We start from the raw sequence: 57,671 nt of genomic DNA, 5'->3' as shown, positions 1-57,671 counted from the left end.
CGTACTGGTAGTGCCGGGCCTCCGGGTCGTCGAGTCGCAGGACCCGGGCGTCGCCGGGCGGCCCGGCGCCGAGCGAGGCGCGCGGGACCACGGTGACGCCGACGCCGTACGCGGCCAGCCGGATCATGTCGGAGATGCGGCCCATCTCGAAGTGCCGGCCCGCCTCCACACCGGCCCGACCGTAGGCCGTCTCGACCTGGCGGCGCAGCCCAGAGCCCTGGAGGAACTGGATGAGGGGCTGGTCGTCCGGCAGCTCGGCGAGGCCGATCACCTCCCGGTCGGCCAGCGGGTGATCGCGCGGCACCACCGCGACCAGCGGATCGCTGCCCAGCAGCCGGTGCCGCAGCCCCTCGGGCACCTGGCGGGGGCCCAGCCCCACCACGGCGAGGTCCAGTTCGCCTGCGAGCACCGCCTCGGCCATCTCGTGGCTGGCCGCGTTGGTCACGTGGAAGTGGATGCCGGGGTAGCGGGCGTGATAGCCGGCCATCACCTCGACCATGTCGAAGTCGGGGACCGTGGTCTGCACGAGGCCGAGCCGCAGCCGTCCGTGCCGCAGCCCGCCGAGCGCGTCGAGCGCCGCCTGGGCGTGGTCGACGTCGGCCAGGATGCGGCGGGCGCGCGGCAGCAGCAGCTCCCCGGCCGCGGTCAGCCGCACCGAGCGGCCCCGGCGACTGAACAGGGGGGCGCCGACCTCCTTCTCCAGCCGGGCGATCTGCTGGCTGAGCGCGGACTGCGCGACTAAACAGCGCGCGGCGGCACGGGTGAAGCCTCCCTGCTCGGCGACGGCCACGAAATACCTCAGATGCCGCAGCTCCACGTCGTGCCCCGCTTGGCCGGTGGGGCCGATCCGGCCCCGCAGACGGCCGATTCAAGCAGACCGGGGGCGGGGCGCGGGGGTGGCGCCGTCAGTCATATATCTGAAATGTCCCCTGTCAGGCGCGCGAACCTTCGCGGCAGGCGGCGCCGGTGAGAGTGCCCCGCGGAGGTGAGTGCGCCCGGTGGAAGGGGGTGATCTAGGGCGTCACTCTCCCTTTTCCCGCCGCGTTCCACGCGGACGCTTACGCGTTCAGGGCTCGGCGCAGCACCGCCACCTCCTCGTCCAGTTCGCGGCGGCTGATCTCCGTGTGCTCGGCGAAGGCGGAACCGTGGAACGTGCCGGGGAAGAGGTGCAGTTCGACTGCGTTGCCGGCGTGCAGAAGCGCTTGCGCGTACGCCATCCCCTGGTCGCGGAGCGGGTCGTAGTGCATGACCGAGACGTAGGCCGGCGGCAAGCCGGTCAGGTCGGCGGCCCTGCCGGGAGCGGCGTATTCCGGGGTGTCGGCCCCGCCGCCGGGCCGTCCCAGGTAGTGCCGCCAGGCGGCGGCGAAGCTGTCGGGCGTCCACAGCGGCACCTCCGTGAGTTCCATGCTGGGGGTGTCCGTGCGGTCGTCGACCTGCGGGACGCCGAGGAACTGGAAGGCGATGGCCGGGCCGCCGCGGTCGCGGGCGAGCAGGGCGAGCGCCGCGCAGAGGTTTCCGCCGGCGCTCGCGCCGTGCAGCACGAGCCGCGAAGGATCGACGCCCAGCTCCGCGGCGTGCTCCGCCGTCCAGCACAGTCCGGCGTAGGCGTCTTCCAGGCCCGCGGGGTACGGGTTCTCCGGCGCCAGTCGGTAGTCCACGGACACCAGGACGGCGCCGAGTTCGCGGACCAGGGCGATGTTCCGGGCGTGGTCGGTGTCGAGGTCGCCGAGTATCAGGCCGCCGCCGTGCACGTTGTAGACGACGCCGTCGGTGGCCGGCTGCCGCGGCCGGTAGACGCGCAGGGTGATGTCCGGCGCTCCTGGCGGGCCGGGCGCCGTGCGGTCTTCGAAGGACACGCCGGTCGCGTCCGGCGTCGGCAGGCTGCCCAGCATGTCGCTCATGAGCGCGCGGATCCCCTCGACGTCCGAGGCGTCCAGCACGGGCAGCGTCGGGACGAAGTCGGCGAGTTCCGGGTCGTAGGCGTAGGACTGGCTCACAGTCGTTCTCCGTGTGATCGGGATGGGGGGCGGATCAGGTGGTGGTCAGTGAGTTCGGGCGTCCTCGGCGGGCGGTGACACGTCTCACCACGTGGTGGTGGGGCCGGGCGAGGCGTTCGCTTCTTCTGGTCGGCGACCGGCTGAGCGGTCATCGCGAACGGCCGCGTGCGTGGGGCGGACCGGCCGCGTGCGCAGGGAGGGACCACCGGTGTCGGACTGCTGTGCAGCGGGAGCCCGGGACCGGCCGCGTGCGCAGGGAGGGACCGGCCGTGTGCGTGGGGGAGAACCGGCCCGGCGGCCGCCAGGGATCGGATCGTGGCGCGGGACGCCTCGGATCGGGCCGCGGGGCGCCTCACGCGGAGGCGGCGGTGTACCAGTCCGCGTCGGTCACGGCCGCCGTGTCACGCTGCGCTTCGACTGCGGCCAGACGGTCGCTGATCGCGTCCCGCATGAGTCGGTAGGCGTCCGAACCGAGAATGAGCCGGCGCGGCGGCTCCTGCTGGTCACCGGCTCTGACCATCGCCGCCGCGACCTTGGCCTGGTCGCCGATCCGGATCGCGGGGTCGACGTCGCCGCGCTGGATGTCCGCGCGCCCCTCGTACTCCGGGAGCGGTGTGGTGCTCAGGGCGGCGTCGTAGAAGCTGGTCGCGATGACGCCCGGTTCCACCAGCACCGTCTTGATCCCGAAGGGCCGCACCTCCGGAGCGAAGGCCTCGAAGAAGCCCTCGACGCCCCACTTGCTCGCGTGGTACATGCTGAAACCGGGGAAGGCGACGTGGGCGCCCATGCTGGAGACCTGCATGATCGTGCCGCCTCCCTGCTTCCGGAGCAGGGGAGCCGCGATCCTCGCCAGGTTGATGCTCGCGGTGAGATTCGTGGCCAACAGCAACTCGACCTCGGCGTCGGTCAGTTCCTCGGCCGCGCCCATGATGCCGTAGCCGGCGTTGGACACGACCACGTCGACACGGCCCAGGTCGTGGAACGCCGCGGCGGCGACCTCGCGCATTCCGGCGGTGTCGGTGACGTCCAGTGCGCGCGTCCAGAGCCGCTCGCCGTGGACCTGCGCCAGATCGTCCAGTTGTTCGGGGCGCCGAGCGGTGGCGGCCACACGATCGCCCCGGGCGAGAAGCTGTTCGGTCAGCTCCCGCCCGAAGCCGCGCGACGCGCCCGTGATGAACCAGGTCGCAGGCATGCTGCACCTTCTTTCTTGGCTAAGTTAATCTAACCGGATAGTTAGCACTGAGGACACTACTAACCATCTAGTTAGGGAGCAAGTGGCCGTGACGGAGGACCCCCCGCGACGTTCGAAGGCGGAACAGTCGGCGGCGACGCGTGCGAAGTTGTTGGACGCGGCGGTGGAGGAGTTCCAGCGCTACGGGCTGGCGGGAGGACGCGTCGACCGCATCGCCCAGATGGCCGGTGTGAACAAGCGTCAGATCTACGTGTACTACGGGGACAAAGAAGGTCTGTTCGACGCCGTCCTGGTGCGTGACGTCGAGACGATGATCGATGACGTGCCGCTGCGCGGCGACGACCTCGCGGCCTACGCCCTCTCCCTCTACGACTACCTGCGCGAACGCCCCACTGTGAGCAGGCTGCTGAGCTGGAGGAACCTGGAGCGTCAAGAGGCGTCGGAGATCGAATACGACGCCTACCGCCGCAAGGTCGAGGTCGTGGCCCAAGCCCAGCGGTCCCTCGCGCCGGACAGCGCGCATGATCCCGCGGACGTGCTGGTCCTGATCCTGGGTCTGGTGCAGGCGTGGACCTTCGCGTCGCCGGCCCTGCGGGAGATCGCTGAAGTCGACGATCCGAGCCGAGAGGACCGACGCCGCCGCAGCCTCTGCGAAGCGGTGTCGCGCCTGATCACTCCGCGGGATTCGCCGGGGGAGTGAGCGCGGGGAGTTCTCCGTGACGGCGCGAGCCGCGTGTTCCTCGTGACGGCGTGAGTCGCGTCGGGGCAGTCGCTGGAGGCGGCGGGTGCGCGACTGGGCGGTGGTCGCCCTCGGGTAGGGGGGAGGCGGGGGCTGGCGGTGGTCGAGGGTCGAGGGTCGAGGGTCGAGGGTCGGGAGCCGGTTGCCGGTCGCTGGTTGCCGGTGGTCGGGGCTTCGGGGTCGGTGGCCGGTGCTCGGGTAACCGGTGGCCGCTGGGGCGGTTGACGTGTCCTTGGTCGGACTTATCCACAGGGTCGAGCGGGAATCGGGAATTCGCGAGATCGTCGGGCCATGACGAACCACAGCGAAACGACCGGACCCTTCCAAAAAGGTGAGATCGCCTACGAAGGCCTCGGACCGGAACACCAGGTCACCCTGCGCACTCCCGCCGAACTCGCCGACGCCCTGCCCTATCTGCTCGGGTACCGGCCGGAGGACAGCATCGTCTTGGTCGCCCTGCACGACCGCGGCGGACGCGGCCGGTTCGGCGGCCGGGCCAGGCTCGGCATTCCCGTGAGCCGGGACGACTGGCCCTCGGCGGCCCGGCAGTTGGCCCATGGCCTGATCGCCGGCAGCGAGCGCAGAGGCGTCAAGCCCGAGCAGATCGTCGCCTTCCTCTGCCAGGAGCCGGCCCCGGGCGAGACGGGGGAGGAGATCATGCGGCGGCTGCGGCCGCTGGCCCAGAAGCTGCGCACCGAGTGCGGCCGTCTGGACGTTCCGGTGATCGAGGCGTTGTGCATCTCCGGAGGCCGCTTCTGGTCCTACTGCTGCCCGAACGAGGGGTGCTGCCCCGACGCAGGGCTGCCCATGGGCCTGCCCGGCACCTCCGTGCTGGCCGCCGCGGCGGCTTACGCGGGAGTCCAGGTCAGGGGCAGTCTCAAGGAACTGCGCAGCCGGCTGCTGCCGTGCGAGACCTCCGCCGCGCGGTCGCAGGAGACGGCACTGGACGCGGCGGGCCGGGCCCTGATGCCCCGGATTCTGGACGAGGCCAGCCGTGCCGCGGTGGCCGAAGAGACCCTGGCGCTCGCTGAGAACCTCATCCGCCGTTTCGCCGACGCACCCGCTGGCGCCGCCGCTGCCGCCGACCTCCGCGACGACCGGCTTCTAAGGGATGAGGAAGCGGCTTCGCTGATCCTCGGCTTGCAGGACCGCACGACCCGCGACCGCGCCGCCGAGTGGATGGAGGGCGACGAGGCCGTCCCGGCGCTGCGGCTGTGGCGAGCCCTGGCCCGCCGCTGCGTCGGCTCCTACGGCGAGTACGCGGCCGCGCCGCTGACGCTCGTGGGCTGGGTCGCATGGTCGGCGGGCGACGGCCTGGAGGCGCGCGAAGCCCTCGCCATGGCGCTGGGCGCGGACCCCGACTACCTCTTCGCCCACCTGCTGCACCAGGCGTGCAACGAGGGACTGGACCCGGAATCGGTCCGCCGCTGCCTGCGCGCGGAGCGCGAACAGCGCACACGGTCGGCGGAGGACGGCGCGGAGGACAGCTCTGCCTCCGCCTCGGCGGACGCCTCCCCTCGCCGCCGCCGCTCCCGGGTGAGCGAACCGGATGCAAACCTGCCGGGCACGGAGCGGACGCGTCCGGCGACCTCCCGAACCGACGGCGTGCGCCCCGCCCCGCCTCGGGCGTCGGCTGGCCGAACCCACCCGCGCAACGTGACGAAGGGCCTGGGCCCCGGAAGGGGGCGTGACGCGACGGGAAGCCGGGGCACGGGGAAGGGCCGCGATGCGACGGGCGGCGGTGTACCCCGCAAAGGCGGCGACCGGGGGACGGCGACGGACCCGCGCTGCGACGTCCTCGGAAAGCCCACATCCCCGAGGACGACGCATGAGCACGAATGCGGCGACGCATGAGCACGAGAGCGAGGAATGACCGCCAGGGCGCCACGAGAACACGCCGACCGCCCTCCGGTGTCCGGTGTCCGGCGCCGTGCCTGTCACCGACGCGGCGGTCGTGAGCATCTCGCCGCCGATGCCTGATCGTCTGACTTCGGTTACCGCACGCAACCGCTGTCCCCGGTCGCGCGGAACTGTTCGATGCGTGCTCATACGCTCAAAAGCGCTCGCGACTCCGCGGTGCCCGGACGTCGCTGCGGCCCTGTGAAAGGAGTGTTTATCGTCAGGCAGACGACTATGATCGCCGCATGCCCTACGACCCGTCAGCCTTTCCGCCGTTCGCCGTCACCGTTGACCTGGTCGTGCTGACCGTGCGCCGCGATGCCCTGTGCGCGCTGGCGGTGCGCAGGGGGGAGCCCCCGTTCCAGGGGTGCTGGGCGCTCCCCGGCGGTTTCGTGCGCGCGGACGAGGACCTGGCGCACGCGGCGGCGCGCGAGCTGGCCGAGGAGGCGGGACTGCGCGCGCACGACCCGTCCGAGCCGGGGCAGGATCACGGTGCGCATCTCGAACAGCTCGCGACCTACGGCGATCCGAAGCGCGACCCCCGTATGCGGGTCGTCAGCGTCGCGCATCTCGCTCTCGCCCCCGATCTGCCCGCGCCCCGCGCGGGCGGCGACGCCAGCAACGCCCGCTGGGCGTCCGTGGAGGAACTGCTGCAACAGGGCGGATTCGACCACGACGTCGAGCCGGTGGCGCCCCTCGCCTTCGACCACGCCCAGATCCTCGCGGACGGAGTCGAGCGCGCCCGCTCGAAGATCGAGTACTCGTCGCTGGCGACCGCGTTCTGCCCGCCCGAGTTCACCGTCGGTGAACTGCGCCGGGTCTACGAGGCGGTATGGGGCGTGGCGCTCGACCCGCGCAACTTCCACCGCAAGGTCACCGGAACCCCGGGCTTCCTGGTGCCCACCGGAGGCACCACCACCCGACAGGGCGGCCGGCCCGCCCAACTCTTCCGGGCCGGCGGCGCCACGCTGCTCAACCCGCCGATGCTGCGCCCGGAAGTCTGACGTTCGGCCGCCCCGCGCGCCGCACGTCATGGCGCTAGGGGACCGGCCCCGCTCGCGAAGGGCGAACAGGGGAGCGGGCGATGACGTCGACGAGTGCCGAACGCGCGCCGCGATCACCGAAAAAAAGGTACATAACGCGCTATCTTGCTGCGGGTGATCCAGGCCTTCGGACTGACCAGCGACTCCCGCAAGGATCTTCCGCCCGCCGTCGACGACGTCTCCTTCGAAGCGCACGCGGGGCGAGTCACCGCGCTTCTCGGGGCCGTGGGCGCGGGCAAGACGACGACGCTCAGACTCATGCTCGAACTGCAACGGGGCCGTGGCATCGCCTACTTCAACGGTCGTCCCCTGCACCGCATCCCGCACCCCGCGCGTGAGGTCGGCGTCCTGCTGGGAGACGTCCCCGGGCACCCCTCCCGCTCGGTCCGCGGGCATCTGCGCATGCTGTGCGCGGCAGCGGGACTGCCGGTGCGGCGCGCCGACGCGATCCTCGAGACCGTCGGGCTCGTCAGCCTCCGAGAGGAGCGCCTGGGCGCCCTGTCGCGTGGCATGGACCGGCGTCTGGGGCTGGCCTGCGCCCTGCTGTCCGGCCCGCACACCCTCGTCCTCGACGACCCGGCCCGGGGACTCTCCCCACGAGAGGGCCGTTGGCTGCACGGCATGCTGCGCGCCCACGCGGCTCAGGGCGGCGCGGTGCTGTTCACCACCGCCGACGCCAAGGAAGCGGCCCGCACGGCCGACCGGGTCGTCACGCTGGAGAGCGGCAGCCTCGTCGCCGACCAGGAAGCCGCGGACTTCCGCCGCCACCGGCTGCGCCCCCGGGTGGCCGTCCGCACCCCGCACGCCGCCCGCCTGGCCGCCCTGCTGAAGAAGGAGGCCCGCACCGCTCAGCACTCCGTAGAGGTCGTACGCGAGAACGGCAACCGGCTTTCCGTCTACGGCAGTACCTGCGCCGTCGTCGGCGAGATCGCCTTCCGCCACGGCGTCCTCGTACACCAACTCGCCGATGAGGTGGGGGACATGGGCGCGGGCGCCGGTACGGGCGCCGGTACGGGCGCCGTAGTGGGCGCCGAGCGGTCCGGCGTGGACACTGGGCGGTCAGGCCCGGCGCCCGCGGGCGAAGGCGCGTCGGCCGGGGCGGCTGCGCGGGACGCGGCGAACAGAACCGGGCCCGCCGCCTCCGCCCCTGCCCCCGCATCCGCATCCGCATCCGCATCCGCACAGCGTGAGACCACCAGCGGCAGGCGGCTCGTCACCGCGCACACGCCTTTCGACGCGCAGCTTCTCGTCGGCGCCGCGCACTCCGACGCCGTCCGGCCCGCCGCGCCCTCCGACGCCGTCCCGCCCGTCGCGCCCTCCACCGGCGAGGCACCGGCACCCAGCGAGACGGCGGTGGTCGGCACGCGTACCGAGGACGCTGCGGCAGAGGCACGGCGCGACGACGCCGATGTCACCACCGGATCGAGCGCCGCGCCCGCCGTCGCCGCCTCGGTCACCGTCCCCTCGGAGATCGCACCCGATGCCGCCCGCACGGACGTCGCCCGGTCCGCGACCACCGCCTTCGACGACCGGAACGCCGCCCCGCGCGCCCGAACGACCTTCGTACCCTTGCGTCCCCTGGACGAAGCCGCCCGGAAAAGGATCGCGGACGCGTCCGTCGGCGCGCCCCATCGCCATTCCCATGCCCATTCCACCAGTCGACGCCCCACGGCCTCGGACGCGTCCGCCCCCGCCCCCGCCCCGCAGGTCCCGGGCCGCGCGGCGTCCCCCGCGGCCCCGCCGAGCGCGCAGCCGTCGATCCCCACGCCGCGCCCGGCGGAGACCGTCGCGCTCGGCGCCTCCTCGCCGCTTCCGCCTCCGATCACCGTCCGCCCCGGGGTCGGCCCCCTGCGCCCCTTGCGGTATGAGCTGCGCCGGGCCTGCGGCATCGGGACGGGCTTCCTCACCGTCGTCGCCGTCCTCGTGCTCTCCGCCCTCACCGCCCTGATCATGGGGCGGATCGGCCACACCCCGCAGCCGAGCGTCCTGTCGGCGTGGCCGCGGCAGTTCCCCCTGCCGCCGGCCGCGCTCGGCGCCGGGCTGCTCGGCGCGCTCGCCTTCGGCGACGAGTTCCGCCATCCCGCGCTGGCGGCGGACCGCGGCACCGTCCCCCGCCGGCTCGGGCTCCTCGCCGCCAAGCTCTTCGTCGCGGCGGCCACCGCACTGCTGCTCGCCTTCCTCGCCGTGGGCTGCGACGCCGAAGTGCTCTACGTCGTCTACGGACGGGAACTCACCCAGGTTCCCGGCGACTGGCTTTCGCTCGGCGCGGGTTGGGCCGGGCTGGTGGTGGGCTGCGCCTGGGCCGGCGTGCTGGCCGCGGGACTTTTCCGGTCCACCACCGCCGGACTCGCCGCGGTGCTCGCCGTCCCGGTGCTCGTCGTGCCCGCCGTGCAGAAGGTCCTGGGCGGGGCGGTCGGAGACACGGCCGGACTGGCCGACCGACTGCGCCGCTCGTTCCTGCTCCAGTGGCCCTTCGGCGGCGACCGCTACCTGGCCGCCGCGAGCCGCCTGATCGCCCAACCCGTGGGCGGCGCCATGGCGTTGTCCCTGTCCGCCCTGGCGTGCGCCTACCTGATGACCGCCCTGCGCGGCAGAACGCGATGACCTGGGTTCGGGCTCTTTCGGTCGGGTGTTGGGCACAACTCCCCACGGAAAGTGCATTTCTTTCCGATAAGGCGTCAATTGCGACGGGGTGAGCGATCACCCTTTCGTGTGCTTTTCACCAAAAACCTCAAGGGAGTTGGAGGCGGTGCCGACAAAACATCCATGAGTACCCTTGCGCACACCATGATGACCGCCGCCCGCTCCTCAGACGCCAGTCTGGCCGGCTCGGGCGAACTCGACCGCTACCCCTACGCGGAGGCCCACGCCCCCGACCGCATGACAAGCCCCTCCTGGGAGGGGGCGGATCACGAACTGGGACGTATGGGCCGACGCGCCGCGGGCAGCCGCGGCCGCGGCCTGCACGGCCAACTCGTCCAGCAGCTCGGCCAGATGATCGTCTCCGGTGACCTGGGCGCCGACCGCCCGCTGGTGCCCGAGGAGATCGGCCAGCGTTTCGAGGTGTCCCGCACCGTCGTACGCGAGTCGCTCCGCGTGCTGGAGGCCAAGGGCCTGGTCAGCGCCCGGCCCAACGTCGGCACGCGCGTGCGCCCGGTCAGCGACTGGAACCTGCTCGACCCGGACATCATCGAGTGGCGCGCCTTCGGCCCGCAGCGCGACGACCAGCGCCGGGAGCTGAGCGAGCTGCGCTGGACGATCGAACCGCTCGCCGCGCGGCTCGCCGCCGGACACGGGCGCGAGGACATGCAGCAGCGCCTCTCCGACATGGTCGAGATCATGGGGCACGCTCTCGGGCAGGGGGACGCGCTCACCTTCTCGCGCGCCGACAGCGAGTTCCACTCCCTGCTCATCCAGGTCGCCGGCAACCGCATGCTGGGGCACCTCTCCGGGATCGTCTCGGCCGCCCTCCAGGTCTCCGGCGGCCCGGTCACCGGCTGCGACCGCCCGAACGAGAACTGCGTCGCCCAGCACGCCCGGATCGTCGACGCGCTCGCCACGGGCGACGCCGCGGCGGCGGAAGCGGCCATGCGTCAGTTGCTCACCGTGCACCCCGAGATCGAGCGGGTCGTCCCCGCTCCGCGCGAGCACTGAACGGCGAGCACCGCCCCGGTTGCGGACGGCACGGCCCGGCCTGCCGTCCCCTCCCGCGCCGTCGCCCCGGCGGATGAGCCGCCTCCTGCCGGACCCCGTCGAACCCTCACGCCGCGCCGCCGGACCGTCGCCCCACCCGGCTGGACCCCCACCCCAGCCGACTGGACTCGCCGCGCCCCGGCCGGGGTCACCCGCGGCGGTCGGGCGACCCTCCGAGACGCCCGGCGTGCTGGCGGGAAGCGTCCGAAGGGGTGGCGACGAGCGATTTTTTATGCCCACTTCTGACCGATTTTGCTCGCTTACGGGGTGTGACTCGGGCCACGCGGATTGGGCGTAACGCTCCGGGGGGCAGCGCGATGACCTAAGAGGTGACAGTCGCGGAGGGAACGCGGACGCCGATCACGGCGCCGCGGCACTTCCCGACCCCGCCCGCGCCGTCGGCCCCATCCCCAGGCCGGTGGTCGGCTCCCGCCCGCTGCAAACGGACGGAGCCGGAAGCCGTTTTCAACGTCCCGAGAGGTTGTTCGTGTCGGCCAGCACATCCCGTACGCTCCCGCCGGAGATCGCCGAGTCCGTCTCTGTCATGGCGCTCATCGAGCGGGGAAAGGCTGAGGGGCAGATCGCCGGCGACGACGTGCGTCGGGCCTTCGAAGCTGACCAGATTCCGGCCACTCAGTGGAAGAACGTACTGCGCAGCCTCAACCAGATCCTCGAGGAAGAGGGTGTGACGCTGATGGTCAGTGCCGCGGAGCCCAACAAGCGCACACGGAAGAGCGTCGCAGCGAAGAGCCCGGTCAAGCGCACCGCCGCCGCCAAGGCGGTCCCGGCGAAGACGGTGACCACCAGGAAGGCCACCGCCCCGGCCGTCTCCGCGGCCCCCGCCGCGGACATGCCCGCCGAGGACGACGCGCCCGAGAAGACGGCAGCCGCCAAGAAGACGACGGCCGCCAAGAAGACGGTGGCGAAGAAGGCCGCCGCCCCCGCCAAGAAGACGGCGGCCAAGAAGACCGCCGCAGGCAAGAAGGACGACGCCGAGATCCTCGAGGAGGAGGCGCTCGTCGAGGAGCCCAAGGGCGCGGAGGAGCCCGAGGGCACCGAGAACGCGGGCTTCGTGCTCTCCGACGACGACGAGGACGACGCCCCCGCGCAGCAGGTCGCCGCCGCCGGCGCCACCGCCGACCCGGTCAAGGACTACCTGAAGCAGATCGGCAAGGTCCCCCTGCTCAACGCCGAGCAGGAGGTCGAACTCGCCAAGCGCATCGAGGCCGGCCTCTTCGCCGAGGACAAGCTCGCCAACTCCGACAAGCTCGCCCCCAAGCTCAAGCGCGAGCTGGAGATCATCGCCGAGGACGGCCGCCGGGCCAAGAACCACCTGCTGGAGGCCAACCTCCGTCTGGTGGTCTCCCTGGCCAAGCGCTACACCGGTCGCGGCATGCTCTTCCTGGACCTCATCCAGGAAGGCAACCTCGGTCTGATCCGCGCGGTCGAGAAGTTCGACTACACCAAGGGCTACAAGTTCTCCACGTACGCCACCTGGTGGATCCGTCAGGCGATCACCCGCGCGATGGCCGACCAGGCCCGCACCATCCGCATCCCGGTGCACATGGTCGAGGTCATCAACAAGCTCGCCCGCGTGCAGCGCCAGATGCTCCAGGACCTGGGCCGCGAGCCCACCCCGGAGGAGCTGGCCAAGGAACTCGACATGACCCCGGAGAAGGTCATCGAGGTCCAGAAGTACGGCCGCGAGCCCATCTCGCTGCACACCCCGCTGGGCGAGGACGGCGACAGCGAGTTCGGCGACCTCATCGAGGACTCCGAGGCCGTCGTGCCGGCCGACGCCGTCAGCTTCACGCTTCTGCAGGAGCAGCTCCACTCCGTGCTGGACACCCTGTCCGAGCGCGAGGCCGGCGTCGTCTCCATGCGTTTCGGCCTCACCGACGGCCAGCCGAAGACCCTGGACGAGATCGGCAAGGTCTACGGCGTCACCCGTGAGCGGATCCGCCAGATCGAGTCCAAGACCATGTCGAAGCTGCGCCACCCGTCGCGTTCGCAGGTGCTCCGGGACTACCTCGACTAGGTCCCGGCGGCAGACCGCTGAAGGCCCGGCCCCCCTCATGGGCGCCGGGCCTTCGTGCTGCGGGGGAGACCGCGCTGCCCGACTCCGGGTGTCCGACGATCACCACGGAACGAGAAGCGCGTAGGCGACGCCGTCTCGCGCGGACCCTGGCCCGCCCTCTCGTCCTGACGGCGACGATGGATGCCCGTCCTGCCCGACGCCGAGTGCGAGCGGGCGGGCCGTCCCGGCGTCTACTCGCGCGTCTGGGCGATCCCGCGCGCCCTGGCCAGCGGGGCCGGGCCCCGGGGCCCCAAGGGCCTCCCGGAGCGCCGCTGAGAGGGCCTGAACGGTCCTGTCGGCCCTAGCGCCTGGTGCGGCACGAAGACGGGCGGCCACTCCCGTATGAGGAGTGGCCGCCCGTCTGCCGGCCTGTGCCGGTGCTGGCTCGTCGTGCGAGGTGTCAGCGCTCGTCGTCGGACGCGTTTCCCGGAACGGACGTAAGGCGTTCCGTCTCGTCCTGTATCTCAGCGGCGATCTTCTTGAGTTCCGGCTCGAACTTGCGACCGTGGTGGGCGCAGAAGAGCAGTTCTCCGCCGCTCAGCAAGACGACGCGCAGGTAAGCCTGGGCGCCGCAGCGGTCGCAGCGATCAGCGGCCGTCAGCGGGCTCGCGGGGGTCAGAACAGTAGTCACGTCGCCTCTTCTCTAGCTCGACGAGCTGTCGTACCAGGGTCAACATCCAACCAGCCCCAAACGTTCCCGCCCGTGGCTTCTCCTCGAAAACAATCTTCCGAGGCGGCTGGCTGCTGCCGGTTTGGCGGCGAATGTGCCGTAATGCGTTTCTGTGTCTCTTACGGGTTCGCGCTGTCGGTCATGGTCCAGTCCTCCCGGCTGGGTTGCCGGTTGTTCATGAGGACGTGCCCGGAGCCTAAATGGTTCATGCCTCGAAAGGAACGTGATATGTGCTTCACTCCATCGAGGGATCGAACGTACATGCGACTCTCGACTAGTCTGAGTCGGCGCCGAGGGTTGCGTTGCAAGGGCTCTACCTGGCCTCGGTACCCTCTGAGCGGCAACCGAAGCCATGCCCTGCCCGTCGGGGCCACATCTGAAATTCAGCGAGGAGCGAACCGCGTGACCGCCGATACGTCCGTGCCGTCCACAGCGCTGCTGGCAGGAGCAGACCGGGACGGTTCCAACTACACCGCGCGGCACCTTCTCGTCCTCGAGGGCCTCGAAGCCGTGCGCAAGCGTCCGGGCATGTACATCGGGTCGACCGACAGCCGCGGCCTGATGCACTGCCTGTGGGAGATCATCGACAACTCCGTGGACGAGGCCCTGGCCGGCGTCTGCGACCGCATCGAGGTCGTCCTGCACGACGACGGCTCGGTGGAGGTGCGGGACGACGGCCGCGGCATCCCGGTCGACGTCGAGCCCAGGACCGGCATGTCCGGCGTCGAGGTCGTCATGACCAAGCTGCACGCGGGCGGCAAGTTCGGCGGCGGCTCGTACGCGGCCTCCGGCGGTCTGCACGGCGTCGGCGCCTCCGTGGTCAACGCCCTGTCCGCCCGGCTCGACGTCGAGGTGGACCGCGGCGGCCACACCCACGCGATCAGCTTCCGGCGCGGCGTCCCCGGCGCCTTCGCGGGGAACGGCCCCGAGGCCTCGTTCGAGTCCAAGGGCGGCCTGCGCAAGGCCAAGAAGATCGCGAAGTCCCGCACCGGCACGCGCGTGCGCTACTGGGCCGACCGCCAGATCTTCCTCAAAGACGCCAAGCTCTCCCTGGACAACCTGCACCAGCGCGCCCGGCAGACGGCGTTCCTGGTGCCCGGCCTGACCATCGTCGTGCGCGACGAGTTCGGCCTCGGCGAGGGCGGCAGCAAGGGCGAGGAGTCCTTCCGCTTCGACGGCGGCATCAGCGAGTTCTGCGAGTACCTGGCGCACGACAAGCCGGTCTGCGACGTGCTGCGCCTCACCGGTCAGGGCGTCTTCAAGGAGACGGTCCCGGTCCTCGACGAGCACGGCCAGATGACGCCCACCGAGGTCACCCGCGAACTCGGCGTCGACGTCGCCCTGCGCTGGGGCACCGGCTACGACACCACGCTCCGGTCCTTCGTCAACATCATCGCCACCCCCAAGGGCGGCACGCACGTGGCCGGCTTCGAGCAGGCGGTCGCCAAGACGATGAACGAGGTGCTGCGCACCAAGAAGATGCTGCGCGTCGCCGAGGACGACATCGTCAAGGACGACGCTCTGGAGGGGATGACCGCGGTGGTCACCGTCCGCCTCGCCGAGCCCCAGTTCGAGGGCCAGACCAAGGAGGTCCTCGGCACCTCCGCGGCCCGCCGCATCGTGAACAACGTGATCAGCAAGGAACTCAAGGCGTTCCTGACCTCTCCCAAGCGGGACGCGGCGCAGCAGGCCCGCGTGGTCCTGGAGAAGGCCGTCGCCGCCGCCCGCACGCGCATCGCCGCCCGCCAGCACAAGGACGCCCAGCGCCGCAAGACGGCCCTGGAGTCCTCCTCGCTGCCGGCCAAGCTCGCCGACTGCCGCAGCGACGACGTCGACCGCAGCGAACTGTTCATCGTCGAGGGCGACTCCGCGCTCGGCACGGCGAAGCTGGCCCGGAACTCCGAGTTCCAGGCGCTGCTGCCGATCCGGGGCAAGATCCTCAACGTCCAGAAGTCGTCCATCTCGGACATGCTCAAGAACGCCGAGTGCGGCGCGATCATCCAGGTCATAGGAGCCGGCTCGGGCCGCACCTTCGACCTGGACGCGGCCCGCTACGGCAAGATCATCATGATGACCGACGCCGATGTGGACGGCTCCCACATCCGGACCCTGCTCCTGACGCTGTTCCACCGCTACATGCGCCCGATGGTCGCGTCCGGACGCGTCTTCGCCGCGGTGCCCCCGCTGCACCGCATCGAGCTGACCCAGCCCAAGAAGGGCCAGGACAAGTACGTCTACACGTACTCGGACCGCGAGCTGCGCGACAAGCTGCTGGAGTTGCAGAGCAAGAACGTCCGCTACAAGGACTCGATCCAGCGGTACAAGGGTCTCGGTGAGATGGACGCCGACCAGTTGGCCGAGACCACCATGGATCCGCGCCACCGCATGCTGCGCCGGATCAACCTCACGGATCTGGAAGCCGCGGAAGGGGTGTTCGACCTGCTGATGGGCAACGACGTGGCGCCGCGCAAGGAGTTCATCGCCAGCTCGGCGGCCACGCTGGACCGGTCGCGCATCGACGCGTAACCGCTGCCCGCTCCGTCGCCCGCCCGCAGACCGCCGCCTGGTCGCGGGCCCCTGCCCGGTCGCGGGCCGTCGCCCGCCCGCGGACTGCCGCCCGGTCGCGGGCCGTCGTCCCTGCCTCCGGCCCGGATGGGCACGCCGCGTCCGTGCTCGCCGCTGCCTGTGGGGGAGGAGAGCACCCCGCGGCAGGGTCTGGTGCGGGCTCCGGCCTGGTGAGTCACCTGATGGGGTGAAGAGCGGGGGGAAGAGAAGTCGGGGATCCACCCGGTCTGTCCATCCTTGGGCATGCAGTCAAGCGAAGGCCGCCCCGACGGGGGCGGAGGTGGCTTTGAGAACGCGTCCGGCCACCAAGAGAGCCAGGACGCGGCGACCGGGGACATGAAGTACCGCGACCCCTGGTGCGACGCGCTCGCATCCGGCTGGGGCGGGGGAGACGGCGCGGGCGTCCCGGCAGCGCCGGTTCCGGCGGCGCGCCGGGAGGACGAGAGCGGCCCAGGCGCCGGCGCGGCGGCCGGCGTGTATCTGGAGGTGCAGGCCAGCGCGGCGTTCCGCGAGGTCCGCAGCCGCTACCGGCGCTTCGTGGTGCCCGGGGCGGTCGCGTTCTTCGTCTGGTACGTGGCCTACGTCGTGACCGCGACGGCCGCGCCCGGCTTCATGGCGCGGCCGGTGGCGGGCGCGGTGAACGTGGGGCTGCTCGCCGCGCTCGGACAGTTCCTCACCACCTTCCTCCTCGCCTGGGCCTACGCGCGGCACGCGCGGCTGCACCGGGACCGGGCCGCACTCGAACTGCGCTGGGACACCCAGGAACTGACGCGCGACGCCGTGCGAGGCGGTGCCTCATGACCGGCGGCCACCAGACCCTCGCGCTCATCCTGTTCAGCGTGTTCGTGGCGGTCACGCTGGCGATCACCACCTGGGTGAGCCGCAACCGGCACGGTTCGGCGGAGGAGTTCTACGCGGGCGGCCGCCTCTTCTCGCCCATGGAGAACGGTTTCGCCATCGCGGGCGACTACGCGTCGGCCGCCTCCTTCCTCGGCGCCCCCGGACTGATCGCCCTGTTCGGCTACGACGGCGTGCTGTACACGGTGGGCTTCCTCGTGGGCTGGCTGGTCGTGCTGTTCCTGCTGGCCGAACTGGTCCGCAACTGCGGGCGCTTCACCCTCGCCGACGTGGTCGCGGCGCGGATGACCGAGCGGCCGGTGCGGATCGCGGCCGGGACGTCGTCGGTCACCGTGTCCGTGCTGTACCTGGTGGCGCAGATGGTCGGGGCGGGAAGCCTGGTGGCCCTGCTCCTCGGGCGCACCGGCGGGGCGGAGCAGGTGTGGACCGTCATCGGCGTGGGCGCCCTGATGGTGATCTACGTGTCGCTGGGCGGCATGCGGGCCACCACCTGGATCCAGATCGTCAAGGCCGTCGCGCTGCTGGGCGGCACCGTCGTCCTGACGGTGCTGGTCATGGTCCGCTTCCACGGCAACGTCGACCGACTGCTGCTCTCCGCGGCCGCGCACAGCGGTCACGCGGCCGACTTCCTCGCGCCGGGGCTGCGGTACGGCGGGGACTGGACCGCACGCCTGGACTTCATCAGCCTCGGGCTGGCGCTCGTGCTCGGCACGGCCGGGCTGCCGCACATCCTGTCCCGCTTCTACACCGTGCCGACCGCCCAGGCCGCCCGCCGTTCCGTGCTCTGGTCGATCGGGCTCATCGGCGGCTTCTACCTGATGTCGATCGTCCTCGGCTTCGGCGCCGCTGCGATCGTGGGACAGCAGGCGATCCGCGCGTCGAACGCGGCCGGGAACACAGCCGTCCCGCTGCTGGCGCTGGACCTCGGCGGCGGCGCGGGCTCCACCGCGGGCGCCGTTCTGTTCGCGGTGGTGGCGGCCGTCGCCTTCGCGACGATCCTCGCGGTGGTCGCCGGGATCACCCTCGCCTCGTCGGCGTCCGTGGCCCACGACCTGTACGCGTCGCTGCGGCGCCGGGGCGGCCGCCAGCGCAGCGAGGTGGCCGTGGCGCGGATCGCGGCCGTCGGCATCGGGCTGGTCGCCATCGCGCTCGGCCTGCTCGCACGCGACCTCAACGTCGCCTTCCTGGTCGGGCTCGCCTTCGCCGTCGCCGCCTCCTCGAACCTGCCGGTCCTGCTCTACTCGCTGTTCTGGCGGGAGTTCACCACACGAGGGGCGGTGTGGTCCGTCTACGGCGGCCTGATCCCGGCGCTCGCGCTCGTCGCGCTCTCCCCGGTGGTCTCCGGCAGCCCCGATGCGCTGTTCCCCGGCGTCGACTTCCAGTTCTTCCCGCTGGAGAACCCGGGCATCGTCTCCGTCCCGCTGGGCTTCCTCGCCGGGTGGCTCGGCACGGTCACCTCCTCCGAGCCGCCCGACGAGGCGAAGCACGCGGAGACGGAGGTGCGGTCGCTGACCGGAGCGGGCGCGGTGTAGGGCGCGGCGCCGCTGCGGAAACGGTCCCGCTCCAGCGACCACACCGCCATCCGCGCGGCGCGGCGCTCCGGCCGTCACGCCGCCGCAGTCGGCGTGCCGTCCCGGGCGGCGGATGAGCGCGACGAGAAGCTGCGTCTGGCCTTCCGGACGTTCTACCCCGGCTGCCCCGGCTGCCCCGGCTGCCCCGGCTATTCCGACTGTTCCGGCGTCGGCAGGGGCTGCGGTGGCTGCGGACCGACGTAACGGCCGCTCGGCCGCATGCGCAGCGGGCGTTCCCCGTACTCCTCCAAGGCGTGCGCGATCCAACCGGCCGTGCGGGCCACGGCGAAGACGGTCTCGCTCGCGCTGGAGGGCATGGCGCAGGAGGCGGTGAACACGCCGAGGGCCAGGTCGACGTTGGCGTGCAGCGGGCTGTGGCGGGCCGCCGTGGCCGCGATGTCGCGGGCCGCGGCGAGGGCCGGGGCGGCGCCGGGCATCTGGTCCAGGAGACCGAACAGGACGCGTGCGCGCGGGTCCTCGCCGGGGTAGAGGCGGTGTCCGAGGCCGGGGATGCGGCGGCCCTCCCGCAGTTCGTCGGCGATGACCGGGCCGGCGGCGCCCCGGTCCAGCACCTCCAGGATCAGCCGGTGCGCCAGCGCTCCGGCGCCGCCGTGCAGAGGGCCTTCGAGCACGCCGAGTCCCGCGGAGACGGCCGCGTAGGCGTGGGCGCGGGCGGAGGCTGCCACGCGCACGGCGAGCGTGGAGGCGGCCAGATCGTGGTCGGCGAGCAGCCCCAGGGCCGTGTCCAGGACGTGGAGCGACGCGTCGTCGGGCGCCCGGCCGGTCAGCCGCGTCCATAGGCGCTGGGCGAGCGGCCCTTGGTCCCGGCGGCTGCGCAGGACCGGCGGCAGCGCGGCGACGAGGGTGGGGATGAGGACGCGCGCCGTGCCGAGGACCGCCTCCTCCGACAGGTCGAACCGCAGGGGGTCGGCGGCGGCGGAGGCGATGGCGGCCACCCGCAGACGGTCGGTGGGCCCCGCGTGCTCGGGGAGGGCGTCCACCGCGCGGCGGGCCGCCTCGACGGAGGCTCGGGGCGCGGCGAAGGACGCTCCCGGGCGCAGCCGCCCCGTCCACAGCCACTCGGCGACCTCCTCGTAGCTGTGCCGGGCGGCCAGCTCTGTGGCGTCGACTCCGCGGAAGTAGTACCGGTCCTTGTCGATGAGGGTGATGCGGGTGCGCACCGACAGTTCTCCGCCCGCGTCCGGCCCGCCGCCGTCGCGGCGGTTGCGGCGGGCGAGCGTCTCGACCTCCTCGGCGTCGAAGGTGCTGCCCCGGCTTCCCGGCCCGCGCCGGCTGCTGAGCTGACCTCGGCTCACGTAGGCGTAGACGGTCTCGGGCTTCACTCCGAGCAGTTCGGCGGTCTCCCTGGTGCTCAGCCGCCGCTCCGCAGCGCCGGCGGGGGGTTCTTGATCGCGCATGGCGTCACCGTATCCGTCCGAGAGGGTGGATCACATATTGATGCAATCAATGTTGACAGAGTCTCAGTCAAGCATGGACAGTCCTAATCAATTCCAGGGAGGAAATCATGTCCAGCAGCAGGGCCTCAGCCACTCTCGTCGACGCGCCCCGCGGACTTGCCGGAGTCGTGGTCACCGACACCCGAATCGGTGACGTCCGCGGGCGCGAGGGGTTCTACCACTACCGCCAGTACTCCGCCGTCGAACTCGCCCGCTCCCGGACCTTCGAGGACGTCTGGTACCTGCTGCTGCACGGCGAGCTGCCCGACGCCCGCCAGGCCGCTGCCTTCGCCTCCGACACGGCGGCGCTGCGACGGCTGCCCGAGGAGGTCCGGGCGGCCCTGCCCGTCCTCGCGGCCGCCGGCGCGCGCTCCGGCCCGCTCGCCGGCCTGCGCACCGCGCTGTCCCTGCTCGGGGCCGCCCAGGGTTTCCGCCCGGTGTACGACATCGACGCCGACCAGAGGCGGCGCGACGCGCTCGCGGCCTGCGCGGCCGTGCCGACCCTGCTCACCGCGATGCACCGAATGGGCCAGGGACTCGAAGCCGTCGAGCCGCGCGAGGACCTGTCCTACGCGGCCAACTACCTGTACATGCTGACGGGCTGCGAGCCGGACCCGGAGCGGGCTCGTGCGGTCGAGCAATACCTGATCTCCACTATTGACCACGGATTCAATGCGTCAACCTTCACCGGGCGGGTCATCGCCTCGACCGGCGCGGACGTCGCGGCCTGTCTCGTCGGCGCGGTCGGCGCGCTCTCCGGACCCCTGCACGGAGGCGCGCCCAGCCGCGCGCTGGACACCCTCGACGCCATCGGCGCCCCCGACCGCGTCGACGCCTGGATCCGCGCACGGGTCCTCGCCGGCGAGCGCATCATGGGCTTCGGGCACGCGGTCTACCGCACCGAGGACCCCCGTTCCCGCATGCTGCGCGAGATCGCCCAGCGCTTCGGCGGCCCGCGCGTCGCCTTCGCCGTCGAGGTCGAGCGCCGCGTGGAAGCGATCCTGGCCGAGCTGAAGCCCGGCCGCGAGCTGCACACCAACGTCGAGTTCTACGCCGGTGTCGTGATGGAACTCTGCGGCCTGCCCCGGGAGATGTTCACCCCCACGTTCGCCGCGGGGCGCGTGGTGGGCTGGAGTGCGAACATCCTCGAACAGGCGGAGGACACGAAGATCATCCGCCCGGCCGCGCGGTACGTCGGACCGCAGGCGCCGATGGCGGTGCCGGCCGCCTGACGGCCGCCGCCTCGGCGGCCCGGCACGGCTCGCATCGCTCGATCCCTCGTATCCTGGGGCGGCGGGCCGCGTCCAGTCGCCCAGGTGCATCGCCTCCCGGCCGGTGCGCGCGTCGGTCGGAGAGAGGTCGCACGGTGAGCCAGCCGAGCCGAAGCCAGGGCGCCGGCGAAACCTCGGATCCGATCCCGAGTCCAGCGCCTGGGGCCGGTCCCGGCCGGGACTCCGGGTACGTTCTGACCCCCGGTCGCGGAACCGTTCCGGAATCCGAACCTCAGCCTCTTCCCAGTCAGGACCCCCATCCGGTCCTGGAACCGACCCTTGTCCCGGAACCGACCCCTGTCCCGGACCGCAGCCCGGCGTCCTCGGGCCCCGGAGCAATCCCGGGCCCGAACCCCGTCCCGGATGCGGACGAGGGGCCGGTACGGGCGCCGCTGCCCTCCCTGCCGCAGATCCCCGTCCTGGTGCTCGCCGGATTCCTGGGCGCTGGGAAGACCACCCTCCTCAACCACCTCCTGCACCACAGCGGCGGCAGCCGCATCGGCGCGATCGTCAACGACTTCGGGGCCATCGAGATCGACGCCATGGCGGTCGCCGGAGCGCTGGGCGACTCCACCGTCTCTCTCGGCAACGGCTGCCTGTGCTGCGCCGTCGACGCCGGTGAACTGGACCTGTACCTCGACCGGCTCGCGCGCCCCGGCGCCGGTGCCGGCGACGGCGTTGACGTCATCGTGATCGAGGCCAGCGGGCTCGCCGAGCCCCAGGAACTCGTCCGCATGGTGCTGGCCAGCGAGAACTCCCGGGTCGTCTACGGCGGACTCGTCGAGGTCGTCGACGCCGCCGAGTTCAGTGACACTCGCGGCAGGCACCCCGAGATCGACCGGCACCTCGCACTCGCCGACCTCGTCGTCGTCAACAAGGCCGACCGGGCCGACGACGGCGCGGCGGTGCTGGAGACCGTACGCTCCCTCGCGGACCGGGCGGCCGTCGTTCCCGCCTCCTACGGCCGCGTCGACCCCGAGTTCCTCTTCGACTGCCGGCCGAGCGTGGAACGCGTCGGGCAGCTCTCGTTCGACGATCTGGAACGGCCCGAGGACGACGAGCCGCACGATCACCACGCCGGGCACCTGCACTCCGGCTACGACAGCCTGTCCTTCGCCGCCGACGTGCCGCTGGACCCGCGCAAGCTGATGCGCTTCCTCGACGGCAGGCCCGAAGGGCTCTACCGCATCAAGGGCTACGTCGACTTCGGCCCCCACGACCCGCACAACCGCTACGCCGTGCACGCCGTGGGGCGCTTCCTGCGTTTCTACCCCGAGCCCTGGCCCGTCCGTCCCCAGCGCGGAGCGGGCGGCGAGCCGCCGCGCCTGACTCAGCTCGTCCTCATCGGCGCCGGCATCGACGCGGCGGCCCTCCGCGAGGAGCTGGGGGCGTGCGAGGACGCCACCCCGCACGCCGACGAGCACGGCATGTGGGGCGTCCTGCGGTACGTGCAGGACCCAGACGAACCGGAGTCCCACGGGCTCGCCCCGCACGGCGCAGACTCCGAAGTCACGGCCTTCACCGAGGACCCGGCCCCCGACGCAGCGGCTTTCGCGGACCCGGACCCAGCAGACGCAACCGCCGTGAGCCCGGACCCCGAACACCCCGAACGCTCGGCCCCAGTCCCAGTCCCCGATCCGACCCCAGTCCGGGACCCGGAGCGCCCGACGCGCGAGGAGCCGCCGCGCTAGCCAGGGCCTGTCCGGCGGATCATGGCGCGGACGCGGGGCCTGGCACGCCCTCCCCCCGGAGGGGGACCCCCAGCGGCGTTGTCGTCGGTTACCGACGTCCCCCAGCCTTCGGCCGGGTGGTGCCCCCACCGCGTCGCCGCCCTCCTCCGCCTTGCACCTGGACGCACCAGGCCCCGCTCACCGGGATTGATCGGCACCGTTGCTCGTCCGCACCTCGATCCGCCGGACAGGCCCTAGCGCTGTGACCGGAAAGGTCACCGAGGATCTCTTGGCTGCCCCGACTCGCCGGGAGACCGGCCCCCCACGGCACCCCCACAAGGAGAGCCCCGCAGGGCGCCCGCCAGCACACCGCCCCCACGTCACCCCGCCGAGCCCCCCCCTGGGCCCACCTCCCCCTACGCCGGTCCCGCCACCGCCCCCACCGTCTTCGCGAGCGACACGCCCGAGCCGTCTCGGCGCGGGTCGATGTCCGGGAGTTCGGCCGGGGCGCCGTTCTTCTGCGCGGCGCGGGCCGGGACGGGTCCCGCCCAGGCGAACGCGAGGCAGTCCTCGCCCTTGAGGAACCGCTGGCAGCGCACGCCGCCGGTGGCGCGGCCCTTGCGCGGGTACTGGTCGAACGGCGTTGCCTTGGCCGTCGTCTGCACCGAGTCGTCCAGCGTCCCGCGCGAGCCCGCGATCGTGAACACCACGGCGTCGACGGCCGGGTCGACGGCCGTGAACGAGATGACCTTGGCCCCGTCGGCGAGCTTGACGCCCGACATGCCGCCGGCCGGTCGGCCCTGCGGCCGGACCGTCGAAGCCTGGAAGCGCAGGAGCTGGGCGTCGTCGGTGATGAAGACCAGGTCTTCCTCGCCGGTGCGCAGTTCGGCGCCGCCGACGATCCGGTCACCCTCCTTGAGGGTGATGACTTCCAACTCGTCCCTGTGCGACGGATAGTCGGGCACCACCCGCTTGACGATGCCCTGCGCGGTGCCCAGCGCCAGCCCCGGCGAGGACTCGTCCAGCGTGGTCAGACAGACCACGTCCTCGTCGTCCTCCAGGGAGACGAACTCCGCGAGCGGTGCGCCGCCGGAGAGGTGGGGCGCCCCGTCGGGCTCCGGCAGTTGCGGCAGGTCCACGATGTTCAGCCGGAGCAGGCGGCCGGAGGAGGTCACCAGGCCCACCTCGCCGCGCGCGGTGCCCGCGACCGTGGAGACGATCACGTCGTGCTGGCGCCGAGCGCCGCGCGCGTCCTTCGGGAACGGCTCACCGTTCGCCGTCCGGGCCAGCAGGCCGGTCGAGGACAGCAGGACGCGGACCGGGTCGTCGGCCACCTGCAACGGCACCACGGGGGTCGGCGCGGCGCCCGCCTCCAGCAGCAGCGTGCGCCGCGGGTTGCCGAACTTCTTGCCGACCGCGGCCAGTTCGGCCGAGACCAGCTTGCGCAGCTCCGCGTCCGACTCCAGGATCCGGGTCAGCTCCTCGATCTCCGCGGTGAGCCGGTCTTTCTCCGCCTCCAGCTCGATGCGGTCGAACTTGGTCAGCCGGCGCAGCGGGGTGTCGAGGATGTACTGCGTCTGCACCTCGCTCAGCGAGAAGCGCTCCATCAGCCGCTGCTTGGCCTGCGCGGAGTTCTCGCTGGAGCGGATCAGCCGGATGACCTCGTCGATGTCCACCAGGGCCGTCAGCAGGCCCTCGACCAGGTGCAGCCGGTCGCGCTTCTTGCCGCGGCGGTACTCGCTGCGCCGCCGTACGACGTCGAAGCGGTGATCGAGGTAGACCTCCAGCAGTTCCTTCAGGCCCAGCGTGAGCGGCTGGCCGTCGACCAGCGCGACGTTGTTGATGCCGAAGGACTCCTCCATCGGCGTCAGCTTGTAGAGCTGCTCCAGGACGGCCTCCGGCACGAAGCCGTTCTTGATCTCGATGACCAGCCGCAGCCCGTGCTGGCGGTCGGTGAGGTCCTTGACGTCGGCGATGCCCTGGATCTTCTTCGAGCCGACCAGGTCCTTGATCTTGGCGATCACCTTCTCCGGGCCGACCGCGAAGGGCAGCTCGGTGACGACCAGTCCCATGCGGCGGGCGGTGACGGTCTCCACCGAGACCGTGGCGCGGATCTTGAAGGTGCCGCGGCCCGTCTCGTAGGCGTCGCGGATGCCGGACAGGCCGACGATCCGGCCGCCGGTGGGCAGGTCGGGGCCCGGGACGAGCTTCATCAGCGCGTCGAGGTCCGCGTTCGGGTAACGGATCAGGTGCCGGGCGGCCGCGATCACCTCGCCGAGGTTGTGCGGCGGCATGTTCGTGGCCATGCCGACGGCGATCCCCGACGCGCCGTTCACCAGCAGGTTCGGGAAGGCGGCGGGCAGCGCGGCCGGCTCCTGCTCCTGGCCGTCGTAGTTGGGCGCGAAGTCGACGGTGTCCTCGTCGATCGACTCCGTCATCAGGCTCGTCGCCTCGGCCATGCGGCACTCGGTGTACCGCATGGCGGCGGGCGGGTCGTCGTTGCCCAGCGAGCCGAAGTTGCCGTGGCCGTCGACGAGGGGCACCCGCATCGAGAAGGGCTGCGCCAGGCGCACCAGGGCGTCGTAGATCGACGCGTCGCCGTGCGGGTGGAGCTTGCCCATGACCTCGCCGACCACGCGGGCGCACTTCACGTACCCCCGGTCGGGGCGCAGGCCCATCTCGCTCATCTGGTAGACGATGCGCCGGTGCACCGGCTTCAGACCGTCCCGGGCGTCCGGCAGGGCGCGCGAGTAGATGACCGAGTACGCGTACTCGAGGAAGGAGCCCTGCATCTCGTCGACGACGTCGATGTCGAGGATCTTCTCCTCGTACGAGTCGTCGGGCGGCGGGGTCTTGGTGCTGCGGCGGGCCATCGCTGCCGGCTCCTTGCTGAGGCGAGTGACGGGATCTGACGCGGACCATTGTGGACCGCCGGACTGACAACGCGGACCAGACCCCGCCCCAGCGGCCCCGCCGCCCGCCGGTTCGCCGTGCTTCCCACGACTTTCCGCGGTCTGTCCCCAGTCCGTCCCTGCTCCGCCCCCGGTCCGTCCCTGCTCCGCCCCCGGTCCGTCCCTGGTCCGCGTCAGCCCGTCCCCGTGCCTCCGTCCGCCGTCCGATCAGCTCCCGGCGTACCGCGCACGGGAACTTCGCCAGGCGTCCGTCCGCTTGCATACAGTGGCAGGACGGCAGGACAGGGGCGGTTCGCGGACCGCCACCGCGATCGAAGGGACGTACATGCCCATGGGTCACACGGCCACAGCCGAGGCAGGCTCCGGCGGTTTGACAGCGACCGAGCACCGCCTGGCCAACGGCCTGCGCGTGGTGCTGTCCGAGGACCACTTGACCCCCGTCGCGGCGGTGTGCCTCTGGTACGACGTCGGCTCCCGCCACGAGGTCGAGGGGCGCACCGGGCTGGCGCACCTCTTCGAGCACCTGATGTTCCAGGGCTCCGCCCAGGTGAAGGGGAACGGCCACTTCGAGCTGGTGCAGGGCGCCGGCGGGTCGCTCAACGGCACCACCAGCTTCGAGCGCACGAACTACTTCGAGACCATGCCCGCGCACCAGCTCGAACTGGCCCTGTGGCTGGAGGCCGACCGCATGGGCTCCCTGCTCGCCGCGCTGGACGACGAGTCGATGGAGAACCAGCGCGACGTCGTCAAGAACGAGCGCCGCCAGCGCTACGACAACGTGCCCTACGGCACGGCGTTCGAGCGGCTGACCGCCCTCGCCTACCCGGAGGGCCACCCCTACCACCACACGCCCATCGGGTCCATGGCGGACCTGGACGCGGCCACCCTTGAGGACGCGCGGGCGTTCTTCCGGACGTACTACGCGCCCAACAACGCCGTTCTCTCCGTCGTCGGCGACATCGACCCGCGGCAGACGCTCGCCTGGATCGAGAAGTACTTCGGCTCCATCGCCTCCCACGACGGCAAGCCCGAGCCCCGTGACGGCTCGCTGCCCGAGGTCATGGGCGGGCAACTGCGCGAGGTCGTCGAGGAGGAGGTCCCGGCCCGCGCCCTGATGGCCGCCTACCGGCTCCCGCAGGACGGCACGCGCGCGAGCGACGCGGCCGACCTCGCCCTGACCATCCTGGGCGGCGGCGAGTCCTCGCGCCTGTACAACCGGCTGGTGCGCCGCGACCGCACCGCCGTGGCGGCCGGGTTCGGCCTGCTGCGGCTGTCCGGCGCCCCCTCCCTGGGCTGGCTGGACGTGAAGACGTCCGGCGACGTCGAGGTGCCGGTCATCGAGACCGCCATCGACGAGGAGCTGGCCCGGTTCGCCGAGGAGGGCCCGACCGCCGAGGAGATGGAGCGCGCCCAGGCCCAGCTCGAGCGCGAGTGGCTGGACCGGCTCGGCACGGTCGCCGGCCGCGCCGACGAACTGTGCCGGTACGCCGTCCTGTTCGGCGACCCGCAGCTCGCCCTGACCGCCGTGCAGCGGGTGCTGGAGGTGACGCCCGAGGAGGTCCAGGAGGTCGCCCAGGCGCGCCTGCGCCCCGACAACCGCGCGGTGCTCGTCTACGAGCCGACCGCCGGCGACGCACAGGACCAGGCGCCGGACGCGGACGCCACCGACGACACCGAGGAGGCGGCGAAGTGACCGAGCTCGCCACGATGGACTTCCACGCCCGCCCCGAGGCCGGAGAGGCCCGGCCCTGGGCGTTCCCGGCGCCCGAGCGGAGCACGCTGGACAACGGCCTGACGGTGCTGCGCTGCCAGCGCCCCGGCCAGAAGGTCGTCGCCGTGGAGGTGCTGCTCGACGCGCCCCTGGAGGCCGAGCCGGCCGGCCTGGACGGCGTCGCGACGATCATGGCGCGCGCCTTCGCCGAGGGCACCGACAAGCACTCCGCGGAGGACTTCGCGGCCGAGCTGGAGCGCGCGGGCGCCACCCTGGACATGCACGCCGACCACCCCGGAGTGCGGCTCAGCCTGGAGGTTCCCGCCTCCCGGCTCGCCAAGGGGCTCGGCCTGCTGTCCGATGCCCTCCGGGCGCCCGCGTTCGCGGACTCCGAGGTCGAGCGGCTGGTGCGCAACCGGCTCGACGAGATCCCGCACGAGATGGCCAACCCCTCGCGCCGCGCCGCCAAGGAACTCTCCCGGCAGCTCTTCCCGGCCGCCGCGCGCATGTCGCGTCCGCGCCAGGGCACCGAGGAGACCGTCGCCGCCATCGACTCGGCGGCCGTCCGCGCCTTCTACGACCGGCACGTGCGGCCCGCCACGGCCACCGCCGTGGTCGTCGGCGACCTCACCGGCATTGACCTGGACGAGCTGCTCGGCGAGACCCTGGGCGCCTGGACCGGCACGCAGGCCAAGCCGCGGCCCGTGCCGCCGGTGACCGCCGACGACACCGGCCGCGTGGTCATCGTGGACCGCCCCGGCGCCGTGCAGACGCAGCTTCTGATCGGCCGCATCGGCCCCGACCGGCACGACCGGGTGTGGCCCGCGCAGGTGCTCGGCACGTACTGCCTCGGCGGCACCCTCACCTCGCGCCTGGACCGCGTCCTGCGCGAGGAGAAAGGCTACACCTACGGCGTGCGGGCGTTCGGCCAGGTGCTGCGCTCGGCCCCGGACGGCTCCGGCGCCGCCATGCTCGCGATCAGCGGCTCGGTCGACACGCCGAACACCGGACCGGCTCTGGACGACCTGTTCACGGTGCTGCGCAGGCTGGCCTCCGGGGGCCTGACCGACGCCGAGCGGGACGTCGCCGTGCAGAACCTCGTCGGCGTGGCCCCGCTCAAGTACGAGACGGCCGCCGCCGTGGCGAGCACGCTGGCCGACCAGGTGGAGCAGCACCTGGCCGACGACTACCAGGCGACGCTCTATCAGCAGCTCGCCGCCACCGGCACGGTGGAGGCCACCGCGGCGGTCGTGGGCGCCTTCCCGCAGGACCGCCTGGTGACGGTGCTCGTCGGCGACGCGGCGCAGATCAAGGCGCCGGTCGAGGCCCTGGGCATCGGTCAGGTCACCGTCGTCGCGGCCGAGTAGCGCGGCTCGGCGCGGCGCCGGCGACGGCGAAGCACGGCGGGGCCCTGGTGACCGAAGCGTCACCAGGGCCCCGCCGTGTCCGTATTGGGGCCGTTCGGGAAGACGATGCCCGTCTGCTCTGTGTCGTGCGCTACAAAGAGGCTGCCGCGTTTGGGAAGGGGAAGCGGCCCCCCTTACCGTCGGTCCGGCTGTCCGTCGGGCACTGCGCCGCAGCCGCGGCACCGGACAGTCATCGCCGAGTCCCCGTACGGCGCGAGCCAGGGGAGCCGGGGACCCACCGTCCCTGGGGTGAATCGGGCGCCCGCGCGCATCGCGCGAGGGGGCCTGTAGGAGACCTTCCTGCTCCGAACCCGTCAGCTAACCCGGTAGGCGAGAGGGAAGGAAAGGACCATCGTCTGCATGGCGTTCACGCGCCCCGCCGGGAGGCATCGCCGTCCCGGAAGAACGCACCGCACCACCGCCCGCGCGGCGGGCGTGGCGGCTCTCACCGCCACCGGCGTCGTCGGCGCCCTCGCCGCGGCCCCGGCCCTCGCCGCCGAGACTCCCGCTTCGCAGGACACCGGCCTCACCTCGGTGATCAGCGCCGGCGACTCCGTCGCGGAGAAGATCGACGCCCAGGCCGTCGCCCAGCGGCAGGCCGCCGAGCGGAAGCGGGCCGAGCAGGCCGCCCGTGAGCGGGCCGCCGAGCTGGCGACGGAGAAGCGCGAGGCGAAGGAGCGCGCCGCCCGCGCGGCCGAGCGCCGGCGGCTCAACGCCTTCGTGCCGCCGATCGCCGACTCCTACGTCTCCACCGGTTACAAGACCGGCGGCGCCCTGTGGTCCTCCGGCGTGCACACCGGCATCGACTTCCACGCCATGAGCGGCACCGTCGTCCACGCCGTCGGCGCCGGCACCGTCGTCCAGACCGGCTGGGGCGGGGCGTACGGCAACCAGATCGTGATCCGGATGGCGGACGGCATGTACACGCAGTACGGGCACCTGTCGTCCGTCGGCGTCTCGGTGGGCCAGCAGGTCACTCCCGGTCAGCGAATCGGCCTGTCCGGCGACACCGGCAACACCACCGGTCCCCACCTCCACTTCGAGGCCCGTACCGGCCCGGACTACGGCTCGGACGTCGACCCGGTCGCCTACCTCCGCGAGCACGGCGTGAACGCCTGACAGGCGGACACGCGCGGGAAGGGCCCGCGCAGGGGAAGCCTGCGCGCGGGGGCCCCGCAACCGGGTCCTCCGCAACCACGCCCCCCCCCCCCCGCGATTGGACCCAAAGAAGATCCCCGAGGCCCCGGCTTTCATGCCGGGGCTTTCGGCTGTCCGATCCCGCACGCCGGTCCCATCGCCGTGTTTTCGTTGTCTGAAAAACGTCGCTGAATTGCGGCCCCCGTCAAATATCCCGGCGCCGTGGAATAGAGTCACTGCATACGCGCGTCGTCGGTGCGGCGCGGGAATCTCGGCGGAATCTGCGGAGGTCGGTCATGCGCATTCCGGCGCACTCGGTGTGCACCGCGATCCGGGACGACATCGTCGCCGGCGTCCACGAGCGGGGCGGCAGACTGACCGAGGAAGTCCTCGCCCGCCGCTACGGCGTCTCGCGCGTCCCCGTGCGCGAGGCCCTGCGCACCCTGGAGGCCGAGGGCTTCGTGGTCACGCGGCGGCACGCGGGCGCCTATGTGGCGGAGCCGACCGGGGAGGAGGCCGCCGACTTCCTGGAGATGCGCCTGCTGCTGGAACCGCTGGCCGCCTCCCGCGCCGCCCAGCGGAGCACCGAGGCCCATCTGAAAGTGCTGCGCGGGCTGGTCAGGCTGGGGCAGGAGCGGGCCGCGGACGGCGGCGAGGAACTGCGCTCCCTGGGGAGCTGGTTCCACGAGACGCTCGTCCATGCCTGCGGCAGCCCCGCCCTCGCCGCCTCGCTGACCCAGTTGCGGCACAAGATCGCCTGGACGTACGCGGTCCGGGCCCCCGCCGACCCGGTGGCGTCGTGGGCCGAGCACGCCGCCATCGTGGACGCCGTGGCGCGCGGCGACGCGGCGCGCGCCCGATCGCTGACCGCGCTGCACGCCGGGCGCGCCGCGGTCGCGCACCGTGTGAGGGCTTCGCAACATCCCGTCAACACATCGGGACCGCGTCATTAACACGCGGCACTTATACAAGTGTATTGAAGGCGGGAATCCGACGAGCTTTATGCGCGCCGCCTTCTCTGCGACTGGCGTAGCTTTCACGTTTGGCGCCGCGCGAAGAGGCGGTGTGCTCGGGAATCGTCGTCGACGCGCCCCCGCGCAGTCGATCCATACGAAGGCGGTCACCCCGCCCGTGGCCCGGGAACGGCGAAACCGCGTCGCCCGAAAAGGGGCGGCGCGGTTTCGCCGTAGCGTTTGTGCGAGCGGGTCAGACCGTCTCGGGAAGCTCTTCGAGGCCCTCGGAGACCAGCTTGGCCAGCCGGTCCAGGGCGGCCTCAGCGCCCTCGGCGTCAGAGGCGAGGACGACCTCCTCGCCGCCCTGGGCGCCGAGACCGAGGACGGCCAGCATGGAGGCCGCGTTGACGGGGGCGCCGTCGGCCTTGGCGATCGTCACGGGGACCCCAGAGGCCGTGGCGGCCCGGACGAAGAGGGAGGCGGGGCGGGCGTGGAGGCCCTCGGTCCAGCCGATGTTGACGCGGCGCTCAGCCATGTGATGCTGCCCTTCAGATGTATCAGGTTGTCTAGACCAGTTTCCCACACGCGGAGCACCCCCGTCTTGGGCGATGCCCTCGGGACGACGCCGGACCGCGGCCTCGGTCCGGCGGGCGCGTCCTCGCGCACGTCCTCCACAGACTGCCTCGGGTCGCTGTCAGACGCGAGCCGTACTCTGGGGCCCATGCAGACCCCGTCGGACCGGCACGCGTACCCCGCCCACTGGGAGGCCGACGTAGTGCTGCGCGACGGCGGAACCGCACGGATCCGGCCCATTGCCGCCGAGGACGCCGACCGGCTGGTCAGCTTCTACGAACAGGTGTCGGACGAGTCCAAGTACTACCGTTTCTTCGCGCCCTACCCGCGTCTGTCCGCGAAGGACGTCCACCGCTTCACGCACCACGACTTCGTGGACCGGGTGGGACTCGCGGCCACCGTCGGCGGCGAGTTCATCGCCACCGTACGCTACGACCGGGTCGGCCCCACCGGGGCGCCCGCCTCCGCGCCCGCCGACGAGGCGGAGGTCGCCTTCCTGGTGCAGGACGCCCACCAGGGGCGCGGGGTCGCCTCCGCCCTCCTGGAGCACCTCGCGGCCGTCGCCCGCGAGCGCGGCATCCGCCGCTTCGCCGCCGAGGTGCTGCCCGCCAACAGCAAGATGATCAAAGTGTTCACGGACGCCGGGTACACCCAGAAGCGCAGCTTCGAGGACGGCGTCGTGCGCCTGGAGTTCGACATCGAGCCGACGGACCGCTCCCTCGCCGTGCAGCGCGCACGGGAGCAGCGCGCCGAGGCGCGGTCGGTGCGGCGGCTGCTCGCGCCCCGCTCGGTCGCCGTGATCGGGGCCGGCCGCGCGCCCGGCGGAGTGGGCCGCAGCATCCTGGACCACGTCCGCGACGCCGGTTTCACCGGTCGGCTGTACGCCGTCAACCGCGCATACGGCGAGGCGGGCGAGGAGGGCGCGGGCCCGAGGACCGTCGGCGGGGCGCCCGTCCACCGCTCGGTGCGCGAGATCGACGGGCCGGTGGACCTCGCGGTCGTCGCCGTCCCCGCCGAACAGGTCCCCGACGTCGTCGCCGAGTGCGGCGAGCACGGCGTGCAGGGACTCGTCGTGATCTCCGCCGGGTACGCGGAAAGCGGCCCCGAGGGGCGCGAGCGCCAGCGCGCGCTCGTCCGCCAGGCGCGCTCGTACGGCATGCGCGTCATCGGCCCGAACGCCTTCGGGATCGTCAACACCGCACCCGGCGTCCGGCTCAACGCCTCCCTCGCCCCCGAGATGCCCCGCCCCGGCCGGATCGGGATGTTCACCCAGTCCGGGGCCATCGGCATCGCCCTGCTGTCCCGGCTGCACCGGCGCGGCGGCGGCGTCACCGGGGTCACCGGGGTGTCGACGGTCGTCTCGGCCGGCAACCGGGCGGACGTCTCGGGCAACGACGCCCTTCAGTACTGGTACGACGACCCCGACACCGACGTCGTCCTGATGTACCTGGAGTCCATCGGCAACCCGCGCAAGTTCACCCGGCTCGCCCGGCGCACGGCGGCGGCGAAGCCGCTGGTCGTGGTGCAGGGCGCCGGATCGGCCCCCCAGGGTCACACCGTACGGGCGACCGGCCTGCCGCACGCGACGGTCTCCGCGCTGCTGCGGCAGGCCGGGGTGATCCGGGTGGACACCATCACGGAACTGGTCGACACCGGACTGCTGGTCGCCCGGCAGCCGCTGCCCCCGGGACCCCGGGTGGCGATCCTGGGGAACTCCGAGTCCCTGGGCGTCCTGACGTACGACCGCTGCCTCGCTGAAGGACTGCGCCCCCAGCCGCCGCTGGACCTGACGACGGCGGCCTCGGCGGAGGACTTCCGGTCGGCGCTGGCGCGCGCCCTCGCCGACGAGACGACCGACGCCGTCGTGGTGACCGCGATACCGGCGCTGGGGGAGGGGCCCGACCACGACGCGGCCCTCGCCGCCGCCCTGCGCTCCGCCGCGGAAGCCGTCCCCGGCAAGCCGGTGCTGGTGGTCCACGTCGAACTCGGCGGCCTGGCGGAGGCGCTGTCCGCCGCGGCGAGCACCGGCCCGCAGGCGGCGCCGGGCCCCCGCGGCGAGACGGACGGCGCCGCCGCTCACCCTGCCCCGGCCGCCCACCGGCGTCAGCCCGGTCACCCGGACCCGGCCGGTCACGGCGACTCGGCCGTCAACGCCGACTCGGCCGGTCACCCCGACCCGGCCGTCCCTCCAGGTCAGCCCGCTCAGCCCGCTCACCCAAGTCCGCCCGCTCACCCAGGCCAGCCCGCTGATCTCAGTCCGGCCGCCGAGCCGAGCCACACCGCACACCCCAGCCGTCCCAGCCACCCCAGTCGTCTCAGTCATCCTGAGCGCCCCAGCCACCCCGACCACCCCACTCCGCCGAGTCGGGCCGCCGCGACCGGCCGGAGCGTCCCGGGGGTGCTCGGGAGCGCGCTCGGGCCGCCCCCGGCCACCGCTCCGGGGACCGCGCCTGGGGCCGTCCCGCCGCCCGACGCCCGCCCCCGCCTCATTCCGGCCTACCCCGCGGCCGAGCGCGCCGTCCGGGCGCTGGCCGAGGCCGTCCGGTACGCGCAGTGGCGGCGGGAGGCCGCCGACCCGGGCCGGGTGCCCGAGTACGACGACATCGACGAGAAGGGCGCCGCCGCGCTCATCGACGGGCTGCTCGCCGGCGGGCAGGGGCTCACGCTCGGCGCCGAGGAGACCTGCGCGCTGCTCGGCCGCTACGGCGTTCACGTCCGCCGGGCGCACCCCGCGCCCACCGCGGACGCCGCCGCGGAGGCCGCACAAGCCCTGGGCTACCCCGTCGCCCTGAAGGCCACCGCACCGCATCTGCGGCACCGCGCCGACCTGGGCGGCGTCCGTCTCGACCTCGCCGACGAGGGGCAACTGCGCCGGGCTTACGCCGAGTTGGCCGACCTCTTCGGGAAGCCCGAGGAACTGCGGCCGGTGGTGCAGGCGATGGCGCCGCGCGGAGTCGACACCGTCGTACGAGCGGTCATCGACCCGGCGGCCGGCGCGGTGCTCACCTTCGGGCTCGCCGGAGCGGCCTCCCAACTGCTCGACGACATGGCCCACCGGCTGGTCCCGGTCACCGACCGGGAGGCGACCTCCATGATCCGGTCCATCCGGACCGCCCCCCTGCTGTTCGGCTGGCGCGGCTCGGCGCCGGTGGACACCCCGGCCCTGGAGGAGCTGTTGCTGCGCCTGTCGCGCCTGGTGGACGATCACCCCGAAGTCGCGGGGATCACCTTGGAGCCGGTCGTCGTCGCCCCGCGCGGGGTGAGCGTCCTCGGCGCGAGCGTGCGTCTCGCGCGCCCGCCCGCCCGGGACGACCTCGGCCCGCGCACGCTCCCCGCCTACTGAGCGGGCTCGCGCGATGTGCGGCGGCGCCGCGCAGTCAGCGCGCCCCCGTAGGATGGGCGGCATGGCCAAGACCAGTACGACGACCCAGGGGCTGCGGGCGGCGATCGAGCGCAGCGGCTACTACCCGGCTCTCGTGGCCGAGGCGGTGGAGGCCGCCGTGGGCGGCGAGCCCATCCGGTCGTACCTGGTCCACCAGGAGACCACCTTCGACCAGAACGAGGTCCGCCGGCACGTCACGGTGCTCGTCCTCACCGGCAACCGCTTCATCGTCAGCCACACCGACGAGCAGTCCGCCGACACCACCTCCCCGACGCCGTACGCCACGACCTCCACCGAGTCGGTGAAGCTCAGCCGGATCTCGTCCGTCGTGGTCAGCCGGGTCGTGGCCAACCCGGAGCAGTACGCGCCGGGCACGCTGCCCCGCGAGGTGGTGCTGACCATCGGCTGGGGCGCCGTCTCCCGCATCGACCTGGAGCCCGCCGCCTGCGGCGACCCCAACTGCGAGGCGGACCACGGCTACACCGGCAACTCCACGGCGGACGACCTCAGCCTGCGCGTCAGCGAGACCGGCGACGGCCCGGACACGGTCCGCCAGACCCTCGCCTTCGCCCAGGCCGTCTCCGAGGCCACAGCGGACCTGACCCGCTGATGACACAGTCCACCGCCTGGGACCACCCCGAGCCCCTGGCCGTCGGGTCCGCGCCCGTCCCCGCCTACGGATCCGGCTCCCTCGCCGACCTGCTGCCCACGATCGCCGCGGGCATGGGCGTGCCCGGGACGACGGCCGCCATCGCCGAGCTGACCCCTGCCGACCGCGCCTGCGTGTTCCTGGTCGACGGCCTGGGCTGGCAGCAGGTGCGGGAGCACCCGGAGTACGCGCCCTTCCTCACGTCCCTGCTGGACAGCTCGCGCGGCGGCACCGGGCGCCCGATCACCGCCGGCTACCCCGCCACCACCGCGACCTCCCTCGCCTCCGTCGGCACCGGCCTGCCCCCCGGCGCCCACGGCCTGCCCGGCTACACGGTGCGCGATCCCCGCACCGGCGACCTGATGAACCAGCTCCGCTGGCAGCCGTACACCGACCCGCACGCCTGGCAGCCGTACCCCACGATCTTCCAGCTCGCCCAGCGCGCGGGGGTGCACGCCGCCCAGGTGTCCTCCCCGACCTTCGCGAACACCCCGCTGACCAAGGTCGCGCTCAGCGGCGGAACGTTCCTGGGGCGGCTGAGCGGCGAGGAGCGCATGGATGTCGCCGCCGACCAGCTCGCCGCAGGCGACCGCGCCCTCGTCTACACCTACTACTCCGAGCTGGACGGCGCGGGCCACCGCTACGGCGTCGACTCCGACACCTGGCGCGGCCAGCTCATGCACGTCGACCGGCTGGTCCAGCGGCTGGCCGAGCGACTGCCGCAGCGCAGCGTCCTGTACGTCACCGCCGACCACGGCATGATCGACGTCCCCTTCGACGAGCGGCACCGGATCGACTTCGACGAGGACTGGGAGCTGCGCGCGGGCGTCGCCCTGCTCGGCGGCGAGGGCCGCGCCCGGCACGTCTACGCGGTGCCGGGCGCCGCGGACGACGTGCTGACCTGCTGGCGGGAGGTGCTGGGCGAGCAGTTCTGGGTCGCCTCGCGGGACGAGGCGATCGACGCCGGCTGGTTCGGGCCGCGGATCGACGACCGCGTGTACGCGCGCATCGGCGACGTGGTCGCCGCCGCCCGCGACGACGTGCTGCTCATCGCCTCGGAGCGGGAGCCCAAGGAATCCCTGATGGTCGGCAACCACGGATCCATGACCCCTGCCGAACAGCTCGTCCCCCTGCTCGAAGTACGCTCCTAGGACCGCCGCACGCCCACCGCCGCGCCCCCACCCCCCGGGCTCGCCGCGTTCCCCGTCCCCTTTCCGGCCCCTCCCCGCCGCGCACCGAAAGGCGTCCGACCCCTCATGCCCGAGCTGGTGTTCTTCTCCGGAACGATGGACTGCGGGAAGTCGACGCTGGCTCTCCAGATCGAGCACAACCGCTCCGCGCGCGGTCTGGTGGGCATGATCTTCACCCGGGACGACCGGGCGGGGGAGGGGAAGCTGTCCTCGCGGCTGGGTCTGGTGACGGACGCCGTCGAGGCGATGTCCGGGATGGATCTCTACGCCTATGTGGTGGGCCGGATGTCGCAAGGCGACAGGGTCGACTACCTGATTGTGGACGAGGCGCAGTTCCTGGCGTCGGAGCAGATCGACCAGATGGCGCGGATCGTGGACGACCTGGATCTCGACGTCTTCGCCTTCGGCATCACGACCGATTTCCGGACCAAACTCTTCCCGGGCTCCCAGCGGCTGATCGAGCTGGCGGACCGGATCGAGGCGCTCCAGGTGGAGGCGCTGTGCTGGTGCGGGGCGCGTGCCACGCACAACGCCCGCACGCTGGGCGGCGAGATGGTGGTGGAAGGCGAACAGGTCGTCGTCGGCGATGTGAACCCCCCTGCCGCGGAGGTCGCCTACGAAGTGCTCTGCCGACGCCACCACCGCCGCCGTGTCACGAGCGCCGCCGCGCGTGCCAGCGCGCTCTCGCCGGACGTCCTGCCGGTCGATTCGGCCTGACCTTCCCGCCCCGCGCACGGTACGTCGCCCGGACCTGCCGTGCCTGGTCCTGACGGGACCAGGCGCCGTTCCGGCCGCCCCGGGCTGAGTTGCGGGGTGTGGGGTCCCTGACTCAGTCAGCGGCGGGCAGGGCGCTCGCCCGCTCGCTCACCGCTCCGTGTGGTAGCTGTCCCCCATGGTGGGCGCGATGTTGTGCTGGGCGAACGCGTTGAAGGACCTCCGGTCGCGGTCCGCCGCTCGGCGCCGCGCCTCCTCGATCAGCAGCCCGTCCGCGTTCTCCGTCGGCCCACTGCCGCGCCGCAGCAGGACCCACAGGAGCGTGACCACGGCACCCACCAGGAGTCCGAAGAACACAACGATCGTCACCATGGCGAGCCCCCCCCGTCGACACTCCTGCGTTAACGGTTCCGTTCGTTTCTCAGCCTGTCCGCCGGGGTTCGCCGGAAAACGTCCTGCACGTCGATCAGACGGACGCCATCAGGCCGACCGCACGGTGGTGTTCGGTCCCGCACGCCTCGGGGTGGGACCTGCCCGGCCACAGCACTAGCCCGGCCTGGGCGCCGCGGCCACCCTGTGCGCGAGGATGGCGACCATGAACGCTGTCCTCTCCGCATCCGATCTCGCCGCCGACCTCGCGGGGTCTCGCCCGCCGGTGCTGCTCGACGTCCGCTGGCAGCTCAGCACGGCCCGCGCGGGCGGCCGACCGCCCTTCGACGGACGGGCCGCGTACGAGGCCGGGCACATCCCGGGCGCCGTCTTCGTCGACCTGGACCGCGAACTGGCCTCGTCGCCGGGCGGGAACGGCCGTCATCCGCTGCCGTCGATCGAGGACTTCGGGGCCGCCATGCGCCGCGCGGGTGTCGGTGCCTCCCGGCCGGTCGTCGTATACGACGGCGGACAGGGCTGGGCGGCGGCCCGCGCCTGGTGGCTGCTGCGCTGGACCGGGCACCCGGACGTGCGGGTCCTGGACGGCGGGCTGGCGGCCTGGGACGGGCCGCTGGAGACCGACGTGCCCGCGCCGGCCGAGGGCGACTTCTCACCGGCGTCGGGCGCCGTGCCGCTGCTCGACGCCGACGGCGCCGCGCGGCTGGCGCGCTCGGGCGTGCTGCTGGACGCGCGCGCGGGGGAGCGGTACCGCGGTGAGACGGAGCCCATCGACCCGGTGGGCGGCCACATCCCGGGAGCGGTGTCCGCGCCGACGACGGAGAACACCGCTCCGGACGGGCGGTTCCTGCCCCCGGCCGAACTCCGGGCGCGGTTCGCGGCGCTGGGCGCGGACGGCGGCGGCGAGGTGGGCGTCTACTGCGGGTCGGGCGTCTCCGCGGCGCACGAGGTACTGGCACTGGCCGTGGCGGGCGTCCCGGCCGCTTTGTACGTCGGCTCGTGGTCGGAGTGGTCCTCCGACCCGTCCCGGCCGGTGGCGGTGGGCCCGGACCCGCAGTAGTCCGCCGGGCCCGTTCCCCGCGGTGGCGGCCCGTGGCCGGTGGGCCCGGCTCCCCGGTAGTCCGCCGCCGTGTCCGTCTTCTCCGCCCGGTCCGTGGTGGAGGGTCCCGACCCGGCTGGGTCCGCCTGCCCGCCGGACTTCGTAACCGGGCGGGCGCGGCGACCGGTGGCGGGAGGGGCCGGGGACGGGCCGCCGGACGACGGCCAGGCGCCGCATGTCTAAGGGCCGCTGCCGATACGGGAGCGGCCCTTCGCCGTAGGACGCCGTCTACTCCTGCTTCTTGCGCCGCGTGCCGAACACGATCTCGTCCCAGCTCGGGACGGCGGCGCGGCGGCCGGGGCGGACGCCGTCCGCCTCGGCCTGGCGGTCGGTCGCGCCGACGAGCCGGTCCCGGTGACTCTGCACGGCGCGCGGCATCAGCACGTCGGCGTAGGCGGACCCGGCCCCGACGGAGGCGGCCGGCGGCTCCTCCGCCGCGGTCTCCTCGTCGGGCTCGTCCGCGGGCTCCTGGACGCGATCGGGCACCACCAAGTCGCCGCGGAAGCTCGGCACCGCTTCCAACAGGCTGGTCAGCGAGTCCCGTTCGCTCACGCTCTCCTCGGCGGGTTCGAGCGCAGGGGCCGGCAGCGCCGGACGCTCGCGGTCGAAGGGGCGGTCGCGCGGCAGCCGTGCGATGCGCGGCACGAAGGGGAAGCTGGGCTCCGGCGTCCCGAGGTCCTCGGTCTCGCCGATCAGCGCGCGCGCCTCGTCGTCGACGGCCTGCACCAGGCGCCGCGGCGGGTCGTACGTCCAGCTCGCCGAGTGCGGTTCGCCCGCGACCAGGTAGACCAGCAGGACTTCCCAGGTGCCGTCGTCGCGGCGCCAGGAGTCCCACTGCGCGGTGTCCTTGTCCGCGCCGCGCAGGAGCAGCCGTTCCTGGACTGCCTCGCCGAGCAGCGGGCCGGAGTTCTCGCCGGGGCGGCGCACCGGGGTCTTGCGGGCGCGCTCGGCCATGAAGGCGCGTTCGGCGAGCACGGGGCCCTCGAAGCGGCGCACCCGGTCCACCGGGATGCCGGCGAGCTGGGCGACCTCTTCCGCGGTCGCACCGGCTCTAATGCGCGCCTGGATGTCGCGGGGGCGGAGGTGGCTCTCCACCTCGATCTCGATCTGGCCGAGGCGGGGACGGTCGCCGCGCACGGCGGCGCGGAGCCGTTCGTCGATCGGAAGCGTGTACTCCGTGCTGTCCGCAGCCTTCAGCACCAGCCGTGTGCCGTCATTGGAGACGGCCACGACACGCAGTTCGGGCATGGGGACCTCCCGGGTGGTGCCTGCCGACGTCACGTGCGTCGCTGCTTCCGCTAGTCGAGTGTGGCCTGCCCGGGTGCAGCCTGCCACAACCTTGCCGAGTTGCCCGGCGTGTCGGGCAAAGGACCTGGCTCGCCGTTATGGCACGGTTACCTTTTCTCCACGCTCAGTGACCGAAATCATCACCCTGCGCGACCCTCCCCCTCCCGGCGGTCCAGCAGGACCCCGGACGTCCTGGCGGGAGAGCGAGCCCAGGATGCGCAACAGTACTCCATTCGGGCCATGTGCGGAGATAGGCGCGCCACTCGACTTCTTGCGACGACAGGGGCTCAGTTACCCCCGATCCCTCGTCTCGATCATGGACGTGGCGCACTTCACGGAATCGCCAGAAACGGACCTAGTAGTTCCGCTTTTACGTCCTTTTCTCATGCAACAGGCCGATCTGATAGGGAGAATCGGCCCTGTGTGGGAAAGCAAGGAAAAAACCAAATATGCCTGAAAGGCCCGAGAACCGCGGCATGCGCGGTGCGGAGCAGGACGGCGGCCAGGGCGACGGGAGCGCGGGCGGCGACACCGGCGCGGGCGGCCTCGGCGGCGTGCCCGGGACGGGCCCCAGCGGCACGCCGTCCCCGTCCGGCGGGCCCGCTACGACCCCAGGACCCTCCGCAAGTAGTCGTTCTGGAACCGGCGTTCCGGATCCAGCCGGTCCCGCAGCGCGGTGAACTCGCCGAAGCACGGATAGGCCGCGGCCAGGTACTCGGCGTCTCTGGTGTGGATCTTGCCCCAGTGCGGGCGGCCCTCGTGCGCGGTGAAGATGCGCTCGGCGGCGGTGAAGTAGCGCTGGTAGGGGGTGCCGCGGAACATGTGCACCGCGATGTAGGCGCTGTCGCGGCCCGAGGCGGTGGACAGCGTCACGTCGTCGGCGGGCGCGGTGCGCACCTCCACCGGGAAGCTCACGCGCAGTCCGGAGCGGTCCACCATCGCCTTCAGCTCGCGCAGGGCGCCGGTCAGGGCGGCACGCGGGACGGCGTACTCCATCTCCACGAAGCGCACCCGGCGCGGCGACGTGAAGACCTTGTAGGGGATGTCCGTGTACGTCCGCGCGGACAGCGCGCGGCTGGAGATCCGGGCGATCGACGGCACCGTCGCGGGCGCCGCGCGGCCGACCCAGTTGGCCACCTGGAAGACGCCGTTGGACAGCAGTTCGTCCTCGAACCACCCGGCCAGTCGCCCCACCGGCGCCTCGGGTCCGGCGCTGCGGTTGTTCCGCTTGGTCGTGGTGCCGCCGGTGTGCGGGAACCAGTAGAACTCGAAGTGCTCGTTCTCCGCCCATAGTTGGTCGAACTCGGCGAGCACCCTCTCCAGGGGCATCGGCTCCTCGCGCGCGGTGAGCAGGAAGACCGGCTCCACCGCGAAGGTGATCGCCGTGACGACGCCCAGCGCGCCGAGGCCGATCCGGGCGGCCGCGAAGACGTCCGGGTGCTCCCGCGCGGAGCAGGTGAGCACCGAGCCGTCCGCCGTGACCAGCTCCAGGCCCATGATCTGGGCGGCGATCGAGGCCGTGTCGCGGCCGGTGCCGTGGGTGCCGGTGCTGGTCGCGCCGGCCACGGTCTGCTCCATGATGTCGCCCATGTTGGCGAGGGACAGGCCCTCGCGCGCCAAGGCCATGTTGAGCCGCTTGAGCGGAGTGCCCGCCTCCACCGTGACCGTCATGGACGCCCGGTCAAGGGAGCGTATGCCGGTCAACAGATGAGGGCGGATCAACACACCGTCGGTGGCCGCGACGGAGGTGAAGGAGTGGCCGCTGCCGACGGCCTTCACCCGCAGGCCGTCCTCGGCGGCCTGGCGCACCGCGGCGGCCAGTTCCTCGACCGAGGCGGGCGCGACCTCCCGCGCGGGGCGGGCGGCGACGGTGCCTCCCCAGTTACGCCACGTGCCGTTCCGCGCGCTCGCTGTCCTGCTCAAGGGAGCCTCCCCGACCCTGCGCCGGCCTGCTGAGCCGGCGGTACCCGAGGAAACCGACCGCCACCGCGACCGCCCCGGCCACCGCCGGGACCCCGTACCCGGCGCGTGCGCCGGCCGCGTCGATCACCCAGCCGGCCGCCGACGACCCGAGCGCCACCCCGACCGCGAGGCCGGTGCTCACCCAGGTCATGCCCTCCGTCAGGTGCGCGCGTGGTACGTGCTCTTCGACGAGGGCCATCGTCGTGATCATCGTGGGAGCGACGGTCAGACCCGCTACGAACAGCGCCACGGCCAGAAACGGCAGGTTCCCGACCAGTAGGAGGGGGATCATACTCACGGCCATCGCACAGACGCCCAGCAGCCAGCGGCGGGCGGGCGCTGCGGAGGGCGGCAGCAGCCCGAACAGCAGGCCGGCCGTGCAGGAGCCCGCCGCGTACAGCGCCAGCACGACGCTCGCGGCGCCCTTGTGCCCCCGCTCGTCGGCGAAGGCCACGGTGACCACGTCGACCGCCCCGAAGATCGCCCCGGTCGCCACGAAGGCGCCCGCCAGCGCCCGCAGCCCGGCCGAGCGGAGCGCGGAACCGCCCGCCTGCTGCGCGCGCGGGTGCGGCGCCGGCTCGGTGGCGCGCTGCGCGGTCAGCCAGAAGACGCCCACGGCGAGGAAGCAGGCGGCCAGCAGCGGGCCCGCCTCCGGGAACCAGGCCGTCGACAGCCCGATGGAGGCGATCGGCCCGACGACGAAGCACACCTCGTCCACCACCGACTCGAACGAGTAGGCGAGGTGCAGCAGCGGCGTCCCGCGGTACAGGGCGGCCCAGCGGGCGCGGACCATGGCGCCGAGACTGGGCACCGAGCCGACTCCGGCGGCGCACGCGAACAGCGCCCAGTCCGGCCCCCGCAGATGCGCTACCAGCAGCAGCCCCGCCGCCGAGGCCAGCGCCACCAGCGTCGCCGGCCGCAGCACCCGGGCCTGCCCGTGCCGGTCGACCAGCCGCGAGATCTGCGGCCCCAGCGCGGCGGCGGCCAGCGCGATCGTGGCCGACAGCGCGCCCGCCAGCCCGTAGCGGCCGGTGAGCTGGGAGATCATCGTCACCACGCCGACGCCCGTCATCGACTGCGGCATCCGGCCGACGAACCCCGCGGCGGAGAAGCCCCTGGAGCCGGGGGCGGCGAACAGGGCGCGATAGGGGCTGGGCACAGGGTCTCCGAGGGACGGTAAGGCGCGTGGGCAGCCGATACGGCTTACGACTTAGGCGACCCTAACGCACCCCGGTCCGCGTGGGTCGGGATCCCGGCTGTCAGAGCCGGGTGGCAGGATCGAGGCATGTCAGACGCGCTCGACGCCACCCCGTACGACGCCTTGCTCCTGCTCTCGTTCGGCGGCCCGGAGGGGCCGGACGACGTGGTCCCGTTCCTGGAGAACGTGACCCGCGGGCGGGGCATCCCCAAGGAACGCCTCAAGGAGGTCGGGCAGCACTACTTCCTGTTCGGCGGCATCAGCCCGATCAACGAGCAGAACCGCGCCCTGCTGGACGCGCTCCGCAAGGACTTCGCCGAGCACGGCCTGAAGCTGCCGGTGTACTGGGGCAACCGCAACTGGGCGCCGTACCTCACCGACACCCTGCGCGACATGGTCCGCGACGGCCGCCGCCGCGTCCTGGTCCTGGCCACCAGCGCCTACGCCTCCTACTCCGGCTGCCGCCAGTACCGCGAGAACCTCGCCGACGCGCTGGCCGCGCTCCGCGAGGAGGGCCTGGAGCTGCCGGAGGTCGACAAGCTGCGGCACTACTTCAACCACCCCGGCTTCCTCGAACCCATGATCGGCAGCGTCGTCGCCTCCCTCGCGGACCTTCCCGAGGAGGTCCGCGACGGCGCGCACCTCGCCTTCACCACCCACTCGATCCCGACCGCGGCCGCCGACGCCTCCGGCCCGGTCGAGGCGCACGGCGACGGCGGGGCGTACGTCCGCCAGCACCTGGAGGCGGCCCGGCTGGTCGCGGACGCGGTCCGCGAGCGCACCGGCGTGGACCGCCCCTGGCAGCTCGTCTACCAGTCGCGTTCCGGCACCCCGCACATCCCGTGGCTGGAGCCCGACGTCTGCGACCACCTGGAGGAGCGGCACGCGGCCGGAGTCCCGGCCGTCGTCATGGCGCCCATCGGCTTCGTCTCCGACCACATGGAGGTCCTCTACGACCTCGACACGGAGGCCGCCGCCAAGGCCGCGGAGCTGGGCCTGCCCGTGCGCCGCGCGGCCACCGTCGGCGACGACCCCCGCTTCGCCGCGGCCGTCCGCGACCTGGTCCTGGAGCGCGCCGCCGCGCGCCGCGGGCAGCCGGTCGCGCCCTGCGCCCTCGGCGGCCTCGGCGCGAGCCACGACGTCTGCCCGGTGGGCTGCTGCCCTGCCCGCACCCCGCGTCCCGCCGCCGCGGGCGCCGACAGCCCCTACGCGTGAGGACCGCCGTGACCGACGCCCTGCACACTGAACTGCTCCAGCTCGCCCTCCATGCCGCCGCGCGCGCCGGAGAGCTGCTGCGGGACGGCCGCCCCGCCGACCTGACGGTGGCCGCCACCAAGTCGAGCCCGGTCGACGTCGTCACCGAGATGGACGTCAAGGCCGAGAAGCTAATCACCGGCCTGATCGCCGACCGCCGTCCCGACGACGGCTTCCTGGGCGAGGAGGGCGCCTCGACGCCGGGCGCCACCGGCATCCGCTGGGTGATCGACCCGCTCGACGGCACGGTGAACTACCTCTACGGGCTGCCCACCTGGGCGGTCTCCATCGCCGCCGAGCTGGACGGCGAGACCCTCGTCGGCGTGGTCAGCGTCCCGATGCGCGGCGAGACGTTCCACGCCACGCGCGGGCGGGGCGCCTGGGCGACGGGGGCCTGGGCAGGCGAGCGCAGGCTGTCCTGCCGTCCCGCGCCGCCCCTGGACCAGGCCCTGGTCTCCACCGGCTTCAACTACGTCGCCGACGTCCGCGCCCACCAGGCCGACGTCGCCCGCCGGGTGATCCCGCTGGTGCGCGACATCCGGCGCGGCGGCTCGGCCGCGATCGACCTGTGCGACGTGGCGGTGGGCCGCCTCGACGCCTTCTACGAGCGCGGCCTGAACCCGTGGGACTACGCGGCCGGCGACCTGATCGCCCGCGAGGCGGGCGCCCGCACCGGCGGACGCCCCGGTCAGCCCGTCTCCCGCGACCTGGCCGTCGCCGCGTCCCCGGGCGTCTTCGAGCCCCTTCAGAACCTCCTGGAGGACTTCGGCGCCTGGCACGACTAGTGCTCTGGCCGGAAAGGCTCACCCGGTGCTGTGGCCGGAAAGGCTCAGCGGTTCGCCTTTCCGGCCACAGCACCGGGCAGCGCCGCAGGGCCCCGCCGGAACGCGGCGGGGCCCCGCGCACGCGCACGCACGGGACCCCGGCGCTGGACTCGCCGGGGTCCCGTGCGTGCGCCCGCTGGTCCGCGGGCGTGTGCTGTCGTCGGTCCGCGAGCCGGTCAGGCGGCGGACATGCCCACCTCCACGCCGTGCTCGGCGGCGAGGCGGCGCAGGTCGTCGAGTTCGCCCAGCTCCACCTGGACGGCGAAGTCGTCGCCCTCGTCGCGAGCCCGCGTGAGGTCGGTCTCGGTCGCCTTTATGCGCTGAAGAAGTCCTGCGGTGAATGCGTCCATGCTGCGCCCCCTCGTCCTGGGTCGTGGGTCGGTGGCACGGGGTGTGCCGTTCGAAAGGGGAGATCACGTCTGCGTCAGGTGCCCAGCGCTGCCCGGCTGGGCGGCGACGGCGCCGGACACCCACGCCCACTCTGCACGAAAGCGGATTGCGGGGTACCGCATGGTGGTGTGGTACATGCGGAGCGTGATCGCGGGATGTACAGCGGTCCTCCCCTCGCTCAGATTCGCGGAAACCTATTCGCGGGAAAAGGTTCTGCTCGCCCGTCCGGCCGCGGCGCCCGCGTCCCGGTCCGGGCCGCCGGCGCCGCTGCTCGCCGGCCGTCCTCCCGAGCGGCCGCCCCTTCGGCTTACAGCCGACTTACGGCCGAAAAGGGCAGGATGGAGGCACACACTCACGAAGGACCCCCGCCTTCGCGCGCGCCCGAGCGGCCCTCGCGCGGGCGCGCGTAGGAAGGACAAGCGACGTGCGCGTACTCGTCGTCGAGGACGAGCAACTGCTCGCCGATGCGGTGGCCACCGGACTGCGCCGGGAGGCCATGGCCGTCGACGTCGTGTACGACGGCGCGGCCGCCCTGGAGCGCATCGGCGTCAACGACTACGACGTGGTGGTCCTCGACCGCGACCTCCCGCTCGTGCACGGCGACGATGTCTGCCGCAGGATCGTCGAGCTGGGCATGCCCACGCGCGTGCTGATGCTCACCGCCTCCGGCGACGTCAGCGACCGCGTGGCGGGCCTGGAGATCGGCGCCGACGACTACCTGCCCAAGCCCTTCGCGTTCAGCGAGCTGACCGCCCGCGTGCGGGCCCTGGGACGGCGTACCAGCGTGCCGCTCCCGCCCGTCCTGGAGCGCGCCGGGATCAAGCTGGACCCCAACCGCCGCGAGGTCTTCCGCGACGGCGCGGAGGTCCAGCTCGCGCCCAAGGAGTTCGCCGTCCTGGAAGTGCTGATGCGCAGCGAGGGCGCGGTCGTCTCCGCCGAGCAGCTCCTGGAGAAGGCCTGGGACGAGAACACGGACCCGTTCACCAACGTCGTGCGCGTCACCGTGATGACCCTGCGCCGCAAGCTGGGCGAGCCCCCGGTGATCGTCACCGTGCCCGGCTCGGGCTACCGGATCTGATCCGCCGTGGCCGCGTCGCCCGCGCCGCCCCAGGCGCCACCGAAGCCCACCTGGGACCCCCGGAGGCCGGAGCCGACCTTCCCCTGGCTGCGCCCCACCATCCGGATACGGCTCACCCTCCTCTACGGCGGCATGTTCCTGATCGCCGGCATCCTGCTGCTGTCGATCATCTACCTGCTGGCCGCCCAGGCGCTGAACGCCGGCAGCGACCTGCCCTTCAAGATCGTCGAGGGCAAGGTCACCAGCACCATCTGCAACCTGCCCGCCCAGGCGTCGCCCAGCGAGTTCAACGACGCCATGAACGCGTGCGTGAACCAGCAGCGCCAGCACGCCCTGGACGACCTGCTGAGCCGCTCCCTGCTGGCCCTGCTGGGGCTCGCCGTCATCGCCTTCGCCTTCGGCTACGCCATGGCCGGCCGGGTGCTGTCCCCGCTCGGCCGGATCACCCGCACCGCCCGCGCCGTGGCCGGCTCGGACCTGTCCCGGCGGATCGAGCTGGACGGCCCGGACGACGAGCTGAAGGAGCTGGCGGACACCTTCGACGAGATGCTGGAGCGGCTCCAGCGCGCCTTCACCGCCCAGCAGCGCTTCGTCGGCAACGCCTCGCACGAGCTGCGCACCCCGCTGGCGATCAACCGCACGCTGCTGGAGGTGCAGCTCTCGGATCCGGAGGCGCCCGCGGAGCTCCAGCAGCTCGGCAAGACGCTGCTGGCCACCAACGAGCGCAGCGAGCAGCTCGTCGAGGGCCTGCTGCTGCTGGCCCGCAGCGACAACCAGATCGTCGAGCGCAAGCCGGTCGACCTCGCCGAGGTGGCCGCCCAGGCCGTCGACCAGACGCACGGCGAGGCCGAGGCCAAGGGCGTCGAGATCCGCGCCGCCTGCGAGCCCGCCGTCGTGCAGGGCAACGGCGTGCTGCTGGAGCGCATCGCCCTGAACCTGGTGCAGAACGCCGTGCGCTACAACGTCCCGGCGGACGGCTGGGTGGAGGTCGCCACAGACGTGCAGCACGGGCAGGCGGTGCTGGTCGTCGCCAACACCGGCCCGGTGGTCCCGGCGTACGAGATCGACAATCTCTTCGAGCCGTTCCGGCGGCTGCGCACCGAGCGGACGGGCAGCGACAAGGGCGTCGGCCTGGGGCTGTCCATCGCGCGCTCGGTCGCACGGGCGCACGGCGGGCACATCGCGGCCGAGCCGCGCGAGGGCGGAGGACTGGTGATGCGGGTCACTCTGCCGCTCTGAGACCATGGGCCGGGACCACGGAAATGTTCGCTGTACGCGGAATTTTCGAGGACTCAACCCGGTTCATCCATGTGTGATCGATCACATAGGCGGATTTCCGGCCATCTACTCTCCGTGATCATGAAGAGGACGGAAAAGCCGGGAAAATCCGGGTTTTCAGGGGTCGTGATCACGGGAAGTACACGGTGAGACCGCTTTGAAGTGCGCCGATCGAACCGTGTACGGTCCCCTTCGCCATCCAAGCCGATCACTCTCCACGAGTTCGGTTGGGTGTCGATTGAGTAACAGACCTTGATGTGAGGCAAAATCTCCGCCTCGAGGCGGGCACAAGTCCGGCCTCCCACGCGTTACGTGCGCTGGAGACACCGCAGACACCCAAGAGGGGGAGAGCGACATGGCCACTGATTACGACACCCCACGCAAGACCGACGACGACGTCGACTCGGACAGCCTGGAAGAACTGAAGGCCCGGCGGAACGACAAGTCGACCTCCGCAGTGGACGTCGACGAGTTCGAGGCCGCGGAGGGTCTCGAGCTGCCCGGCGCCGACCTCTCCAACGAGGAGCTGGCCGTCCGGGTGCTGCCCAAGCAGCAGGACGAGTTCACCTGCATGAGCTGCTTCCTGGTCCATCACCGCAGTCAGTTGGCCCGCGAGAAGAACGGCCAGCCGATCTGCCGCGACTGCGACTGAGGCGGGGTCGGCCGTGACTGGCTCGACCCCTCCCTGGAAGCGCCGCTTTCCCCGCTGGGGAGCGGACTCGGGGCCGCAGGACGGCCCCCACGGCGCGCTTGACCACGAGCGAGGCCCCTCCCGTCCGTCCGACCGGACCGATGCTCCGGCGTCGGCGGGACCGGCCCCGCTCGATCAGGTGTCAGGGCGCGACCCGGCCGCGTCCGCGGACGGGACCGCGCCCGTCGCCCGGCGACGGGCCGCGGAGATCGGCGGCAGGGCCGCGCGGGCCGCCACACGCGGCGCACGCAAGAGCGGCGGCCGTGCTCGGTCGGCGCTGGGACACCTCGCCGACCGGATCATCGACCTCACCCCGCGCATCCCGGTGCGTGACCTGGCCACGCTCCGCCGGCAGTTCCCGGGCCTGGACCCCGAACAGCTCGCGGACCGCCTGGTGGCGGGAGCGGCCAACGGCACGGCCACGGTGGGCGCCGGAGTCGGCGCGGCCGCGATGCTGCCGGTGCCGCCCGCGATGCCGACCGAACTGGCCGCGGAGATCACCGGCGTGGCGGCCGTCGAGCTGAAGCTGATCGCCGAACTCCACGAGGTCTACGGAGTGCGCCCGCCGGGCCCCCTGAAGGCGCGCAGCATCGCGTACCTGTCCTCCTGGTCGGGGGAGCGCGGAATCGACCCGACGAAGCCGTCGACGATCGACACGGCCCTCGGCGGCCAGTTCAAACGCCAACTGCGCCAGCAGATCATGAAGCGCATGGTGCGCGACCTGCCGAACCTGATGCCGTTCCTGGTGGGCGCGGCCGTCGGCGCCGCCATCAACCGGCGCGACACCCGAAGGCTCGCCGCCCGCGTCCGCGCGGACCTGCGCAAGATCCAGGTCCCCTGGGACGCCCTGCCCGCGCTGCCGCCGCTGGACACCCCCGCGAACCCCCTGCCGATCGAAGGCGCGAGCGAAGACGAGCACGGCGGCCGCTGACACCGACTGGCCCCGGCTGCCCCCCGGACTCGCCTGGGCCGGGCGACGGCGTCCACGAACCCGTCGACACTGTGGGCGAGGGCGACGCGCACCGGCCCCGGTTGCCCCGGGCGAAGAGCGGGCGGTCCCGCTGAGGCAGTCGGCGCTGAGCACGGGCCCGTTTGGGCGGGCGGAGCTGAGCGCGGACCCGCGTGGGCGGGCGGCGCTGAGCAAGGACCCGCTTGTGCGGCTGGCGCTGAGCACGGGCCCGCATGGGCCGGGCGACGGCGCGCACAGACCCCGTTTGGGTGGCCGACGACCCCGTTCGAGCGGCCGACGACGCGCCCGGACCCCGCTGACGCAGCCGCGCGGCTGAGCCGACGGCGCTCGCGCCGGGTCCGCCGCCCCCCGGCCGCTACGCCGCTTCCGCCTCCGCCGCCCGCGCCGCCCGCAGGGCCTGCGCCAGCCGCTCCGGCTCCCGCGTCGACAGGTACAGGTACGGCGTCGGGTCCTGCGGGTCGGTGACCTCCACGCGCAGCGCCGTCGGGATGTAGGCGCGCAGCAGCATGAAGGCCCGGGTGTCCGCCTTGTGGGTGCGCCAGGCGCGCGCTTCGTCGGCGTCCATGACCTCGGACTCGCCCAACGCGGTCACCGGCAGCTTCGCCTCGCCCGCGATCAGGGCGCCGCCCACCACGCGGATGCGGACCGCGCCGTACGAACTGGCCGCGACGGCGGCGACGGCGGCGCCGCCGACCAGCGCGCCGAGCATCGGCAGGACGCCGAACGGGTAGACGATCAGGGCGCACGAGACGCCGACCAGGAAGCTGATCAGCCACCACGAGCGGGGCGCGGTGAGGCGTTCTTCGTACGGCTGGGCGGTGTGCTGCATGCGGCTAGCTTGGCACGGAATCCGCGAGGCCCTTCGGCGCGGGTAAGGTCTGGGCCTGTGAGTGGTAGTCCCGCAGCCCTTGAGCCTCCCGCCGACGCCGTGCCGCCCGTACGGCATCCCGACGCGCCCGCGCCCGGCGAACTCCTCGGCGCCCACTACGCCGAGTGCTTCGGCTGCGGCGCCGGGCAGCCGCACGGGCTGCACCTCCAGGCCCGCGCGGGAGAGGGCGTCGCCGTCACCGCCGAGTTCACCGTGCGGCCCGCCCACCAGGGCGCGCCCGGCCTCGCCCACGGCGGCGTCCTCGCGACCGCGCTCGACGAGACCCTCGGCTCGCTGAACTGGCTGCTGCGCACCGTCTCCGTGACCGGGCGGCTGGAGACGGACTTCGTGCGTCCGGTGCCGGTCGGCACGACGCTCTGCCTGGAGGCCGAGGTCACCGCCGTGGCCGGACGGAAGATCTACTCCCGGGCCGCAGGCCGGGTCGGCGGACCCGACGGTCCGGTCGCCGTCCGCGCGCAGGCGCTGTTCATCGAGGTGAAGGTGGACCACTTCGTACAGCACGGCCGGGAGCAGGAGATCCAGGCCGCCATGAGCGACCCCGACCAGATTCGCCGCACCCGCGCCTTCGAGGTGAACCCGTGACCCTCGTGAGCCCTGTGAACCCCGTGAGCCCCGCCGGGCGCGCTCCCCTGAACGTGCTCCTCCGGCGCGTCGACCCCGACGTACCGCTTCCGGAGTACGCGCGGCCCGGTGACGCGGGCGCCGATCTGCGCACCACGGCCGCCTGCGAGCTGGCCCCCGGCGAGCGGGCCGTGCTGCCCACGGGCGTGTCTGTCGCGCTCCCCGAGGGGTACGCGGCGTTCGTGCACCCCCGTTCCGGTCTCGCCGCCCGCTGCGGTGTCGCCCTCGTGAATGCCCCAGGGACGGTCGATGCCGGGTACCGTGGGGAGATCAAGGTGATCGTGGTGAATCTCGACCCGCGCGAGTCCGTGCGGTTCGAGCGCTTCGACCGGATCGCCCAACTGGTCGTCCAGCAAGTCGAGAGGGTCCGCTTCCAGGAGGTGGCGGAGCTTCCCGGCTCGGCGCGGGCCGAGGGGGGCTTCGGGTCCACCGGCGGCCACGCCGCGGTGGACGGCGCGAGCGGCACAAGCGGTCGGGCCGCCGACGGCGGGCTGACGGGTGGGAATCGATACGCTTCGGTCGTATCCGACCGGGAAGGACAGTGACGTGTTCGGACGTCGCAACAAGAAGGGCGCCGCCGAGGACGCGGCCGGCGAGACCGAGCAGGTCGTCGACAGCGTCGACACCGAGGCGGACGAGGCAGACGAGAACGGGGCCGACCGGGAGCGGGCGCGCCTGGAGCCCGAACCGCGGCCCGACGGCCCCTGGGACGGCTCCGAGGTACGCGACCCGGGCGAGGGCCGCGTGGACCTGGGCGGCCTGTTCGTCCCGGGCGTGGACGGCATGGAGCTGCGGGTGGAGGTCGCGGGCGACGCGATTGTCGCGGCCACCGTGGTGCTCCAGGACAGCGCCGTGCAGTTGCAGGCGTTCGCCGCGCCCAAGCGCGAGGGCATCTGGGGCGAGGTGCGCGACGAGATCGCCAGCGGCATCACCCAGCAGGGCGGCATCGTCGACGAGGTCGAGGGGCCGCTGGGCTGGGAGCTGCGCGCCCAGGTCCCGGTGCAGCTCCCGGACGGCGCGGGCGGCTTCCAGGTCGTGCGCTTCATCGGCGTGGACGGCCCCCGCTGGTTCCTGCGCGGCGTGATCTCCGGCCAGGGCGCGGTGCAGCCGCAGGCCGCCGGGCTGCTGGAGCAGATCTTCCGCGACACCGTGGTGGTCCGCGGCGAGGGCCCGATGGCGCCCCGCGACCCCATCGTCCTGAAGCTGCCGAACGACGCACAGATGATGCCCGAGGGCGTCCAGCAGGACGACGAGGGCCACTCGCGCTTCTCCGGCGGCATGGGCCAGCTCCAGCGGGGCCCGGAGATCACCGAGGTCCGCTGAGCCGCAACCGGCGTAGCTGAGCCGCAACCGGCGTGATCGAGGAGGGCCGCACCCCGCGCGGGGTGCGGCCCTCCTCGCGTGCCACCGGACGTGTGCACGAATCGCCGCGGCGCCCCGCACCCGTTCCCGCGCTGAGCCGCCGCGGCGGCCGAGCGCACCCGCCCCGGCGCCTGCCCGTCGACCGCCCCGGCGTCAGGGTTGCGTCAAAGACGGCCGTCCGTCCCCCGCTCCGCCCGCTCTGCCCGAACCGCTGGCCGTAAGGTCGACGCTGCGTGCACAGCGGTGACAGGAAGACAATGGGGCCATGAGACGCGGCAAGCTTCGGATCTACCTCGGCGCGGCGCCTGGCGTGGGCAAGACCTACGCGATGCTCTCCGAAGCCCACCGCCGGGTGGAGCGGGGCGCGGACTGCGTCGTCGCCGTCGTGGAGCACCACGGCCGCCCGCGCACCGAGGTGATGCTGAGCGGCCTGGAGCAGGTGGAGCGCCGGCGGCTGGAGCACCGGGGGAGCGCGTTCACCGAGATGGACGTCGACGCGGTGCTGCGCCGCGCCCCGGCCGTCGCCCTGGTGGACGAACTCGCCCACACCAACGTCCCCGGCTCGCGCCACGCCAAGCGCTGGCAAGACGTCGAGGAACTGCTCGCCGCGGGCGTCGACGTCGTCTCCACCGTCAACATCCAGCACCTCGAATCACTCGGCGACGTCGTCGAGTCGATCACGGGAGTGCGTCAGCGGGAGACCGTCCCGGACGAGGTGGTGCGCCGCGCGGACCAGATCGAGCTGGTCGACATGTCGCCGGAGGCGCTGCGCCGCCGGATGGCGCACGGCAACGTCTACACCCCCGACAAGGTCGACGCGGCCCTGTCCAACTACTTCCGGCCCGGCAACCTCACCGCGCTGCGCGAACTCGCGCTGCTGTGGGTGGCCGACCGGGTCGACGAGTACCTCCAGCGCTACCGCAGCGAGCACCAGGTGTCGCGGATATGGGGGTCGCGCGAGCGGATCGTGGTCGGCCTGACCGGCGGCCCGGAGGGGCGTACCCTAATCCGCCGCGCCGCCCGCCTGGCCGAGAAGGGCGCCGGCGGCGAGGTGACGGCCGTCTACGTCGCCCGCAGCGACGGCCTCACCGCCGCCTCCCCGAAGGAACTGGCCCTCCAGCGCACCCTCGTGGAGGACCTGGGCGGCACCTTCCACCATGTCATCGGCGACGACGTGCCGGCGGCGCTGCTGGACTTCGCGCGCGGCGTCAACGCCACCCAGATCGTGCTGGGCTCCTCGCGCCGCAAGACCTGGCAGTACGTCTTCGGGCCCGGCGTCGGCGCCACCGTGGCCCGTGACTGCGGCCCCGACCTGGACGTGCACATCGTCACCCACGGCCAGGTCGCCAAGGGGCGCGGTCTCCCGGTCGCCCGGGGCGCCAGGCTCGGCCGGGTCCGCATCGTCTGGGGCTGGGCCATGGCCGTTCTCGGGCCGGCCGTCCTGACGCTGCTGCTGGACGCCGTGCACCTCGGCCTCGCCAACGACATGCTGCTGTTCCTCGGCCTGACGGTGGCGGCTGCCCTGCTGGGCGGACTGCTGCCGGCCCTCGCCTCGGCGGCTGTCGGAACGTTCCTGCTGAACTACTACTACTCGCCCCCGCTGCACCGGCTCACCATCGCCGACCCCAAGAACATCGTCGCCCTCGCCATCTTCGTCGGGGTGGCCGTCTCGGTGGCCTCGGTGGTCGACCTCGCGGCCCGCCGGACCCACCAGGCCGCCCGGCTGCGCGCCGAGGCGGAGATACTGTCCTTCCTCGCGGGCAGCGTGCTGCGCGGCGAGACCAGCCTGGAGGCGCTGCTGGAACGAGTCCGCGAGACCTTCGGGATGGAGTCCGTGGCGCTGCTGGAGCGGCACAGCGAGGTGGACCCGTGGACCTGCGCGGGCCGCGTGGGGACCGGCGCCCCGCTCGACCGCCCCGAGGACGCCGACGTGGACATGCCCGTCGGCGACCACATGGCGCTGGCGCTGACCGGACGCGTGCTGCCCGCCTCCGACCGCCGCGTGCTGGCCGCGTTCGCCGCGCAGGCCGCCGTCGTCCTGGACCGCCGGCGGCTCCAGGAGGAGGCCGACCGGGCCCGCACGCTGGCCGAGGGCAACCGCATCCGCACCGCGCTGCTGGCCGCCGTCAGCCACGACCTGCGCACGCCGCTGGCCGCGATCAAGGCGGCCGTCTCCTCGCTGCGCTCAGAGGACGTGGAGTGGTCCGAGGAGGACCGGGCCGAACTGCTCGAAGGCATCGAGGCGGGCGCCGACCGGCTCGACCACCTGGTCGGCAACCTGCTCGACATGTCCCGCCTCCAGACCGGCACCGTCACCCCGCTGATCCGCGAGATCGACCTGGACGAGGTGGTGCCGATGGCGCTCGGCGGGGTGCCCGAGGACAGCGTGGAGCTGGACATCCCCGAGACGCTGCCGATGGTCGCCGTGGACGCCGGGCTGCTGGAGCGGGCGATGGCCAACATCGTGGAGAACGCCGTGAAGTACAGCCCGCCCGACGCGCCGGTCCTGGTCTCCGCCAGCGCCATCGCCGACCGCGTCGAGGTCCGCGTCGTCGACCCCGGCCCCGGCGTGCCGGACGAGGCCAAGGAGCGCATCTTCGAGCCGTTCCAGCGGCACGGGGACGCCCCGCGCGGATCGGGGGTCGGCCTGGGCCTGGCGGTGGCGCGCGGCTTCGCCGAGGCCATGCACGGCACCCTCGCCGCCGAGGACACGCCCGGCGGCGGCCTCACCATGGTCCTCAGCCTCCGCGCGGCCGGCGCCGACCCCGCGACCAGTGCGGCCCCCGCGGCCGGCGCCGACGCCGCGCACCGCCCCGGACGAGAGCACAGCTCCGGACGGGAGCAGAGCCCCGCACGGGAGCACAGCCCCGTACACCCCGAAAGGCAGGCTTCATGACCAGGGTGCTGGTGGTCGACGACGAGCCGCAGATCGTGCGCGCCCTCGTGATCAACCTCAAGGCGCGCAAATACGAGGTCGACGCCGCGCACGACGGCCGGACCGCCCTCGACCTGGCCGCCTCCCGGCACCCCGACGTGGTCGTGCTCGACCTCGGCCTGCCCGACCTGGACGGCGTCGAGGTGATCAGGGGCCTGCGCGGCTGGACCCGGGTGCCCATCCTGGTGCTGTCCGCCCGGCACTCCTCCGACGAGAAGGTCCAGGCGCTGGACGCGGGCGCCGACGACTACGTCACCAAGCCGTTCGGCATGGACGAGCTGCTGGCCCGGCTGCGCGCCGCGGTGCGCCGCGCCGAGCCGGTCGGCACGGGCGAGGGCGAGGTGACCACGGTGGAGACCGAGGCGTTCACCGTCGACCTGGCCGCGAAGAAGGTGAACCGGGGCGGCCGCGACGTACGGCTGACGCCCACCGAGTGGCACCTGCTGGAGGTGCTGGTGCGCAACACCGGCCGCCTGGTCAGCCAGAAGCAGCTCCTCCAGGAGGTGTGGGGGCCGTCGTACGGGACGGAGACCAACTACCTGCGCGTCTACATGGCCCAGCTCCGCAGGAAGCTGGAGGCCGACCCGTCGCACCCCGAGCACTTCGTCACCGAGCCCGGAATGGGCTACCGGTTCGAGGGGTGAGCGCGGTGACGGCGGTGTCGGCGCACCCCGGTAGGCTTCAGACATGAGTGCCGTTCCCCACTCCGAGAAGCCGACGGGCCGGTTCCGCCGCATGCTCGACCGGCTCTCCTCGTCGCAGGCGGACCTGGAGTCCGAGGAACTGCGCGAGGACACCGCGACGGCGGGCTGCACCCGGATCGGCGACTGCCACGACCGGCAGATCGTCACGGTTACTGGTACCTTGCGCACGGTCACCCTGCGTCCGCGGGCCGGCGTCCCGGCCCTGGAGGCGGAACTGTTCGACGGCTCGGCCGCTCTGGACGTGGTGTGGCTCGGCAGGCGCTCCATCGTGGGGATAGAACCGGGGCGCAAGCTGATCGCATCGGGCCGGATCTCCATGAGCCGGGGCCGCCGGGTGCTGTTCAACCCCAAGTACGAACTGCGACCCCTGGGACGGGAGTAGCCGGTGACGTCACTCGACAAGCCGACCGAAGAGACGGCCGCCGACGACGGGGGCAGGGCGGCGACGGAAGCCGCGCTGCTCGAGGCGTTCGGCGGCGTCCGGGGCATGGTCGAGACGGTGCTTCCCGGCCTGCTCTTCGTCACCATCTTCACGATCGACAAGGACCTGCACTGGTCGGCGATCGCCGCGCTGGCGGTGTCCCTGTCGCTGGTCGTGGTCCGGCTGGCGAAGCGGGGCCCGGTCAAGCACGCCTTCAGCGGCGTCTTCGGCGTCGCCTTCGGCGTGGTCTTCGCGATGATGACCGGCAACGCCAAGGACTTCTACCTGCCGGGCATGCTCTACACCCTCGGCCTGGGCGTGGCGTACATCGTCACCACGCTCGCCGGAGTGCCGCTCATCGGCCTGATCCTCGGCCCGGTCTTCAAGGAGAACCTCTCCTGGCGCACCCGTAACCCGGGCCGCAAGAAGGCGTACGCGAAGGCGAGCTGGGCCTGGGGCCTGATCCTGCTCGCCAAGTGCGCGATCCTCTTCCCGCTGTACTGGTGGGCGAACACCGCGCAGCTCGGCTGGGTCCTGATCGCCCTGAAGATCCCGCCGTTCCTGCTCGCCGTCTGGCTGACCTGGGTGTTCCTGGCGAAGGCGCCCGCCCCCATCGACGTGTTCGCGGAGATGGAAGCACAAGAGAAGACCGAGGAGGCCGAGAAGGAGCGCGGGGCGGCGGCCCTGACGGCCGAGCGCGGCGGCAGCGGCGACGGCGGCGCCGGCGGCAGCGGCCCCGGCAGCGCCGAGAGCGGCAGCGGCGAAGCGGGCGGCGGGCGGCACCGCCGCGGGGCGTAGCCGCGGAGCGCGTCCGCGCGGCGGCGGCCGGTCCGTCAGGTCGCTTCTTCCCTGTGACGGCGGCCGACGGCGACCAGCCGCCTTCACCGCGGCGGTAGAGAGGCGGGGCGCCCCGGAGATCTCCGGGGCGGCTGCCCCTCCTGATCGCCTTCGCCCCCGGCCTGAACGCGCTCGGCTGAACCACCGCCCCGGCC

Annotated in this window: 47 protein-coding genes and 1 riboswitch (1 of these 48 running past the window's edge); of the genes, 34 read left to right on the top strand and 13 right to left on the bottom strand. The window is 72.9% G+C overall.

The annotated features are described in order from the left end of the window. From ABZ861_RS23770 to ABZ861_RS23760, 3 genes are all read right to left on the bottom strand, one after another. Positions 1–817, bottom strand: the 5' portion of a protein-coding gene (locus tag ABZ861_RS23770; protein ID WP_361633348.1) for a LysR family transcriptional regulator. 77 nt of this gene lie to the left of the window's left edge; the window shows 817 of its 894 coding nt (coding positions 1–817); the start codon lies at positions 815–817; its stop codon lies beyond the left edge, outside the window. Positions 818–1,058: 241 nt separating this feature from the next. Then, positions 1,059–1,997 (bottom strand): alpha/beta hydrolase, encoded by a 939-nt coding sequence (locus ABZ861_RS23765; protein ID WP_361633345.1) that lies wholly within the window; start codon positions 1,995–1,997, stop codon positions 1,059–1,061. Between the two features lie 352 nt (positions 1,998–2,349). Then, a complete protein-coding gene (locus ABZ861_RS23760; protein ID WP_361633342.1) occupies positions 2,350–3,189 on the bottom strand; it encodes an SDR family oxidoreductase in 840 nt (279 codons plus the stop codon). Positions 3,190–3,277: 88 nt separating this feature from the next. On the opposite strand from ABZ861_RS23760, the gene ABZ861_RS23755 reads away from it, so the two are divergent. From ABZ861_RS23755 to ABZ861_RS23725, 7 genes are all read left to right on the top strand, one after another. Beyond that, a complete protein-coding gene (locus ABZ861_RS23755; protein ID WP_361633339.1) occupies positions 3,278–3,889 on the top strand; it encodes a TetR family transcriptional regulator in 612 nt (203 codons plus the stop codon). A 330-nt stretch (positions 3,890–4,219) separates the two neighbouring features. Then, complete coding sequence (locus ABZ861_RS23750; RefSeq protein ID WP_361633336.1) at positions 4,220–5,782, top strand: DUF4192 domain-containing protein; 1,563 nt, start codon at positions 4,220–4,222, stop codon at positions 5,780–5,782. A gap of 290 nt (positions 5,783–6,072) precedes the next feature. Beyond that, entirely contained in the window at positions 6,073–6,831 is a 759-nt protein-coding gene (locus ABZ861_RS23745) for an NUDIX domain-containing protein (protein WP_361633333.1), read from the top strand. A 153-nt stretch (positions 6,832–6,984) separates the two neighbouring features. Continuing rightward, positions 6,985–9,474: an ABC transporter ATP-binding protein gene (locus tag ABZ861_RS23740; RefSeq protein ID WP_361633331.1), complete on the top strand. Its 2,490-nt coding sequence runs from the start codon at positions 6,985–6,987 to the stop codon at positions 9,472–9,474. A gap of 162 nt (positions 9,475–9,636) precedes the next feature. Then, complete coding sequence (locus ABZ861_RS23735) at positions 9,637–10,524, top strand: FCD domain-containing protein (RefSeq protein ID WP_361633328.1); 888 nt, start codon at positions 9,637–9,639, stop codon at positions 10,522–10,524. A gap of 526 nt (positions 10,525–11,050) precedes the next feature. After that, entirely contained in the window at positions 11,051–12,601 is a 1,551-nt protein-coding gene (locus ABZ861_RS23730) for an RNA polymerase sigma factor (protein WP_361633325.1), read from the top strand. A gap of 180 nt (positions 12,602–12,781) precedes the next feature. Further along, entirely contained in the window at positions 12,782–12,916 is a 135-nt protein-coding gene (locus ABZ861_RS23725; protein ID WP_361633322.1) for a hypothetical protein, read from the top strand. Positions 12,917–13,040: 124 nt separating this feature from the next. On the opposite strand, the gene ABZ861_RS23720 is transcribed toward ABZ861_RS23725, so the two are convergent. Beyond that, positions 13,041–13,271: a hypothetical protein gene (locus ABZ861_RS23720; RefSeq protein ID WP_361633319.1), complete on the bottom strand. Its 231-nt coding sequence runs from the start codon at positions 13,269–13,271 to the stop codon at positions 13,041–13,043. A gap of 441 nt (positions 13,272–13,712) precedes the next feature. Here ABZ861_RS23720 and ABZ861_RS23715 point away from each other — a divergent pair, with 441 nt between their 5' ends. The 3 genes from ABZ861_RS23715 (at position 13,713) to ABZ861_RS23705 (ending at position 18,265) form a co-directional block, all read left to right on the top strand. Continuing rightward, entirely contained in the window at positions 13,713–15,836 is a 2,124-nt protein-coding gene (locus tag ABZ861_RS23715; RefSeq protein ID WP_361633316.1) for a DNA topoisomerase IV subunit B, read from the top strand. 282 nt (positions 15,837–16,118) lie between these two features. Then, the gene (locus ABZ861_RS23710) at positions 16,119–16,676 is read left to right on the top strand and encodes a DUF485 domain-containing protein (protein ID WP_361633313.1); all 558 of its coding nucleotides are present in this window, start codon (positions 16,119–16,121) and stop codon (positions 16,674–16,676) included. Next, positions 16,673–18,265, top strand: coding sequence for a cation acetate symporter (locus tag ABZ861_RS23705; RefSeq protein ID WP_361633311.1), 1,593 nt, complete (start codon positions 16,673–16,675; stop codon positions 18,263–18,265). Before ABZ861_RS23710 ends, ABZ861_RS23705 begins: the two co-directional genes overlap by 4 nt. Positions 18,266–18,453: 188 nt before the next feature. On the opposite strand, the gene ABZ861_RS23700 is transcribed toward ABZ861_RS23705, so the two are convergent. Next, positions 18,454–19,722 (bottom strand): citrate synthase, encoded by a 1,269-nt coding sequence (locus tag ABZ861_RS23700; RefSeq protein ID WP_361633309.1) that lies wholly within the window; start codon positions 19,720–19,722, stop codon positions 18,454–18,456. Positions 19,723–19,829: 107 nt separating this feature from the next. On the opposite strand from ABZ861_RS23700, the gene ABZ861_RS23695 reads away from it, so the two are divergent. Together ABZ861_RS23695 and ABZ861_RS23690 are read left to right on the top strand one after the other, a co-directional pair. After that, entirely contained in the window at positions 19,830–20,993 is a 1,164-nt protein-coding gene (locus ABZ861_RS23695) for a citrate synthase/methylcitrate synthase (RefSeq protein WP_361633306.1), read from the top strand. A 461-nt stretch (positions 20,994–21,454) separates the two neighbouring features. Further along, complete coding sequence (locus ABZ861_RS23690; protein ID WP_361633304.1) at positions 21,455–22,723, top strand: GTP-binding protein; 1,269 nt, start codon at positions 21,455–21,457, stop codon at positions 22,721–22,723. Positions 22,724–23,118: 395 nt separating this feature from the next. Here the strand turns inward: ABZ861_RS23690 and ABZ861_RS23685 are convergent, their stop codons facing one another. Continuing rightward, the gene (locus ABZ861_RS23685; protein ID WP_361633301.1) at positions 23,119–25,575 is read right to left on the bottom strand and encodes a DNA topoisomerase IV subunit A; all 2,457 of its coding nucleotides are present in this window, start codon (positions 25,573–25,575) and stop codon (positions 23,119–23,121) included. A 364-nt stretch (positions 25,576–25,939) separates the two neighbouring features. On the opposite strand from ABZ861_RS23685, the gene ABZ861_RS23680 reads away from it, so the two are divergent. The 4 genes from ABZ861_RS23680 to ABZ861_RS23665 all read left to right on the top strand — a co-directional run bounded on the left by ABZ861_RS23680 (position 25,940) and on the right by ABZ861_RS23665 (position 30,821). Further along, positions 25,940–27,307 (top strand): pitrilysin family protein, encoded by a 1,368-nt coding sequence (locus ABZ861_RS23680; protein WP_361633298.1) that lies wholly within the window; start codon positions 25,940–25,942, stop codon positions 27,305–27,307. Beyond that, the gene (locus ABZ861_RS23675) at positions 27,304–28,692 is read left to right on the top strand and encodes a pitrilysin family protein (RefSeq protein ID WP_361633296.1); all 1,389 of its coding nucleotides are present in this window, start codon (positions 27,304–27,306) and stop codon (positions 28,690–28,692) included. The genes ABZ861_RS23680 and ABZ861_RS23675 overlap by 4 nt, the downstream gene beginning before the upstream one ends. 223 nt (positions 28,693–28,915) lie before the next feature. Then, a riboswitch (cyclic di-AMP (ydaO/yuaA leader) is annotated at positions 28,916–29,079 on the top strand. A 12-nt stretch (positions 29,080–29,091) separates the two neighbouring features. After that, positions 29,092–29,850: a M23 family metallopeptidase gene (locus ABZ861_RS23670; protein WP_361633293.1), complete on the top strand. Its 759-nt coding sequence runs from the start codon at positions 29,092–29,094 to the stop codon at positions 29,848–29,850. A gap of 314 nt (positions 29,851–30,164) precedes the next feature. Beyond that, positions 30,165–30,821: a GntR family transcriptional regulator gene (locus tag ABZ861_RS23665; RefSeq protein WP_361633288.1), complete on the top strand. Its 657-nt coding sequence runs from the start codon at positions 30,165–30,167 to the stop codon at positions 30,819–30,821. A 253-nt stretch (positions 30,822–31,074) separates the two neighbouring features. Here the strand turns inward: ABZ861_RS23665 and ABZ861_RS23660 are convergent, their stop codons facing one another. After that, a complete protein-coding gene (locus ABZ861_RS23660; protein WP_361633286.1) occupies positions 31,075–31,356 on the bottom strand; it encodes an HPr family phosphocarrier protein in 282 nt (93 codons plus the stop codon). 186 nt (positions 31,357–31,542) lie between these two features. Between ABZ861_RS23660 and ABZ861_RS23655 the strand changes: the two genes are divergently transcribed. The 4 genes from ABZ861_RS23655 (at position 31,543) to ABZ861_RS23640 (ending at position 37,332) form a co-directional block, all read left to right on the top strand. Continuing rightward, the gene (locus ABZ861_RS23655; RefSeq protein WP_361633283.1) at positions 31,543–34,737 is read left to right on the top strand and encodes a GNAT family N-acetyltransferase; all 3,195 of its coding nucleotides are present in this window, start codon (positions 31,543–31,545) and stop codon (positions 34,735–34,737) included. 52 nt (positions 34,738–34,789) lie between these two features. Continuing rightward, complete coding sequence (locus ABZ861_RS23650; RefSeq protein WP_361633280.1) at positions 34,790–35,386, top strand: DUF5998 family protein; 597 nt, start codon at positions 34,790–34,792, stop codon at positions 35,384–35,386. Further along, positions 35,386–36,576 (top strand): nucleotide pyrophosphatase/phosphodiesterase family protein, encoded by a 1,191-nt coding sequence (locus ABZ861_RS23645; protein ID WP_361633277.1) that lies wholly within the window; start codon positions 35,386–35,388, stop codon positions 36,574–36,576. Before ABZ861_RS23650 ends, ABZ861_RS23645 begins: the two co-directional genes overlap by 1 nt. 105 nt (positions 36,577–36,681) lie before the next feature. Beyond that, the gene (locus ABZ861_RS23640) at positions 36,682–37,332 is read left to right on the top strand and encodes a thymidine kinase (RefSeq protein WP_361633274.1); all 651 of its coding nucleotides are present in this window, start codon (positions 36,682–36,684) and stop codon (positions 37,330–37,332) included. A gap of 147 nt (positions 37,333–37,479) precedes the next feature. On the opposite strand, the gene ABZ861_RS23635 is transcribed toward ABZ861_RS23640, so the two are convergent. Then, complete coding sequence (locus tag ABZ861_RS23635; protein ID WP_361633271.1) at positions 37,480–37,701, bottom strand: hypothetical protein; 222 nt, start codon at positions 37,699–37,701, stop codon at positions 37,480–37,482. Between the two features lie 223 nt (positions 37,702–37,924). Between ABZ861_RS23635 and ABZ861_RS23630 the strand changes: the two genes are divergently transcribed. Beyond that, positions 37,925–38,776 (top strand): sulfurtransferase, encoded by an 852-nt coding sequence (locus ABZ861_RS23630; protein WP_361633268.1) that lies wholly within the window; start codon positions 37,925–37,927, stop codon positions 38,774–38,776. Positions 38,777–39,043: 267 nt separating this feature from the next. On the opposite strand, the gene sepH is transcribed toward ABZ861_RS23630, so the two are convergent. The 3 genes from sepH to ABZ861_RS23615 all read right to left on the bottom strand — a co-directional run bounded on the left by sepH (position 39,044) and on the right by ABZ861_RS23615 (position 43,223). Beyond that, positions 39,044–40,063: a septation protein SepH gene (gene sepH, locus ABZ861_RS23625; protein WP_361633266.1), complete on the bottom strand. Its 1,020-nt coding sequence runs from the start codon at positions 40,061–40,063 to the stop codon at positions 39,044–39,046. Positions 40,064–40,705: 642 nt separating this feature from the next. Next, positions 40,706–42,025 (bottom strand): D-arabinono-1,4-lactone oxidase, encoded by a 1,320-nt coding sequence (locus ABZ861_RS23620; protein ID WP_361633263.1) that lies wholly within the window; start codon positions 42,023–42,025, stop codon positions 40,706–40,708. Further along, positions 41,985–43,223: an MFS transporter gene (locus ABZ861_RS23615; protein ID WP_361633260.1), complete on the bottom strand. Its 1,239-nt coding sequence runs from the start codon at positions 43,221–43,223 to the stop codon at positions 41,985–41,987. Before ABZ861_RS23615 ends, ABZ861_RS23620 begins: the two co-directional genes overlap by 41 nt. 126 nt (positions 43,224–43,349) lie before the next feature. Here ABZ861_RS23615 and ABZ861_RS23610 point away from each other — a divergent pair, with 126 nt between their 5' ends. Then, positions 43,350–44,477 (top strand): ferrochelatase, encoded by a 1,128-nt coding sequence (locus tag ABZ861_RS23610; protein ID WP_361633257.1) that lies wholly within the window; start codon positions 43,350–43,352, stop codon positions 44,475–44,477. A gap of 8 nt (positions 44,478–44,485) precedes the next feature. Next, positions 44,486–45,301 carry an inositol monophosphatase family protein gene (locus tag ABZ861_RS23605; RefSeq protein WP_361633254.1) on the top strand — a complete coding sequence of 272 codons (816 nt, stop codon included), beginning with the start codon at positions 44,486–44,488 and terminating at the stop codon, positions 45,299–45,301. 215 nt (positions 45,302–45,516) lie between these two features. On the opposite strand, the gene ABZ861_RS23600 is transcribed toward ABZ861_RS23605, so the two are convergent. Beyond that, the gene (locus ABZ861_RS23600; protein WP_361633251.1) at positions 45,517–45,690 is read right to left on the bottom strand and encodes a hypothetical protein; all 174 of its coding nucleotides are present in this window, start codon (positions 45,688–45,690) and stop codon (positions 45,517–45,519) included. A gap of 464 nt (positions 45,691–46,154) precedes the next feature. On the opposite strand from ABZ861_RS23600, the gene ABZ861_RS23595 reads away from it, so the two are divergent. From ABZ861_RS23595 to ABZ861_RS23580, 4 genes are all read left to right on the top strand, one after another. Beyond that, positions 46,155–46,808 (top strand): response regulator transcription factor, encoded by a 654-nt coding sequence (locus ABZ861_RS23595; protein WP_361633248.1) that lies wholly within the window; start codon positions 46,155–46,157, stop codon positions 46,806–46,808. Positions 46,809–46,814: 6 nt separating this feature from the next. Further along, entirely contained in the window at positions 46,815–48,047 is a 1,233-nt protein-coding gene (locus ABZ861_RS23590; RefSeq protein WP_361633245.1) for a HAMP domain-containing sensor histidine kinase, read from the top strand. Positions 48,048–48,441: 394 nt separating this feature from the next. Further along, positions 48,442–48,738 carry a DUF4193 domain-containing protein gene (locus ABZ861_RS23585; protein ID WP_005481602.1) on the top strand — a complete coding sequence of 99 codons (297 nt, stop codon included), beginning with the start codon at positions 48,442–48,444 and terminating at the stop codon, positions 48,736–48,738. Between the two features lie 13 nt (positions 48,739–48,751). After that, complete coding sequence (locus tag ABZ861_RS23580) at positions 48,752–49,708, top strand: hypothetical protein (RefSeq protein ID WP_361633242.1); 957 nt, start codon at positions 48,752–48,754, stop codon at positions 49,706–49,708. Between the two features lie 394 nt (positions 49,709–50,102). Here ABZ861_RS23580 and ABZ861_RS23575 read toward each other — a convergent pair whose 3' ends face one another. Continuing rightward, entirely contained in the window at positions 50,103–50,576 is a 474-nt protein-coding gene (locus ABZ861_RS23575; RefSeq protein ID WP_361633239.1) for a DUF3093 domain-containing protein, read from the bottom strand. A gap of 57 nt (positions 50,577–50,633) precedes the next feature. Here ABZ861_RS23575 and ABZ861_RS23570 point away from each other — a divergent pair, with 57 nt between their 5' ends. The 7 genes from ABZ861_RS23570 to ABZ861_RS23540 all read left to right on the top strand — a co-directional run bounded on the left by ABZ861_RS23570 (position 50,634) and on the right by ABZ861_RS23540 (position 57,477). After that, a complete protein-coding gene (locus tag ABZ861_RS23570; protein WP_361633236.1) occupies positions 50,634–51,218 on the top strand; it encodes a PaaI family thioesterase in 585 nt (194 codons plus the stop codon). A 14-nt stretch (positions 51,219–51,232) separates the two neighbouring features. After that, positions 51,233–51,802, top strand: coding sequence for a dUTP diphosphatase (gene dut, locus ABZ861_RS23565; RefSeq protein ID WP_361633553.1), 570 nt, complete (start codon positions 51,233–51,235; stop codon positions 51,800–51,802). Position 51,803: 1 nt separating this feature from the next. After that, the gene (locus ABZ861_RS23560) at positions 51,804–52,580 is read left to right on the top strand and encodes a DUF3710 domain-containing protein (protein WP_361633233.1); all 777 of its coding nucleotides are present in this window, start codon (positions 51,804–51,806) and stop codon (positions 52,578–52,580) included. 304 nt (positions 52,581–52,884) lie between these two features. After that, complete coding sequence (locus tag ABZ861_RS23555; protein ID WP_361633230.1) at positions 52,885–55,515, top strand: sensor histidine kinase KdpD; 2,631 nt, start codon at positions 52,885–52,887, stop codon at positions 55,513–55,515. Continuing rightward, positions 55,512–56,198 carry a response regulator gene (locus ABZ861_RS23550; protein ID WP_361633227.1) on the top strand — a complete coding sequence of 229 codons (687 nt, stop codon included), beginning with the start codon at positions 55,512–55,514 and terminating at the stop codon, positions 56,196–56,198. Before ABZ861_RS23555 ends, ABZ861_RS23550 begins: the two co-directional genes overlap by 4 nt. A gap of 43 nt (positions 56,199–56,241) precedes the next feature. Then, complete coding sequence (locus ABZ861_RS23545) at positions 56,242–56,640, top strand: OB-fold nucleic acid binding domain-containing protein (protein WP_361633224.1); 399 nt, start codon at positions 56,242–56,244, stop codon at positions 56,638–56,640. 3 nt (positions 56,641–56,643) lie between these two features. Next, positions 56,644–57,477, top strand: a complete 834-nt coding sequence (locus ABZ861_RS23540; RefSeq protein WP_361633221.1) for a DUF3159 domain-containing protein — start codon at positions 56,644–56,646, stop codon at positions 57,475–57,477. The last annotated feature ends 194 nt before the right edge of the window (positions 57,478–57,671 follow it).

Source organism: Streptomyces sp. NPDC046985 (assembly GCF_040644415.1).
In the GTDB taxonomy this organism is placed as follows: domain Bacteria; phylum Actinomycetota; class Actinomycetes; order Streptomycetales; family Streptomycetaceae; genus Streptomyces.
Note: the sequence above shows the minus strand (reverse complement) of the source record. Positions and strands in the feature narration are given on the sequence as shown.

Coding starts and splice junctions, on each gene's coding strand:
- ABZ861_RS23700 (WP_361633309.1), bottom strand. CDS start 19,722: ATGCGCGATCAAGAACCCCCCGCCGGCGCTGCGGAGCGGCGGCTGAGC.
- ABZ861_RS23545 (WP_361633224.1), top strand. CDS start 56,242: ATGAGTGCCGTTCCCCACTCCGAGAAGCCGACGGGCCGGTTCCGCCGC.
- ABZ861_RS23585 (WP_005481602.1), top strand. CDS start 48,442: ATGGCCACTGATTACGACACCCCACGCAAGACCGACGACGACGTCGAC.
- ABZ861_RS23655 (WP_361633283.1), top strand. CDS start 31,543: ATGCAGACCCCGTCGGACCGGCACGCGTACCCCGCCCACTGGGAGGCC.
- ABZ861_RS23735 (WP_361633328.1), top strand. CDS start 9,637: ATGAGTACCCTTGCGCACACCATGATGACCGCCGCCCGCTCCTCAGAC.
- ABZ861_RS23705 (WP_361633311.1), top strand. CDS start 16,673: ATGACCGGCGGCCACCAGACCCTCGCGCTCATCCTGTTCAGCGTGTTC.
- ABZ861_RS23550 (WP_361633227.1), top strand. CDS start 55,512: ATGACCAGGGTGCTGGTGGTCGACGACGAGCCGCAGATCGTGCGCGCC.
- ABZ861_RS23695 (WP_361633306.1), top strand. CDS start 19,830: ATGTCCAGCAGCAGGGCCTCAGCCACTCTCGTCGACGCGCCCCGCGGA.
- ABZ861_RS23635 (WP_361633271.1), bottom strand. CDS start 37,701: ATGGTGACGATCGTTGTGTTCTTCGGACTCCTGGTGGGTGCCGTGGTC.
- ABZ861_RS23685 (WP_361633301.1), bottom strand. CDS start 25,575: ATGGCCCGCCGCAGCACCAAGACCCCGCCGCCCGACGACTCGTACGAG.
- ABZ861_RS23640 (WP_361633274.1), top strand. CDS start 36,682: ATGCCCGAGCTGGTGTTCTTCTCCGGAACGATGGACTGCGGGAAGTCG.
- ABZ861_RS23760 (WP_361633342.1), bottom strand. CDS start 3,189: ATGCCTGCGACCTGGTTCATCACGGGCGCGTCGCGCGGCTTCGGGCGG.
- ABZ861_RS23650 (WP_361633280.1), top strand. CDS start 34,790: ATGGGCGGCATGGCCAAGACCAGTACGACGACCCAGGGGCTGCGGGCG.
- ABZ861_RS23645 (WP_361633277.1), top strand. CDS start 35,386: ATGACACAGTCCACCGCCTGGGACCACCCCGAGCCCCTGGCCGTCGGG.
- ABZ861_RS23725 (WP_361633322.1), top strand. CDS start 12,782: ATGCCCGTCCTGCCCGACGCCGAGTGCGAGCGGGCGGGCCGTCCCGGC.
- ABZ861_RS23600 (WP_361633251.1), bottom strand. CDS start 45,690: ATGGACGCATTCACCGCAGGACTTCTTCAGCGCATAAAGGCGACCGAG.
- ABZ861_RS23555 (WP_361633230.1), top strand. CDS start 52,885: ATGAGACGCGGCAAGCTTCGGATCTACCTCGGCGCGGCGCCTGGCGTG.
- ABZ861_RS23665 (WP_361633288.1), top strand. CDS start 30,165: ATGCGCATTCCGGCGCACTCGGTGTGCACCGCGATCCGGGACGACATC.
- ABZ861_RS23745 (WP_361633333.1), top strand. CDS start 6,073: ATGCCCTACGACCCGTCAGCCTTTCCGCCGTTCGCCGTCACCGTTGAC.
- ABZ861_RS23710 (WP_361633313.1), top strand. CDS start 16,119: ATGCAGTCAAGCGAAGGCCGCCCCGACGGGGGCGGAGGTGGCTTTGAG.
- ABZ861_RS23670 (WP_361633293.1), top strand. CDS start 29,092: ATGGCGTTCACGCGCCCCGCCGGGAGGCATCGCCGTCCCGGAAGAACG.
- ABZ861_RS23575 (WP_361633239.1), bottom strand. CDS start 50,576: ATGCAGCACACCGCCCAGCCGTACGAAGAACGCCTCACCGCGCCCCGC.
- sepH (WP_361633266.1), bottom strand. CDS start 40,063: ATGCCCGAACTGCGTGTCGTGGCCGTCTCCAATGACGGCACACGGCTG.
- ABZ861_RS23660 (WP_361633286.1), bottom strand. CDS start 31,356: ATGGCTGAGCGCCGCGTCAACATCGGCTGGACCGAGGGCCTCCACGCC.
- ABZ861_RS23610 (WP_361633257.1), top strand. CDS start 43,350: ATGTCAGACGCGCTCGACGCCACCCCGTACGACGCCTTGCTCCTGCTC.
- ABZ861_RS23630 (WP_361633268.1), top strand. CDS start 37,925: ATGAACGCTGTCCTCTCCGCATCCGATCTCGCCGCCGACCTCGCGGGG.
- ABZ861_RS23680 (WP_361633298.1), top strand. CDS start 25,940: ATGCCCATGGGTCACACGGCCACAGCCGAGGCAGGCTCCGGCGGTTTG.
- ABZ861_RS23750 (WP_361633336.1), top strand. CDS start 4,220: ATGACGAACCACAGCGAAACGACCGGACCCTTCCAAAAAGGTGAGATC.